The organism is Sulfuricurvum sp. (assembly GCF_028712165.1).
Classification (GTDB): Bacteria; Campylobacterota; Campylobacteria; order Campylobacterales; family Sulfurimonadaceae; genus Sulfuricurvum.
In genome coordinates this window covers 1-41,997 of record NZ_JAQTQR010000018.1, presented here as the reverse complement: position 1 = coordinate 41,997, position 41,997 = coordinate 1, and the positions used below count along the sequence as shown (strand labels likewise).

Annotated in this window: 45 protein-coding genes; 35 read left to right on the top strand and 10 right to left on the bottom strand. The window is 43.1% G+C overall.

What is annotated here, in order from left to right; all coding sequences use genetic code 11:
- The 22 genes from PHP90_RS04970 to PHP90_RS04865 all read left to right on the top strand — a co-directional run.
- On the top strand, positions 1-649 hold a 649-nt coding region (locus PHP90_RS04970; RefSeq protein ID WP_299926190.1), incomplete at its 5' end, for a TonB-dependent receptor.
- Positions 650-711: 62 nt separating this feature from the next.
- The gene (locus PHP90_RS04965) at positions 712-1,704 is read left to right on the top strand and encodes an ABC transporter substrate-binding protein (RefSeq protein ID WP_299926186.1); all 993 of its coding nucleotides are present in this window, start codon (positions 712-714) and stop codon (positions 1,702-1,704) included.
- Positions 1,701-2,696, top strand: coding sequence for an LLM class flavin-dependent oxidoreductase (locus PHP90_RS04960; RefSeq protein WP_299926182.1), 996 nt, complete (start codon positions 1,701-1,703; stop codon positions 2,694-2,696). The genes PHP90_RS04965 and PHP90_RS04960 overlap by 4 nt, the downstream gene beginning before the upstream one ends.
- Positions 2,693-3,307 carry a globin gene (locus PHP90_RS04955; RefSeq protein ID WP_299926179.1) on the top strand — a complete coding sequence of 205 codons (615 nt, stop codon included), beginning with the start codon at positions 2,693-2,695 and terminating at the stop codon, positions 3,305-3,307. Before PHP90_RS04960 ends, PHP90_RS04955 begins: the two co-directional genes overlap by 4 nt.
- Positions 3,304-5,454 carry a TonB-dependent receptor gene (locus PHP90_RS04950; RefSeq protein WP_299926177.1) on the top strand — a complete coding sequence of 717 codons (2,151 nt, stop codon included), beginning with the start codon at positions 3,304-3,306 and terminating at the stop codon, positions 5,452-5,454. Before PHP90_RS04955 ends, PHP90_RS04950 begins: the two co-directional genes overlap by 4 nt.
- On the top strand, positions 5,454-6,485 hold the full coding sequence (locus PHP90_RS04945) for an ABC transporter substrate-binding protein (protein ID WP_299926174.1): 1,032 nt from the start codon (positions 5,454-5,456) through the stop codon (positions 6,483-6,485). The genes PHP90_RS04950 and PHP90_RS04945 overlap by 1 nt, the downstream gene beginning before the upstream one ends.
- Before the next feature lie 108 nt (positions 6,486-6,593).
- Positions 6,594-8,675, top strand: a complete 2,082-nt coding sequence (locus PHP90_RS04940) for a TonB-dependent receptor plug domain-containing protein (RefSeq protein ID WP_299926171.1) — start codon at positions 6,594-6,596, stop codon at positions 8,673-8,675.
- A 2-nt stretch (positions 8,676-8,677) separates the two neighbouring features.
- On the top strand, positions 8,678-9,751 hold the full coding sequence (locus PHP90_RS04935) for an ABC transporter substrate-binding protein (RefSeq protein WP_299926168.1): 1,074 nt from the start codon (positions 8,678-8,680) through the stop codon (positions 9,749-9,751).
- On the top strand, positions 9,748-10,365 hold the full coding sequence (locus PHP90_RS04930) for a class I SAM-dependent methyltransferase (RefSeq protein WP_299926166.1): 618 nt from the start codon (positions 9,748-9,750) through the stop codon (positions 10,363-10,365). The genes PHP90_RS04935 and PHP90_RS04930 overlap by 4 nt, the downstream gene beginning before the upstream one ends.
- A gap of 12 nt (positions 10,366-10,377) precedes the next feature.
- Positions 10,378-11,385: an LLM class flavin-dependent oxidoreductase gene (locus PHP90_RS04925; protein WP_299926162.1), complete on the top strand. Its 1,008-nt coding sequence runs from the start codon at positions 10,378-10,380 to the stop codon at positions 11,383-11,385.
- Positions 11,386-11,399: 14 nt separating this feature from the next.
- Positions 11,400-13,478, top strand: a complete 2,079-nt coding sequence (locus tag PHP90_RS04920; RefSeq protein WP_299926159.1) for a TonB-dependent receptor — start codon at positions 11,400-11,402, stop codon at positions 13,476-13,478.
- Between the two features lie 83 nt (positions 13,479-13,561).
- The gene (locus tag PHP90_RS04915; RefSeq protein ID WP_299926156.1) at positions 13,562-14,356 is read left to right on the top strand and encodes a class I SAM-dependent methyltransferase; all 795 of its coding nucleotides are present in this window, start codon (positions 13,562-13,564) and stop codon (positions 14,354-14,356) included.
- Entirely contained in the window at positions 14,353-15,201 is an 849-nt protein-coding gene (gene modD, locus PHP90_RS04910; RefSeq protein WP_299926153.1) for a ModD protein, read from the top strand. Before PHP90_RS04915 ends, modD begins: the two co-directional genes overlap by 4 nt.
- 51 nt (positions 15,202-15,252) lie before the next feature.
- Positions 15,253-15,555 (top strand): nucleotidyltransferase domain-containing protein, encoded by a 303-nt coding sequence (locus PHP90_RS04905; protein ID WP_299926150.1) that lies wholly within the window; start codon positions 15,253-15,255, stop codon positions 15,553-15,555.
- Positions 15,548-15,970 (top strand): HepT-like ribonuclease domain-containing protein, encoded by a 423-nt coding sequence (locus PHP90_RS04900; protein WP_299926146.1) that lies wholly within the window; start codon positions 15,548-15,550, stop codon positions 15,968-15,970. The genes PHP90_RS04905 and PHP90_RS04900 overlap by 8 nt, the downstream gene beginning before the upstream one ends.
- Positions 15,971-16,091: 121 nt before the next feature.
- The gene (locus tag PHP90_RS04895) at positions 16,092-16,619 is read left to right on the top strand and encodes a hypothetical protein (RefSeq protein ID WP_299926143.1); all 528 of its coding nucleotides are present in this window, start codon (positions 16,092-16,094) and stop codon (positions 16,617-16,619) included.
- A complete protein-coding gene (locus PHP90_RS04890) occupies positions 16,616-17,017 on the top strand; it encodes a hypothetical protein (protein ID WP_299926140.1) in 402 nt (133 codons plus the stop codon). Before PHP90_RS04895 ends, PHP90_RS04890 begins: the two co-directional genes overlap by 4 nt.
- A complete protein-coding gene (gene modB / locus PHP90_RS04885) occupies positions 17,007-17,681 on the top strand; it encodes a molybdate ABC transporter permease subunit (RefSeq protein WP_299926137.1) in 675 nt (224 codons plus the stop codon). Before PHP90_RS04890 ends, modB begins: the two co-directional genes overlap by 11 nt.
- Positions 17,678-18,553 carry an ATP-binding cassette domain-containing protein gene (locus tag PHP90_RS04880; protein WP_299926134.1) on the top strand — a complete coding sequence of 292 codons (876 nt, stop codon included), beginning with the start codon at positions 17,678-17,680 and terminating at the stop codon, positions 18,551-18,553. Before modB ends, PHP90_RS04880 begins: the two co-directional genes overlap by 4 nt.
- An 8-nt stretch (positions 18,554-18,561) precedes the next feature.
- Positions 18,562-19,035 (top strand): peptidylprolyl isomerase, encoded by a 474-nt coding sequence (locus PHP90_RS04875; protein WP_299926131.1) that lies wholly within the window; start codon positions 18,562-18,564, stop codon positions 19,033-19,035.
- Between the two features lie 76 nt (positions 19,036-19,111).
- The gene (locus PHP90_RS04870) at positions 19,112-19,702 is read left to right on the top strand and encodes a LemA family protein (RefSeq protein ID WP_299926128.1); all 591 of its coding nucleotides are present in this window, start codon (positions 19,112-19,114) and stop codon (positions 19,700-19,702) included.
- A 9-nt stretch (positions 19,703-19,711) separates the two neighbouring features.
- Positions 19,712-21,646 carry a M48 family metallopeptidase gene (locus PHP90_RS04865; RefSeq protein WP_299926125.1) on the top strand — a complete coding sequence of 645 codons (1,935 nt, stop codon included), beginning with the start codon at positions 19,712-19,714 and terminating at the stop codon, positions 21,644-21,646.
- Positions 21,647-21,705: 59 nt separating this feature from the next.
- Here the strand turns inward: PHP90_RS04865 and PHP90_RS04860 are convergent, their stop codons facing one another.
- Complete coding sequence (locus PHP90_RS04860) at positions 21,706-22,122, bottom strand: TOBE domain-containing protein (protein WP_299926122.1); 417 nt, start codon at positions 22,120-22,122, stop codon at positions 21,706-21,708.
- Positions 22,123-22,347: 225 nt separating this feature from the next.
- On the opposite strand from PHP90_RS04860, the gene PHP90_RS04855 reads away from it, so the two are divergent.
- On the top strand, positions 22,348-22,860 hold the full coding sequence (locus PHP90_RS04855; protein ID WP_299926119.1) for a hypothetical protein: 513 nt from the start codon (positions 22,348-22,350) through the stop codon (positions 22,858-22,860).
- Positions 22,861-23,064: 204 nt separating this feature from the next.
- Here the strand turns inward: PHP90_RS04855 and PHP90_RS04850 are convergent, their stop codons facing one another.
- Positions 23,065-23,580 (bottom strand): globin, encoded by a 516-nt coding sequence (locus PHP90_RS04850; protein WP_299926116.1) that lies wholly within the window; start codon positions 23,578-23,580, stop codon positions 23,065-23,067.
- Between the two features lie 131 nt (positions 23,581-23,711).
- Between PHP90_RS04850 and PHP90_RS04845 the strand changes: the two genes are divergently transcribed.
- The 3 genes from PHP90_RS04845 to PHP90_RS04835 all read left to right on the top strand — a co-directional run bounded on the left by PHP90_RS04845 (position 23,712) and on the right by PHP90_RS04835 (position 27,130).
- Positions 23,712-24,401: a response regulator transcription factor gene (locus PHP90_RS04845; protein ID WP_299926113.1), complete on the top strand. Its 690-nt coding sequence runs from the start codon at positions 23,712-23,714 to the stop codon at positions 24,399-24,401.
- Positions 24,388-25,557, top strand: a complete 1,170-nt coding sequence (locus PHP90_RS04840; RefSeq protein WP_299926110.1) for a HAMP domain-containing sensor histidine kinase — start codon at positions 24,388-24,390, stop codon at positions 25,555-25,557. Before PHP90_RS04845 ends, PHP90_RS04840 begins: the two co-directional genes overlap by 14 nt.
- Before the next feature lie 70 nt (positions 25,558-25,627).
- Complete coding sequence (locus PHP90_RS04835) at positions 25,628-27,130, top strand: diguanylate cyclase (protein ID WP_299926107.1); 1,503 nt, start codon at positions 25,628-25,630, stop codon at positions 27,128-27,130.
- A 4-nt stretch (positions 27,131-27,134) separates the two neighbouring features.
- On the opposite strand, the gene PHP90_RS04830 is transcribed toward PHP90_RS04835, so the two are convergent.
- The 6 genes from PHP90_RS04830 to PHP90_RS04805 all read right to left on the bottom strand — a co-directional run bounded on the left by PHP90_RS04830 (position 27,135) and on the right by PHP90_RS04805 (position 31,318).
- Complete coding sequence (locus tag PHP90_RS04830) at positions 27,135-27,728, bottom strand: hypothetical protein (RefSeq protein ID WP_299926104.1); 594 nt, start codon at positions 27,726-27,728, stop codon at positions 27,135-27,137.
- A gap of 139 nt (positions 27,729-27,867) precedes the next feature.
- Positions 27,868-28,410 (bottom strand): hypothetical protein, encoded by a 543-nt coding sequence (locus tag PHP90_RS04825; RefSeq protein ID WP_299926101.1) that lies wholly within the window; start codon positions 28,408-28,410, stop codon positions 27,868-27,870.
- Between the two features lie 98 nt (positions 28,411-28,508).
- Positions 28,509-29,153, bottom strand: coding sequence for a DUF3530 family protein (locus PHP90_RS04820; RefSeq protein WP_299926098.1), 645 nt, complete (start codon positions 29,151-29,153; stop codon positions 28,509-28,511).
- Between the two features lie 63 nt (positions 29,154-29,216).
- The gene (locus tag PHP90_RS04815) at positions 29,217-29,840 is read right to left on the bottom strand and encodes a TPM domain-containing protein (RefSeq protein ID WP_299926095.1); all 624 of its coding nucleotides are present in this window, start codon (positions 29,838-29,840) and stop codon (positions 29,217-29,219) included.
- Positions 29,840-30,721 (bottom strand): TPM domain-containing protein, encoded by an 882-nt coding sequence (locus tag PHP90_RS04810; RefSeq protein WP_299926092.1) that lies wholly within the window; start codon positions 30,719-30,721, stop codon positions 29,840-29,842. The genes PHP90_RS04815 and PHP90_RS04810 overlap by 1 nt, the downstream gene beginning before the upstream one ends.
- Before the next feature lie 3 nt (positions 30,722-30,724).
- The gene (locus PHP90_RS04805) at positions 30,725-31,318 is read right to left on the bottom strand and encodes a LemA family protein (RefSeq protein WP_299926089.1); all 594 of its coding nucleotides are present in this window, start codon (positions 31,316-31,318) and stop codon (positions 30,725-30,727) included.
- A gap of 129 nt (positions 31,319-31,447) precedes the next feature.
- On the opposite strand from PHP90_RS04805, the gene recQ reads away from it, so the two are divergent.
- The 5 genes from recQ to PHP90_RS04780 all read left to right on the top strand — a co-directional run bounded on the left by recQ (position 31,448) and on the right by PHP90_RS04780 (position 35,555).
- On the top strand, positions 31,448-33,247 hold the full coding sequence (gene recQ / locus PHP90_RS04800; RefSeq protein WP_299926086.1) for a DNA helicase RecQ: 1,800 nt from the start codon (positions 31,448-31,450) through the stop codon (positions 33,245-33,247).
- A 93-nt stretch (positions 33,248-33,340) separates the two neighbouring features.
- Positions 33,341-33,808, top strand: a complete 468-nt coding sequence (locus PHP90_RS04795) for a peptidylprolyl isomerase (protein ID WP_299926083.1) — start codon at positions 33,341-33,343, stop codon at positions 33,806-33,808.
- Between the two features lie 113 nt (positions 33,809-33,921).
- Positions 33,922-34,215 carry a type II toxin-antitoxin system HigB family toxin gene (locus PHP90_RS04790; RefSeq protein WP_299926080.1) on the top strand — a complete coding sequence of 98 codons (294 nt, stop codon included), beginning with the start codon at positions 33,922-33,924 and terminating at the stop codon, positions 34,213-34,215.
- Between the two features lies 1 nt (position 34,216).
- Complete coding sequence (locus PHP90_RS04785; RefSeq protein ID WP_299926077.1) at positions 34,217-34,585, top strand: DNA-binding protein; 369 nt, start codon at positions 34,217-34,219, stop codon at positions 34,583-34,585.
- Positions 34,586-34,619: 34 nt separating this feature from the next.
- A complete protein-coding gene (locus PHP90_RS04780) occupies positions 34,620-35,555 on the top strand; it encodes a DUF5677 domain-containing protein (protein WP_299926074.1) in 936 nt (311 codons plus the stop codon).
- On the opposite strand, the gene arfB is transcribed toward PHP90_RS04780, so the two are convergent.
- The gene (gene arfB, locus PHP90_RS04775) at positions 35,552-35,974 is read right to left on the bottom strand and encodes an alternative ribosome rescue aminoacyl-tRNA hydrolase ArfB (RefSeq protein WP_299926071.1); all 423 of its coding nucleotides are present in this window, start codon (positions 35,972-35,974) and stop codon (positions 35,552-35,554) included. The genes PHP90_RS04780 and arfB overlap by 4 nt on opposite strands.
- 20 nt (positions 35,975-35,994) lie before the next feature.
- Positions 35,995-37,371, bottom strand: a complete 1,377-nt coding sequence (locus tag PHP90_RS04770) for a DEAD/DEAH box helicase (protein WP_299926068.1) — start codon at positions 37,369-37,371, stop codon at positions 35,995-35,997.
- A 118-nt stretch (positions 37,372-37,489) separates the two neighbouring features.
- Between PHP90_RS04770 and PHP90_RS04765 the strand changes: the two genes are divergently transcribed.
- The 4 genes from PHP90_RS04765 to hrpB all read left to right on the top strand — a co-directional run.
- The gene (locus PHP90_RS04765; RefSeq protein ID WP_299926065.1) at positions 37,490-38,698 is read left to right on the top strand and encodes a putative glycoside hydrolase; all 1,209 of its coding nucleotides are present in this window, start codon (positions 37,490-37,492) and stop codon (positions 38,696-38,698) included.
- Between the two features lie 44 nt (positions 38,699-38,742).
- Positions 38,743-39,120 (top strand): DUF6394 family protein, encoded by a 378-nt coding sequence (locus PHP90_RS04760; RefSeq protein WP_299926063.1) that lies wholly within the window; start codon positions 38,743-38,745, stop codon positions 39,118-39,120.
- A gap of 11 nt (positions 39,121-39,131) precedes the next feature.
- Entirely contained in the window at positions 39,132-40,787 is a 1,656-nt protein-coding gene (locus PHP90_RS04755) for an NAD-binding protein (protein WP_299926060.1), read from the top strand.
- Positions 40,787-41,997, top strand: a 1,211-nt coding sequence (gene hrpB, locus PHP90_RS04750) for an ATP-dependent helicase HrpB (RefSeq protein ID WP_299926057.1), incomplete at its 3' end; no start/stop codon positions are given. The genes PHP90_RS04755 and hrpB, both read left to right, overlap by 1 nt.

The window sequence follows — 41,997 nt, the reverse complement described above, 5'->3', positions numbered from 1 at the left end:
TGTTTTAAAACCGGAAATGGCAGATAACTTTGAGCTTTCCGCGACCTATAACAACAATGGCTTTCATTTCAAACCGGTTTTATTTTACTCTCTCTATACCGATAAGGAACTCAATATTTATGATACCATTGCCGCACAAAACTATAATATAAGTACTGGAAAAGCTCATGCTCTTGGTGCAGAAGCTGAAGTGTCATATACTGCTTTACCAGAGCTTTCACTATTTTGTTCACCCTCTTACACCATATCAAAGTTTGATAGTGATACTGTAGTTTCATCAACACAAACACTTGCCACCAATGGCAAACAGCTCCCTGATATCCCAAAATTATTAGTGAAACTGGGTGCAACCTACCAAAATCATAATTTTTCATTAACACCGGTTGTTCGCTATTCTGATTCACGATACGGTGATGCCATCAATACACAAAAAGTGGATTCATATACAGTTGCAGATTTACATGCAAGTTACACATTCGATAATGCTCTTTCGTTTAAAGAGATATCACTTAATGCAAGTTTGCTCAATATATTTAATGAAAAATATATCGGAATCATTAGCACCAATGACCTCTCATTAAACGGCGCTACTTCTTATATGGCGGGGGCTCCGTTTGCAGCTGTCTTTTCTGTCGGTGCGAGATTTTAATGTATTCTCTATCTCTACTATCGGCGATACTCAAAGTAGCGCTATTACTTAGTGTATTTTATGTGAGTGCTATCGCCGGTAATACAAAAATTATTTATGATACGGACAATAATCCGGTATCCGTCCCGAATAAAACACAAAATATTGTCACAATAGGGGCTGTTCCTGTCTTAAGTAGCTTTATTTTTGCACTTGGGAAGGGGGATGCTATCACAAATGCTCTCCCTAGTAAATTTAAAAACTCCCTTATTACATCTAAACTCTATGATGCACTGGCCCCCAATGCTTCCAAAACGTCTACCTATCTTCTGGATAGTATGGATTCGGGAGTAAATGTTGAGTTGTTATTAAAAGACAATCCGCAAATTATTTTTACAATGGATTCTATGGTAGCAAAAATATTGCGAGGAAAGGGGCTAAATGTGGCCTCATTACAATGGAGAGAAGAAAAAGACATTAAAAAAATTATGCTTTTCTTAGGTGAAGTTATGGGAGTTAAAAGCAAAGCCGTTGAGTACAACCGCTATGTTGATCAAAAACTCTCCTATGTTCACTCAATCATTAATAAAATCCCATCGAAAGAGAAGAAAAAAGTCCTCTACTTCGACTATAAAACAATGACAACACCTCATTTAATCGTAGATTGGTGGGTTATGAAAGCTGGCGGAATCAGCTTAAGTGATTCTACTCGAAAAATAGAAAAATTCACTTTTTCTGCCGAACAGATTATTGTAATGAATCCTGACATCATCGTTCTAAGCAATCCAAATGATGTTGATAGTTTATACAAAAATACTAAATTTTCAACGCTTAATGCAGTTAAAAATCGGCAGGTCTTTGTTTCTCCACACGGTATGCATCTTTGGGCATATCGCACATCCGAACAGCCGCTTATGGTGTTATGGGCAGCCAAAACATTTTATCCGGAATATTTTAACAAGTTAGATATCAGGGAAGAAACCAAGGCCTTTTATGAACATTTTGTAAAGTACAAACTTAGCGATCAAGATCTTACTGACATTCTACAACCGACACCATCAGGAGCTATAAAATGAAATTTGGACTATCCGGTTGCGGCGGTGGAGTTGAACTCGATCGACAATCCAAAATAATAGAGCTGGCCTCATATGCTGAAAAGCTTGGATTTGAATCATTATGGTTGAATGAAGAGCACTTTCAAAATGGAAAAAACAGTGATGGACGACTTTGTCTGTCACCTATCGTTGCCGCATCTGCCATTGCAGCTACGACAACAAAAATTAGGATTGGATTTTCGCTTCTTATTTTACCTCTGTATCACCCGATTCGTTTAGCCGAGGAGTTAGCGACATTAGATTTAATCTCAAACGGGAGAGTTGATTTCGGAATATCCAGAGGTGGAAATCGTCGCTATTCCAATATCTTCGGAACGACTGAACGCTACACTAAAGATGAGTTTACCGAACATCTCAATCTTGTACTTAATGCATTTGGTAATGAGGAGCTTTGTGTGGGAGATGAAAATATTTTTATCCAACCAAAACCGATACAAAAGCCACATCCACCGGTATATGTCGGAAGTTATACAAAAGAGATCCTCGAATGGTCGGCCCAAAACAATCACAATGTCATTATGCACGGTATTACTTCTATGCTCAATGTAATGGAAGCACTCAATACCTACACAAATGCGGGAGGTGATGTGAAAAACGTACCGATAGGTCGTTTTGTATATGTAAGCCAAAGTGATAAAAGTGCAAAAAAAGAACTTTGGCCAACCATTTTAAAATTAACCGAAAGACTCAAAAATGTCGGGTTAACAAAAGGCGGAAGAATAAAAGAGGAAGAGCTTGAACCTGAAAATTTTTACAATAAAATGGTCATTGCAGGAGGCCCCGAAACCTGTAGAGAACGCATAAGTGAACTCAAAGAACTTACAGGAGGGATGAACTATCTCAATGCCCTTTCCGGATTTTTCGGATACTTGCCGGAAGAAAATTTAAGGAATTCTCTTGAGTTATTTTCATCTGAAATCATTTCTAAATTTCAATTAAAGGAAAAAAAATGAATGAAAAAAATATCACTACCAGTTGCCACAATGGCCGTATCACCTCTTTTACCCAAATGGGGCAAATGGAGCAGCAACCGAATAAACCACGTTTTGGCGGTGAAAATATCCGTACTGTTGATGCGATGATCGATTTTATCTATCCTCCGGTCCCTTTTCCATCGAATAAAATCTTTAAAGCGCTCGGTGAAGTGAAAATCCGTGACATGGTTTTGCATCATCATACCCTGTTGCTTAAAACCAAGGTTGGAAATCTTTTTCCTAGAAATGAAGAAGCTCTTAAGATGGCAATCGATAAAAGTGCCGATTTTTTTGTCGAAGCACTAGGTGGAGATCAAATTTTTACCGAACAGCATGGAGAACCACATCTGCGTATGCGCCATTTTAAAATCCCTATCAACGAGAACGATCGGGAAATCTGGCTGGCAATGTACAAAAAAACACTTAAAGACATAGCATTCCCGCAAGAGCATCTCCAAGAGTTTTGGAACTGGATTGAACCGCTTTCTATCCGTATGATCAATCGAAGAACCAATATGGATGCAATTAAACGTCACCCGTGGAGTGATGTCGAAAAAGAACTCCTAAAAGCAGGAGATTCGAAACAATGAATAAAAGAATTGCCCTGTCCGTTGCAGCATCGATTGTCATTTGTAATATCCAACTTTATGCTGAAACTGTGCAAAAAGAGTTGAGCGCGGTTAATGTCGATACACAGGAAATAGAAGATTCTACCATCGGTTCAAAAAATGTCGCCTCCGCCAAAGAGATAAAAATTTTTAGCAGTGCCGAACTGATTAGTCCCTATAAAGCTATCTCACTTGAGCCCGGTGTTGACATACGGACCAATGACCCGTTCGGTATAAACATAACCCATAAAATTCGGGGAAAATCAGACCGTAATATCGGTGAAACATTAGAAGGATTACCACTTAAGGGGATCGGTCCGGGAGGCGGACTCGCTACTATGGTCGATATCGAAAATATTAGCAGTATCAGTGTAGAAAAAGGGGCTATAAAAGCTGATAGCGGCTTTGGATACGGCAGTGATAACGGTATGGTTGATATGAAAATGAAAAAACCTGCTGATACCTTTGAAACTACTCTAAAACAATCGATAGGCAGTGATAATTTTTCAAAATCCTATATTCGAATCGATAGCGGTGAGCTTTACGGTAAGGCTAAAGTCTTCGTCTCCGGCTCTTTAACAGAAGCGGACAAATGGAAAGGAGAAGGTAAATCACCGGATCGAAAAAACTTTGAGATGGGAATAGCAAGTACATCAAGTCAACCTGTAGAGTGGGAGCTCTACGGTATGTATAATGATCAAAAAAGTCATAATTTTAAAGGTTTGACCTATGCACAAAGCAAAGATCTAAACACTTATAGAGATTTAGATTACCAGACAACCAATCCGGCTTCTTCGGATTATTATGATTACAATAAACAAGATTTTCAAACCTACACCTTCTTCGGAAAGCTAAAAATCCCGTTAACATCGGAATCATCCATCGCGTTTAGACCCTATTTTTTAAATGATAAAGGGCATAGCTACTCTACCAACGGAACGAAAGTCCTAGATTGGCTAGTTGAGCATAATACCTATGGCGGTGTCGTCGAGTATGAAACCAAACTGAGTGATGCAACTCTAAAAGCAGGCTATTGGTATCAAGAAGATGAACCTCCCGGACCTCCGACAAGTCAAAAACTAAGAACACCCGGCACTTTGGCATTCAGTAGTTGGAGCAGACTGGTAGGAGTTGAAAAAAACCATATCTTTAACGCCCCTTTTTTAACGTATGAACAGACATTCGGAAATACCGTCGTAGAAGCAGGTGTTAAATATTTATGGCTATCTTCGCCGTCTCTTGTAACTTATAAAACAACCGGTATCGGGGATGTCAGCTATGAGGAGGCTCTCTCTCAAGCCAGTACTGTTTCCTATGCTTTACCAGCACAATATTATGAAGTCTTCTTGCCCAACATAGGGTTCACCCACTTTTTGGATACTTCTTCGAATATAAAAGCCAGCTATGGTCGCAACTGGAATACACTCAGTTACAGTGGGTTCAGCACAAGCCTTAGTGATGATATAGCTAAAAAGATGTGGGCAGCGTTGAAACCGGAAGTATCTGATAATTTTGATCTTGGATATAGCTATGAGGGGGAGAAATTTTCGATTAGCTCTACACTCTTTTACTCCTTGGTTAAAAATGTAGGGGGGAGTTTTTATGATCCGGTTTTAAATCAAACCTACGCCCAGAATACGGCAGAAGCCGAATCCTACGGCCTGGAAATCGGCACAAGCTACAAACTTCTCCCAAACTTGCTTCTGAGTGCTGCGGCCACCTACAATAAATATGCCTTTACAACCGATATCCAATCAGCTTCAAATGCTTATATAGCATGCAAAGGGCATCAACATCCTGATGTGCCGAAATTTTTTGGAAACATCTCGGCCGAATATGATTTTATGGGATACAAAATAGCTCCGATACTTCGATATGTAGGAAAACGATATGTCGATACATTAGGTCAATACAGCGTTGATCCTTATTATGTTGTAGACCTCTCTATAAATAAAGAAATTGCTTTAGATGGCGGTCATTCATTAGATTTATCTTTGTCTGCGACTAACCTTTTGGATAAAAAATACATCTCTACCTTTTCAGCATCGGAAATCAATATCGTTCCTGAAACCACCTATACTGTTGGCTCTCCACGAGCTGTTTTTGCATCGGTACAGTATAAGTTTTAATGATGCGTATTTTACTGACTAAATCATTGCTTATTTTCTCTATCATCAGTACAGGGTTACTTGCGACGGAAAAATCTAACAAATGCGAAAAAAGCATTAAAGACTATAGCGGTAAAGATGTTTGTATACCTAAAAAAATGGACAGAATAGTTATCACCTGTTACGGCGGAGCTTCTCAGGAAATAGCCCTTTTTATGGGTGCGAATACAATCGTTGCAGAGCCTAGTATAGACAGATTCCAGCAATTTATTAACGTCTACCCAAGTCTCAAAGATATAAAAAGTGTCGGGACATTTAATGACGTCAATTTAGAGTCTTTATTAAAACTAAATCCGGATATTGTTTTTGTCGGTGTCACTTCAATTCCTACAAACGATCGGATCAAAGCGATGAATATACCGGTATTTACTCTTGGAATTGGCAAACACAGCATATCATCTCTTTTAGAGGAGTTTTTGCATGTCGGGACCATTCTTCACAAAGAACACAAAGCCAAAGAGTTGATTAAATACTGGCAGACGAATATGAACCTCATCGAAGCCAGAGTCTCAAAAATTAAACCCGCTGATCGTAAAAGAGTATTTTATACTTCCGGTTCCGGCGGACTTAGCAGTGAAAATAAACAATGGTGGGGTGATGAATTCATTCGTGCAAGCGGTGGAATAAATGTCGCTTCAGAGCTACCGATAAAAGGGACCGTTTCAGCTGAAGTATTGTCGATCTGGAACCCAGATATCATTGTCATATCAACCAACAAAAGTTCGAGTTCTCCAACGAATGAACTCATCAATAACCCCTCTTTTAAAAATCTGAAAGCGCATAAAAACAAAGCGATCTATCGCGCTCCGATCGGAACATTTTGGTGGGACAGACCTTCGCCTGAATCTATCCTAGGATTCATATGGTTGAGTAAAATATTGTACCCTGAAGAAATGGATGATATTGATTTAAAAATCGAGACAAAAAAGTTCTATAAAAAGTTTTACGATTATTCACTTTCTGATGAGGAGTATGATCACTTTTTTAATTAATTCAACGTAATACGGTATAGATAAAGAACATTTGTTGCATACATTAACAAAATCGTTATATCAATAATGATACAGTTAATATTTATGCATTTTAACTTAAGGAAAAACATGAAGATGACTAAAAACTCAATTACAAAAACGGTTGCCATCAGCTTTGTAGCTGCATTGGTTCTCTCTCCGCTATCGGCTCTTGCTGCTGCCGATGCGACTAGCAGTTCACTCGATCCGGTCAACGTCACCGCATCGACGATACTCGAGCATGACTATCTTGATCCAAAAAGCCCTACAAATCCCTATCGGGTTGAAAGTACTGCTGAAGCGGGTACAGAAATTTATACAGAAAAAGATATTCAAAATTTAGCTCCTAGAGACGTTCTCGATCTCATTGATAGATCAGTTGGATTTGATGTCACCTACCAAGGACGTAAAAATCCATATTTTGTAAATGACAGAGGTGGTGGAAGCTTTACTTATATCATAGACGGTGCGATTCTGCCAAAAATTACCGATCGTATCTTGTTAAAAATTCCGATCACTGCAATCGAACAAATTCAAATCGTACGTGGCTCTACCTCCTTACCTCTGGGTCCCTCGATTAATATAGCTGGTTCAAATAGTGGAGCGGGTCTAAACACAGGATTCATTATCATTCGAACCAAACAGCCTAAAAAAACAATGTTGACGTTAAATGCAGGTGCCGAAAAAGCGGTAGGCGGTCAGCCAACAGCTACAAAATCCAGTTTTTACACCGGTTTGGTTTTAGGTGACAGCAGTATCAACGGATATATCGGAGGAATGAAATCAGGTATGCGACGTCCAAGTCTGGATACATGGTTCGACGGTCAACAAGCCAATAGTACGATGATCAATGCCGGACTTAACATAGGACGTTTTAGTATTAAATTGATGGGCTATAACGATACAGGTCGTTTTGAAATGCAAAGGGGTGTTAAAACGAACGGAACGCTAGATATATCAGAATGGTATTATGATCCGACAACTACTCATCTATTTTCTGCAGATGCCTCAATGGTGTGGAATGAGCATCATACAACGCTAATAAATTATTTCACTACAAAATATTCACAATCTGAATATGATAGTAAATTTGCGACGGCTACGACAACTGCCGTCCTAGATACAACTGCTAGCAATTATTATGAAGAGACTTCAGGTCATAGTATACGCCATAACATTCAGTATGGAGACACCAAAATAATGCTCGGAATGCAATCGGCTTCCGATATCGTTTTAGGAAGCAACGGACAAAGCAGCAATAGTTCTTCGGATACAAAAGTCACAGGGTATGGAGTTTCAGTCGAACAAGGGTTGTTTGATAATGCATTAACAATTGATGCAGGTTATCGACAGGATACGAAACATCTTTATAAAACGTCATTAACCTATTTACCCGATTATGATATGCCGCCTTCAACAGTATTTGCTATGGGTACCAAATGGGATATTACACCCAAATACAGTTTAAATGCACGTTATTACAAAGGTTCTCAGGGAACACAAGGGGATTTCGATGTTAAAGCCGATCCTTCCATTTACGGTACGGCTTCTTTGGATCCGGAATCTCAAACACGTATCGAAGCTACATTCGAAGCCAAACTGCTAAAAGAGTTTAGGCCTGCTTTGACTTGGTTTAACGTCAAAATCAATAATACTAAATCTCAGACATCCAATACCTATTTACTTGATGGAAATACCTATTATTACTATACCCAGGCCGATTCAAAACGTGATGGATTGGAATTACTTGTAAAAGGTAAATTTGATTTTGGCACCAATTATAAAATAGGCTTGACACATATGCTGCACAACAGTTCCACATCGTATGACGGTACTACAACTGACAGCGTCGGCATCTCGACTCCAGAAGATCTTTATATTGTTTCTATCGGTCAAGAGTGGGAAAACTACCGTGCAAATATTTCAGCAAATCATAAAACAGGATGGAGTTCATCGACTGCGTCACCAGGTACAACAACTGGACTCGATCTTGGCAATTACACCCGCATTGATGCAAACATAATCTATAAAGCACCATTTAACAATCCTAACGCAACGATAAAGCTTTATGGACGAAATTTGACAAATGATCAATATGCTACTCGATATACGACAGGCTATTACTACGATCGCGGACGTACATTCGGTGCTGAACTCACGATGGAATTTTGAACATGAGAGAGATGAAAACATTATTATTGGCAGCTCTTTTGAGCGTTTCCCTCGGATTTGAAGCCTCTGCGCGTGAAGTTACCGATATGTTGGGGCGCAAAGTCGACGTCCCTGAAAACCCTAAAAAAGTTTATGCTCCCTCACCGTACGGTTCGTATGCCCTCTATGCGATGGATCCGACACTGCTGACAGGATGGATTTTCAATATCGATGAAGAGAATCTCCCTTATCTGCATCCCAGCATGAAAACGCTTCCCACCATCGGGAGAGTTTTCGGAGCCGGACAAAGTGCCAATCTCGAAATCCTTCTGGCGGCTAAACCGGATTTGATCTTGATGTGGCAGCATACCAATGAGTTCAACCAAAAAGAGGCTGAAAAGCTGAAAATCCTCAATGCCCCTTTTGTGTATGCCGTCGATGAGAGTATCGAGGACTATACCAATATCTTTAAATTCTTAGGTAAAGCACTCAACAAAGAAGAACGGGGAAACAAACTCGCCGCCTATACCGAAAAAACATTTACTGATGTTCGGAATGTAGTCGCAAAAGTGCCCGTCGAAAAACGTCCGAAAGTCTATTATGCCGAAGGTCTGGACGGTCTTAGCACCGAGTGTGACGACTCAATCCACGTTCAACTTCTCAAACTCGCCGGAGATGTGGATGTTCACCGATGCCATACCTCCAACCACAAAGGATTTGAAAAGATGTCTATGGAGACCGTTTTAGCGTATAACCCTGATGTCATGATCGTCCAAGAGAAAATGTTTTATGACAAGATTAACACCCTCCCGATTTGGGGCAATATCAATGCGATCAAAAATCACCGTGTTTATCTGATTCCCAAAGCTCCCTTCAACTGGTTTGACCGTCCGCCGTCGTTTATGCGGATTATGGGTCTGAAATGGCTGATGAATGCCCTCTATCCGAAAGAGACCAAAATCGATATCAAAAAAGAGACCAAAGAGTTCTATCGTCTGTTTATGAATGTCAATCTCACCGATGCACAGCTCCAAGAAGTGCTTCATCCGACGATCGAATACAAGAAAAAAATTGACGGAGCAACACCAAAATCATGAAAAATTCAACCAATCCGCAAAGTTTTGATCAAATCGTCCGCAATGTATTTGCTCCGATCTATCCCGTGATCGCTGAACAAATCGTAGATAAAACTGCTATTACCTCCGGTCGATGTCTCGACGTAGGATGCGGTACGGGTGCTCTTGGGATCGCTCTAGCCAATATCACCGATTTGCATATCAGCTTTTTCGACCAGTCTGAGGAGATGCTCAATCTGGCATCCGGATATGCTGCTGCACATAATCTGCAAGATCGCAGTGCTTTTATTAGGGGAGACATTCACGCTATCCCGTTGATTGACGAAGATGTCCATCTTGTTATCAGTCGAGGATCATCGCCGTTTTGGGAAGATTGGCACAAAGCCTACAGTGAAATCATTCGTGTTCTAAAACCCGGAGGAATGGCATACGTCGGCGGCGGTTTCGGCAATGCCAAGCTGCGTGATAGCATCGTCCAAACGATGAGTGAAAAGAATCCCGACTGGCGAAACTCGTTCAAAGATCGAATCAAACCGGAACGTGATGCACTCCCGGGTATTCTAGCTTCACTCAGACCGGCTCATTTTAATATTATAGACGATGAAAGCGGCTTTTGGGCTGTTATAACCAAATAAGGAGCGGTAGTTATGAAGATAGGTCTTTTTTGTCTTACCGAACATTTTCAAGGAAGCGTCCAAGAAAGTATCATGGAACAGCTTCGTCTGGTCGAACTGGCGGATCAACTCGGCTTTGACGAAGCCTGGTTTGGAGAACACCATTTTAACGGCTTTAGCGTCATCCCCGATCCCGCAGCTATGATCGGGTATGCGGCTGCACGTACCGGATGCATTCGCCTCGGTACGGCAGGATTCCTCGCCCCATTTTATCATCCGGTGCGTCTGGCAGAGAGTATCGCCGTTCTCGATAACCTCTCAGGCGGACGGATCAATGCCGGATTTGCCAAAGGAGGATTCGCTCCGGACACGAAACATTTCACCCGTGATCCCGATAATCTCCGCAATGCGATGTTTGAGACAACTGAAGCAGTCGATGAGCTTTTGCACACCAATAATTCCACGTACAGCGGTGCATTTGCCTCTTTTGAGAATGTCAACCTCCAACCTAAACCCTTCCAAAAGCGTATCCCCTTTTTCGTCGCTACCTTTGCCAATCCCGATACGATCCGTTTTGCCGCCCGACACGGTTATGGATTGCTTATGTCACAGGGGGCAAGTATCGCAGAGTGTGTCGAAGCGCAAAATCTCTATCGTTCCATCGCGAAAATTGACCCTGAGATTGTCCTCATGCGGGTCTTTTGCGTCGCTGAATCTTATGATGAAGCATACTCAATAGCCAGACCGGCAGTCGATCATTTCGTCAAATCGATGCGCGCGGTCTCTGCCCAAATCCCGCAGCCTATATACGATCAAGAAAAATACGATGCGATTTTATTAGAGCGTGAAGCCTTTTTCGACGGACAAAAGTTTTTTGACAGCGCTATCCTCGGAACGCCAGATGAGTGTATCGCAACCATTAAAACCATCCAAAGCAAGCTTAATAACATCCATCTCGTCCTAAAACCTTCATCTTCCGATGCAAATCAAAATCGCCTTATGCTGAGTGTTTTCAACGCTGACATCAGACCCCATATTTAACTCAAGGAAAAAAAATGAAGAAACAACTACTCATACTATCACTTGCAGCCGTATCGGCCCTCTATAGCGCTGAGAGCGTTTTTGAACTGGGGAAAGTTGATGTAACCGATACATCGGATTCATCCGATGCGACCATTACGGTGATCGATGCACAACAAATCCAAGATTATGAACGAAAAACGATTGTCGAAGCCATCAACCTTTTGCCGGGTGCTACGATCCAAAACTTCGGTGCCCGTAATGAGCAGATGATTATGATCCGCGGATTCGACGTTAAACATGCACCGCTCTTTATCGACGGTATTCCTATCGCTGTGCCGTATGACGGTTACGTCGATTTTTCCCGCTTCACAACGTTTGACCTCTCTGAAATCGAAGTATCCAAAGGTCTCACATCTCCGCTTCTCGGAGCCAACACTTTTGCCGGTGCGATCAATCTCGTTACCAAAAAACCGAGCAAATCCTTCGAAGGAGATATGGGAGCAGGATTTTTCAGCGGAAACGGACGAACCGAATACATCAATTTAGGAAGCAATCAAGGGAGCTATTACGTTCAGGCATCAGCTTCTAAAACGCAGCGTGATACTTATCCCCTTTCCGATGATTTTACCGTTAAAAGAGCCATTAACGAAGATGGCGGTGATCGCAATAACGCCTATGCCTCGGATGCAAAACTCAATCTAAAAGCGGGCTATACTCCAAACTCCACCGATGAATACGCCATCAACTATATCCGCCAAAATTCCGACAAAGGTGTCCCGCCGGATGAAGCGATAAATTTATCAGGCCGCGGTTTTTGGCAATGGCGCTATTGGGACAAACAAAGCCTCTACTTTCTTTCCAAAACGGATTTTGGAAACTGGTATCTTAAAAGCCGCGTCTTTTACGACAAATTCCAAAACTCTCTTGCCATCTACACCAATAACGGCCTCTATGACACCTACGCATACGGCGGTGTCGGCAACCCGAGCTGGTATGACGAATACACCAAAGGAGCCTCCGTCGAAACCGGTGTGAAACTCTCCTCCGCCAATACCCTTAAAATGGCACTCCACTATAAAATAGACGACCATCAAGAAGGGGGACAAAATCAAACAGCCGTCTATGAGATGAAAGATGCCATCAGCTCATTAGGGATAGAAGATACCCACATCTTTTCGGATGCTCTCAAACTCACGTTCGGAGCGAGCTACGATAAAGAAAAAATCGATACCGCCCAAAATACCCAATACGGAAAACCCAACACCAACTATTATAACGATGCTGCAGGTACCAGCCAGAATACGACAACCGGATACACAACGGATAAAGAGTTTGCCCACGGCGATACATCCTCATTTAACCCTATGATCAAACTCAGCGGCACCATAGACAGCACCCTCTCATACTATGGCGGGATATCCGGAAAAAGCCGTATTCCATCGATCAAAGACCGCTATTCGTTTAAATTTAATACGTATGTCCCGAACCCTGAGTTAAATGCCGAAAAAACACTCAATTACGAAATCGGCGGAACAAAATCATTCGGTACGGCATCGATCACGGGAGCCGTATTTTATGCCGATATATCCGATTACATCCAAAGCGCATACATCCCTTTATGGTACAAAAGCGGTTCGACCTACACACAGCAGCAGCAACTCCAAAACGTAGGAAAAGTGACCCAAAAAGGGTTCGAAATCTCCGGTGTCTATGCACCCTTGGAATCGCTCTCATTTGAGGGAAGCTATACCTATCTGAATATGACGAATGAAGTCGATGAGAGTCAGAAAATTGTCGATGTTCCAAAAAACAAATTCATTGTGACAGCAGCCTATACCCCTATTGAGAATTTAACATGGTTCAATACCTACGAATATGACTCAGAACGTTACGCTGCTATCGGTACGACCGGAACAGCACCGAATACAAAAAATACCTATGGCACGACCGGCTGCGTCTCAGTATGGAATACAAAAGCATCATTGCGTGCAAACAAAAATTTCACCTTTGATTTAGGCATCAACAATGTACTGGATCGCAATTACTATTACAGCTATGGGTATCCTGAAGCCGGACGCGTCGTTTTCGGCAATATCCGATACACATTTTAAACATCAAAAGAGCATTTTTTCAACACTGCGGGAGATGCATCTCCCGCAGATTTCAGTATAATGGTAATATCTTAGGAGATACAATGTTTCTACAACCGATCGATTTTGCGGCAATGTACCGTGAGCACAAAGCCACCACCGACTTCAAAGGCAAAACCAGCAGTGACTGGGACGAAAAATCTGCCGATATGGCGGCTTCCGTCATCAATAGCCCGTATGTCAACGACTTTATTTCCCGCATGAACATTAGCGGAGACGAAGTCGTTCTCGATATCGGTTGCGGACCTGGAACCCTCGCCATCCCTTTGGCCAAAAAAGTCAAAGAAGTCATTGCGATCGACTTCTCCGCCCAAATGCTCGAAGAGCTGAAAGCCTACGCCGCGCGCGAAGGGGTGACTAATATTAAAACATATCATATCGGTTGGGAGGATGACTGGAGCCACTTGCCGCAGATTGATATCGTCGTTGCTTCCCGATCGATGGAGGTCTCGGACGTCGATGTTGCATTAGCAAAAATGTCTGCTCATGCACGTAAAGCTTGTTACCTTACCTACAAAGTCGGCGGAAGTTTCGTCGATATGAACATCCTCGACACCATCGGCAAAAAGGTCAAAACAAAACCTGACTACTGGTATATCCCTATCCTCCTCTATTCACAAGGCTACCTCCCCCGCGTCGACTACATCGAAACAGGACGGGGAAGTGTCCGAAGCAGCACTGAAGATGAGTTTGTCGAGTCACTGATCTGGAGCGTACACGAGCTAACCGAAGAACAACAGAGCAAAGCACGCCAATATTACCGTGAAGTGATTGTCGGACAAAACCGCCCGCCGCGGGCCGTCAACTGGGCATTTATCGGATGGGAGACAAACGCATGATTATCCTCAATGACCATGAGCTCGAAGCTTTTTTAAGCGAAGACGTCCCGTATGGCGATCTTACGACCGCATCGCTTGGCATTTCGGACCAGCGTGCCCGTATCACCTTCGCCACCCGCGAACGCCCTCTCGTCGTCTCCTGCATGGAAGAGGCGGTACGTCTGTGCGGACTGTACGGTTTGGAGATCGACGGATTTGTGAAATCCGGTACCCTCATCCCCCCTAAAAGCGTCTTTCTCGAAGCCCGTGGCGAAGCGGGAAATATCCACCGTATCTGGAAATCTGTCCAGAACCTCATCGACTATGCCAGCGGTATCGCCACCTACACCCGCGAAGCGGTCTTATTGGCTCGTTCGATCAATCCCGATATCGTCGTCGCGACAACCCGTAAAACGACCCCGTTTACGAAAAAAATCGCCATCAAAGCGGTCGAGTCCGGCGGAGGTGTCGCTCACCGGCTGGGACTCTCCGAAAGTATCCTCATCTTCGATTACCACCGCGTCTTTTTTCCGGCGGATGAAGCCTTTACCGAAGCACTGAATAAAACCAAAAAAGCGAATCCTGAGAAAAAAATCGTCATGGAAGCCGAAGACATCGCCCAAGCGCTTAAATTCGCCCGCCTCGGAGCCGATATTCTCCAACTGGAAAAATTCCCACTCACCAAACTCTCCGATGCCGTACAGATATTGCGAACCGATTATCCGAACATTACCCTGATCGCTACGGGGGGAATCAGTGCCAAAAATATCGCCGAATATGCCGCAACCGGTGTCGATATGATCGTCACCTCATCTCCTTATAACGCTCAGCCAGCTGATATCAAAGTGAGAATTGAGCCTCTATAAAATGAGATATAATGATAAATATTTTAAAAACGTCTCTTTAAAAGGAATTCTATGAAACGAGAAGCCGTATTAAACTATCTCCGCTCTAAAAAAGATGAATTTCGTATCCGGTATGGGATTACAACTTTAGGGATTTACGGAAGCGTCGCTCGCGATGAAGCAACCGAAAAGAGCGATATTGATATTTTTTATGAGCGAGACAGCAGCATAGAACTCGAAAGCGGATTGGAATTTATGCGGATTTCTGATGTGATAGCGCAAAATTTGCATGTACCGAAAGTTGACTTCGTCAGTCTCAAATACATGAATCCGATCATCAAACATTACGCACAAAAAGATTTTATCTATGTATAAAGAAGAAAATCTAATCTACATTATGACCATGCTCGAATGTATCGAGAAAGTGTGGATATACTCCGGTAAATACAAAACACCCGATGAATTCATTTGGGCGGATGAACAGCAACCGCTCAACGGTGTCATTAGTTTGTTTATTGCGATTGGGGAAGAATCGAAAAAAATCGATCCGAATCTCAAAAAAGATATATCAACCCAGATCGATTGGGTCAGCGTTGCAGGGATACGAGATAAAATTTCTCACGATTATCGAGGAACAGACGGAGATGTTTTATGGAGTGTGATACATAAAGATTTAATACGCCTCAAAAATGCTTTAGTAGAGATGCTAAATTTGATACACCCCTCAAAAGAGCTTTTGGATACCTTTTTAGGCTCTCCGTATTATCGTCATTTGGAATATTTGCGGTGAACAATAAATTTGTTTCCCGTCATTCCCGACTTGATCGGGAATCCAGCTTTGCTTTATGGGGGTGGATCCCCGGGTCAAGCCCGAGGATGACGAAGAAAAATGTATGAAAATAAAGGATTGAATGATGACCGTAACTCAATGGATTAAAAATCGATATACTTATACAGAGTTCGATGGAAGAAAAATTAAAAATATTCTCCATTTTTCACTCATATGGAATATCTTTGAACGCGCATGTTGTCAATGCAATGCTCAAATCAACCAATCACATAGTATTGCTGAGAACTTACAACATGAGTCTATACCATCATTAGATAAAACATGGATATATTTTAAAAATCGCTATGTCGAGAACGCTTCTTTAACAACGACTTTTAATTCATTTATATTTAAACAAAACAATGGGAAAGAAACGGTCGAGAGAATTTTACTTTCCGCATCACCGTCAAAAAAAGAAAAAATTGAAGCTTTGTTACGGATCATTTTTAGATTACGGAACAATCTGATGCATGGAGAAAAAGAACCACAAATTTTTTACGAACAAGATAAAAATTTCAAACATGCCAACACTTTTTTAATGGACATTTGTAATGTGCGCCGTGATGAAACTTGTCCAGACACTTCTACGAATAGAAGAAATACACAATGAACATCCTAAAAGCCGTCATTACCTCTGTCACTACATCTGAGCATCTCTCCTGTTTGGGGGTTAGTGTGGGAGCAGATACCTTTTATCTCCTGCTCGCCGAAGCTTCGGATGAAAAAAAATTGCTCAATACCCCTGTCACATTAGCTTTCAAAGAGACCGAAGTCATCCTCTCCGAAGTGTTTTCCGCCGCCACTGCAAATATGCAGCGTGCACGTGTTCAGACTATCGAGCGCGGAATTATCCTCTCACAAATCACCCTCACCTATCATGAGACGACGATCATGGCACTCGTGCCGACATTGACGTTTAACACCCTCTCGATACGTGAAGGCGACGAAGTGTGCTGGATGGTTCAGCCGAGCGAAATATCCTTATTGAGAGAGACCCATGGAATCTGAATTCATCAGCACGATGGTGCTGACCTTTAAACTCGCATCGATTACAACCCTAATACTGCTTGTCATTGCGATTCCCCTTGCCTCATTTTTGGTTTTTAGCCGTATGCGGTTTAAAAGCATCGTAGAAACGATCGTTTCTATGCCGCTGGTCTTGCCTCCGTCCGTTTTAGGGTTTTATCTTCTTCTTGCCTTTACCCCCTCATCATTTATCGGAAAGTTTTTGACCGAACACGGTATACGCCTCGCATTTAGTTTTGAGGGGCTTGTCGTAGGTTCAGTCCTCTTCAGTTTGCCGTTTATGGTGCATCCGATCCAATCGGCACTGGCACAAGTTCCCGTATCCATATTTGAAGCCGCTTATACCCTCGGGAAATCAAAACTGGAAACGATGATACGGGTTATCCTCCCCTCTATCCGTCACGGCCTTATTTCAGGGATCGTACTGGCATTTGCCCACACGGTCGGAGAGTTTGGGGTGATCCTCATGATCGGCGGAAATATCCCGGGTGAGACCCGAGTCGCTTCTATCGCTATCTATGACGAAGTCGAATCGCTCAACTACGCACTGGCACATCAATACGCCCTTACCCTCTTTGCGGTTACTTTTGCAATTTTGCTTCTCGTCTACACATTGAATAAAAAATCATTGGGCGGTATTCGATGATAGTAATTAATATTACAAAGCGTCTCGATACCGCCGAAGGCTCAATCAATGCCCATTTCGAGCTGAATATCAACTACGGTGAATTTCTCACCCTCTTCGGCCCTTCAGGTGCCGGGAAAACGACTTTGATGCGCCTCATTGCCGGACTCGAAAAGCCCAACAGCGGAGTGATCGAGGTAGAGGGCGAAGTGTGGTTTGACAGTACCCAAAAAATCAACCTCCCTCCCCAAAAACGGAGCATCGGATTTGTATTCCAAGACTATGCCCTTTTCCCTACGATGAGCGTACGGGAGAATCTCCTCTTTGCCGCGGACAACAGTGAACAAAAGGGGAACATTGATGAACTGATCGAACTCGTCGAACTCACCGCTCTCTCGGATCGTCTCCCCTCTACACTCTCCGGCGGACAGAAACAGCGGGTTGCCCTCGCTCGCGCTTTGGTGCGTCGTCCTAAAATTCTCCTCCTCGATGAGCCCCTCTCAGCGCTTGATCCGCTTATGCGCCAAAAGCTCCAAGATGAACTCACCCTGATCCATCAGCGTCTCGGCGTCACGACCCTTCTGGTCAGTCACGACATCGCCGAAACCGTCAAACTCTCCGACCGTCTCGCATCCGTCGAATCGGGTCAGATAAAATCGATCTGTCCCCCTATGGAGTTTTTCAGTCCGCAAGCGCTCAGCGGCAAACTTCAGCTTATCGGTGAGGTTCTCAAAATCGAAGAAGATTCTCCTGCCGTAATCGTGACATTGCTCGTTGGATCTTCCGTCGTTCGTACCGTTCTTAGCTCTGCCGAGGCTTCAGAACTCCGTGTGGGCGGACACGCTATAATCTCGACCAAAGCATTTAACCCTATCCTCATACCTCTACCCTAAGGAATTTCATGACCATCACCAAAAACTGCATCGTAACCCTCGATTACCATATCAATGACACAGAGGGAAACCTTCTCCACGAAGAAGAAGAGTCACTCGTTTATCTCCACGGTGATTACGGTCACATTTTTCCAACTGTCGAAAAAGCGTTAGAGGGCAAAAGCATCGGTGAGCCGTTCTCAGTGACCCTTACAGCCGATAAAGCATTCGGAGAATACGATCCTTCACTCGTAATCACCGAAGCCCTCAGCGAACTGCCGGTAGAGGTGAGTGTCGGAATGGAGCTGGATGGATATTTTGACGAAGATTCCGACGATGTCACCATCTATACCGTTACCGAAATCAATGGAAAAGAGGCTACTCTCGACGGTAATCACCCTCTCGCAGGAATGGATCTCGTTTTTGAAGGTACGGTTTTGGATATTCATGAAGCGACTCCCGAAGAGATCAAAGAGGTGTTGGAGTTTCATCACCATCACTGATATCATCATTTAAACTATCAAAATAAAATATTTTTTTGTATACTATAATTAACAAAAAAACAGGGAGATAGTTTATATGGGGAAGTACATTGCCGGTATCGTTATTTTCGGAACGATTTTTTATATTATTTCGATTTTTAACCGTCTCGTTGTTACGAAAAACCGATACATCAATGCCTTTTCCCAAATCGATGTACAGCTCAAACGCCGCTACGATTTGATCCCCTCTTTGGTCGAAGTGGCAAAACGGTACATGGAACACGAACAAACTACTCTAGAGCGGGTAATCGCTGCACGCAACGGCGCATCAAAACAGTTGCGCGAAGCGCATAACAATCCCTCCGACCCTGCCATCATTCGCCAAATGTCTGAAGCCGAGAATACGCTTCGAGGCGCCATTTCACACTTTAGTATGGTGATGGAAAATTATCCGCAGATCAAAGCCGATACAACGATGCAAAACCTCCAGGAAGAACTCTCTACCACTGAAAACAAAATCGCCTTTGCACGGCAGTTTTACAATGATTCGGTCATGGAATACAATATCTATCGTCAATCCTTTCCGCAAACCCTGTTTGCAACCCTGTTCGGGCATACCCGTGATGCGGCCATGATCGAGTTTGAGGATGCGAAAGAGATTCAAAACCCTCCGAAAATGGCATTTTAACGGTTCGGCATGAATTTTTTTGATGCACAACAGCAAGCAAAAGCATCCACTCTCCGTCTGATTATTGTATTTGTACTTGGTGTCGGCGGTTTTGCAGCCTCTATCTCGATGTTGATACTTAGTATTGATCACTATCTATTAACCGGAAAATTTATTCCAAAACACTTTGAAGAAGCTCTATTTATACGATCATTTATTTCAGTCATTTTTATCGTTGCTATGGCTTCATTTTTTCAATACTTTTTACTCAAAGATGGCGGAAAAGTCGTTGCCCTCTCGCTCGGAGGTAAACTCATCACCCGTTTATCCCAGGATAAATCGCAGCAAGTCCTTCTCAACGTCGTCGAAGAGATGGCTATAGCATCAGGAATCTCCCCACCGAGTGTTTATCTGCTGTCCGATGGAGGGATCAACGCTTTTGCCGCCGGCTTTACCTACAACGATGCGGTGATCGGTGTTACACAGGGGACACTGGATCAACTCAATCGTGAAGAGCTCCAAGGGGTAATAGCCCATGAGTTCAGCCATATTTTTAACGGCGATATGCGCCTCAATCTCCATCTTAGCGGACTGGTATACGGAATCGTTTTTATCGGTGCCATCGGCCGGTTTATCATCGAAGCGCTCCATGACTCCCATATGGACAGGTACGTATCACGCAGTTCCGATAATAAAAAAGGGGAAAATCCTATCGTTGCCCTCTATCTCTTAGCGTTAGGGTTGATGATATTGGGATGGATCGGTACTTTTTTCGGCGAATGGATCAAATCAATGATTTCGCGCCAAAGAGAGTATCTCGCTGACGCTTCAGCCGTTCAATACACCCGATATCCTCAAGGGATTGCCAACGCCCTCATAAAAATAGGAGCTGCTTCAGAAGGTTCTTCCATCCGATCCTCGGCCGGAGGAACGTACGCCCATCTCTTTTTTGCCGACGGCATTACCAATTTTTGGGATCATTTTTTCTCTACACATCCCAGACTTGAAGATCGGATACGTCGAATAGACCCTTCTTGGAACGGAAAATTTATTCCGAGAGAGGAAAAGTCGCCAAAACCCCCAAAATCTTCCGACAACACCGTGCAATCACAGTTCAGCCCATCAACCGACCTCGCTTCGGTGTTGAGCAGTCCTATGGTTATCGAAACTCTCTCGCGTATCGCTCAGCAACCCGGCAATCAAAATCTCAAATACGCACGAACCCGTCTGGAGGCCCTGCCGGATTCTTTACATATTATGAGTGCCAATGCACTAAGTGCCCAATGGATTATATTGACATTGCTTCTGAGTGCAGAAAACATTACCCTCCTAAAACAAGAAAAATATCTTAAAAACAGTTCACCGATGCTGTATAAAAATATCGAAACTACCTACACAAAGATGCACGACCTGCCCCGCAGTGCCCATCTTGACCTCATTAATCTCTCAATCCCGTCACTTAAAATGATGTCCGAACAACAGTACACCGCTTTTCGCCAAATCGTTATCGACTTGATCGAAATGGATCAGGTCGTTTCGATATGGGAATGGTCACTGCACGCAATCGTGTTAACGCCATTGGATCGTGAGTTTGGATTTTCCAAACCTCCTAGAGAGCGTTACAAAAAGATCGAGCAGATTCAAGAGCCGCTTAGCGTCGTTTTTTCACTGCTGATTCAAACTCAGTTTGGCAATGAAAAACGTATAAATGAATCGATAGAAGCTCTAAAAACGGCTCTGGTTCTTCCAACTCTGACTTATCACAGGGATGTTTCAATTGATTCATTAAACAAGGCATTCAATGAGATTCAATGCTCTTCATACGCGATTCGGACGTTGGTTCTTGAACAAGCGATTCACTTACTGGGCAGTGACGGCACCCATTTTGATGACGATATCGAAATGATTCATGCACTGGGTTCATTGTTGCTTATTCCGATCTCTTCAATCGAGATACCTGAATAAAGACAAATGGTATTGGAAAAGATAAGTAAATACCGGGCGATGCCCGGAAAAAGAGAGATTTATTTTGCGAGGATAATGAAGTTGGCTTTGATAAGAGCGTAAACGGTATCGCCTACTTTGAAATCCAAATCTTCAACAGAATCTTCGGTGATTACAGCGGTCAGGGTTTGATCGCCCATAGCGAGTTTTAATTCACCGTTAACAATCCCTTTTTTAACTTCGGTCACTTTAGTTTCGATGATGTTACGAGTGCTGATTTTGCCCGGTTTTTCTTTTGCCACCATTACAAACGGTGCTTTGATAATGGCACAAATACTTTCGCCGACTACCAATTCCATCTCATCAACTGAATCATTGGTAATAACCGATTTTAAAACAACATCTCCGCCCACCGATAGGACAACTTCACTGTTGATTTGACCTTTTTTGATCTCGGTAATAGTCCCTTTGATCTCATTACGTGCACTGGTTTTCATGACATATCCTTTAAAAATATTGGATGAATGTCTGCGGTTATGGAAGTATCACATGTATAAACTTAAAACATAACTTATTTGTATTTTGATATAACGCTATATTATTATTTTTTAAGAATATAATAAAATCTCCTATTATTAATCGTGAACGCATTATGCATAACTCTAAAAACAATCATTATATCTTTTTTGATATAATGAAGTCTGTTTCAGAAAGGGTTAAAAATGAAAAGTAGAATTGTATTAAAAGCGGTGACGATTTCGTTGATGATTTCCAGTGTACTTACGATTGTTGCCACTGTTGTACTGAACAAAGCCGGAATCTATCCGTTTGATGTGATGCGTTTCCATATGGGTGCAGGTGTTCTCTTTTTGTGTGTCATTCCGATCCATGTCTATATGATGCGGCAAAAACTCAAAAAACTCTCTGAACAGATTGTGTCACTTGCATCCATGAGAGAAGTGACATCCTCATGCGCTTCGCAGTTATTGCCACATGCTCTCCATTCTAAAAGTTTGGGAGAGTTTTGCCGCTTTTTGGGTTTGGACGCTATGGAGGTACGTGAGAAATTACAGCGTGAACAAATCATGATAATCGATATGGAAGAGGCGATTGAAACCATCGCTTCAAAAAACCGCACCGATGCAATGAAAATCTTTTCGATCATGCTTCAGAAAGATTCGATAAAAGCTCCATCACAAAAAATTTATAGCGGAAAACTGGTTTTTGCGGCATAACGAATTTTGGGGAACCTCCCCGTTTTATGTATCAATAGAATCTACGTTTTTATGAAGTGGTAATTCGCAATTAACGCAAGAGCAGAACAGGAGCACTAAAAATTCTAATGATAAAAAAACGGCGTTATCGATTTCATCGAGGCGTAGTCGCCTCAGCCAATACCGCCTAAACGAAATTGTCTGAGAAGACCAGCCTCCCCTTCTCTACGCACTGCACGAACCGAACAGTTTCATATCAACAAAGTCAATCCAGATATCTTTATAAGGATAGCGGGGTACTTGCGCCATGGTACGACGGTTGATCATCCAAAGCGACAGCGGTTCAATCCAGTTCCAAAAATCCTCGATGCATTCTGAGGGCATTCTCATGTCTTTTATCGCTTTTTTATACATCTCCAGCCACACATCACGTGCATGTTCATCAACAGTTATTTGAAAATAACGCATTTTTTGTGCTGGAAAGCCATATTGTGTTTTTGAAAATCTGCCATTCGATAGTACATCCACAAAAAAATCAGCCGTTTTGAGCGTGGCATGTTCAAACTTTTCCTCATCATTGGGTAAAAAATTATCCAAATCACTAAGACGGAGTAAATTGTGATGATAACGGACCATTTTGCGGATTTTATCCTCACCCCATATCATGTACAGACGAAGTGATGGCGGCGTAGGAATTTCAGGGGTTATACTTTTAAAACCCCTATTCATAATTTTTGTCATAGCAACCCCTTTCATTCAAACGTTATATCCTAAATGATATAACGTTATTATAGGATAAATTTCTTAAAGATTTGTAAGATATTTTGGATAAGGATGATTCACAATTTTTTTAACGATGCTATAATCCGACTATGCAAACCAATCCATTATCGCGCCAAAAAATTTTACTGCTTGAAGACGATGAAACCCTCTCCGAAATCATTCAAGAATTTCTTGAAGAACTCGGATATGAAGTCGTCTGTGTCTATGACGGATTTGAAGCAGTGGATACCGCCTACGATGAAGCATTTGACCTCTACTTGCTGGATATCAAAGTTCCGTTGCAAAACGGTTTTGATGTATTAAAGCAATTACGTCATGAGGGCAAAGAAAATCCGGCGATTTTTATCAGTTCCCTATCAAGTATCGATGATCTTTCCAAAGCGTTTGATTCCGGATGCGATGATTTTCTACGCAAGCCTTTTGAGCTCAAAGAACTGGAGATCCGGATTAAATCGCTTATGAAACGGCAGTTTTTCCATAAATCAAACGATAAAATCACCATTACAAAAAATATCTATTTTAACCCTCAGCTCAATCGTCTTTACGAAGATGACAAAGAGATCCCACTAGCCCGAAAAGAGTCGAAAATTCTTAAAATGCTCCTCATCCATCCAGGTGAGATTATCAGCAATGAGCAATTTTTTTCTGCTGCCTGGGACTATGATGATGAGACAAAAGAAGAGAGCCTTCGAACTCACATCAAAAACCTCCGCAAAATTTTAGGAAAAGAGACCATCGTCAATATACGGGGTCAGGGATACTATCTTGCTCAACATTGAACGCAAACCCCTCATCCAGTTCGTATCGGTCTTTGTCGCCCTGAATACCCTATTTTTATTAACCCTCTCGGTCCTCTATTATTACTATCAACAAAATATCTATATCGATATACGCCAAAATTCAATACGCTATTATGCAGACAAAGTAAATGAAAATATCTACTCTGCGACCTCTATACAGGATATCAAAGACTGGATGATCGGCGATCCCCGTTTTGAAGTAGCCATAATGGATGATAAAAAAAAGGTCGTTTATACCTCCGACAAGCCTTTTTCAATTCCTTTTAAATTGGGCATGTTCGAATATAACGACCACTTCTATTCTATTGAACCGATCGATATGGAAAAGCTACACCGCTATCGATATTTGGTCATTCGTGCCGATTCTATCGACAAGGAACTTGCCAAAACCCGTAAAAGCATTTTTATCGTTTTGACCTTCTCGATCATATTTATGACGCTCGTCATCTATACGCTCTCTAAACTTTTTCTTCGCCCGTTACGCGTGTATATCAGCAAACTCGACCGCTTCATCCGTGATACAACCCATGAGCTCAACACCCCTCTCTCGATTATTACGATGAGCGTTGAACGTCTTTATGAAGAAGGACCCGATCCAAAGATTGACAAACATCTTGGGCGTATGACCGTTGCACTTCGGACGATTTCCCATCTCTACAACGACCTGACCTTTCTGACACTCTATCAAAAAACTGCCTTTGCCGAACAATCGCTCGATCTAGCCCCTATACTCGAAGAACGCATCCATTATTTTCGTCCTCTTGCCGATGCCAAAAAAATCACTTTTGATTTGAATATTCAACCCACATTCGTAAAAGCTCATTCGGAAAAACTGATTCGGGTTATCGATAATCTCCTCTCCAATGCAATCAAATATAATAAACGTTCCGGAAACATCACTGTCGTTTTAAATAACGGCTTTTTATCTGTTAAAGATACAGGTATCGGTATACCCAAAGATAAACTAAACGATATTTTTTTACGCTATACCCGTTTTGATGATGCAAACGGTGGTTTCGGAGTTGGGCTCAATATTGTCCATATGATTTGTCAGGAATACCACTTTCCTATCACAGTTGAATCGCAACTTCATGAAGGGACAACATTTAGAATCCAATTTACTGCAACTCCTTAAATTATTTAAAATATACTCGTGCTACATTTATAAGTTATAATAGTTTTCTACCATACAAGGAGGAAGCCGTATGGATACTGATAAACGTCTCACTATCATTAAATACTATCCCGTCTTTCTCCTAATTTTGATGGTTTCCTATATGGCAGCAGGTAAAATCAGCCTCGCATTTACCACCATGAATGAGGAGATGTCGATCATATGGTTCCCAAACGGTATATTATTGGCCGTTTTTCTTCTTCGCCCGATGCGTGAATGGATATGGATTGTTTTAGCCATCATCACCGCAGAAATAGTAGCCGATATATCCAGTTTTACTCCCGTTCAAGCATTTCAATTTGCACTGATAAACCTCGGTGAAACCATGCTTTCTGCCTTTTTGATGCAGCGTCTGTGTTCAACACACAAAAGCTTCAATAATATCCGCTTCGTCCTCTTATTCATCGTTATCGCCTTGGCAATCAATCCCTCTTTCAGTGCCTTCTTTACAGAGCTTCTTTATAATCAAATCGAGACGCAAAGCGACTTTATCGCTTTGTGGCGCATTCACTTTTTCGGCGATTCACTCGGAATTTTATTTCTGACTCCGTTAATCCTCTCATGGTTCGAATACCCTAAAAAGTTTCTCTTTACCCAACACCTTTTTGAATCCATATTTACTGATGCCGCAACGATTGTTTTGGCAGTTTCTCTCTTTTCGATCGGATTTACCCCGAGTGTCCTTCCTACAACTCCGATGATTTTTGTTTTGATCACCCTATGGATTGTCTATCGTAACGGCCTTCGTTCCGGGATGACGATGGGTATGATCGTCAGCATGATCGCTATTTATTACACCATAAACCACCAAGGTCCGTTTTCGGTTTTTACCCCCGTACAAAATACGCTCTACATACAGGAATTTATCGCAGCACTTATGACATCAACCCTCTTTTTCGGTGTTTTGCTCCGTCAGGTCAATGAAACGAACAGCTTGCTTCTCCAGTCAAATAATGCATTGGAATCGTTGGCTCAAAATCTTGAAAACGAAGTAGGGAAAAAAACAGCAGAACTTCAAAAAGCGAATGAGATGCTGATGCAGTTAGCCATCACCGATCCGCTCACCCATATTTACAACCGACGCTATCTTGAAGAAAATGCAACAAGAGAAATTGCCCATGCTACAAGGTATGCGACTCCATTATCACTGATATTGTTCGATATCGACTTTTTCAAAGTCATCAATGATACTTATGGTCATCAAAGCGGCGATAATGTTCTGATTTGTATTACCCAAAGCGTCAAAACACGTATTCGTAAAGACGATATATTCGCCCGTATCGGAGGAGAAGAATTTGTTATTCTCTTACCGAATAGCTCTGTTGAACAAGCTGTAGTTTTGGCAGAAGAGGTCAAAGAGAGCGTTGCATCGTTAGTCATTCCGTCTAAAAGCGGATCGGTATCCTGCACCATCAGTATAGGCGTCTCAGAGTTTCGACCACAGTTTAACAGTTTCTCCGAATTTTTAAATGATGCAGACCAAAAACTATATCGTGCCAAAGAGAGCGGGCGTAATACAATAATCTGGGATTAAAGCTCTATTTGGAGACCGTCATCATCGTATTAATGACTCTGAACGGGATTTTATTTTTCAACAACACTTGAATTTCGTGGTAAGTGTACATTTTGTAGGGCAGTTTGGCGGTTTTAATATGGTTGATAATCTCTTTTTGATGTAATCGCTTATTTCGTAATCCCTCTATAATGTCTATCACTCTCCAGCCGCTCGGACCGACATAATAAAGTTTTTTATCCGATTCTTCGATCATTGCAAATGCTTTTGGATTGGTATTTAAGATTTCACGAACTTCCCGTGTTTTATACTCTTTTACCTTTTGATTGAGCTCATCAATGTTTATTTCTACTTCAGATTCAGTGGTAAGGGAAGTTTTATCAGTTTTTTTAGAGAGATCTTTTTTTGAAGTCGTTTTATTGGATGGATTTTTTTTATTCTCTGAAACTTTTTCCACTGCTATAGGCTTAGAAGCTGCAGACGAAACATTGATATCCGCTTTAGGCTCTTCCTGAATCTTATTTATGAGATTGTCATTCTCGACGCTGTGCTGTGCGCATCCTGCAAACATTGCCAATGCCATTAAGATAACAAAACTGTGCACACTAAAGCGTTCCATCCCAAAAACCTCATCATTCTTTCAAATATATTATAATATTAAACCTTATGGGCTGTTGATTAATCTGCCATAGAACGTTATCATGTTGCTATCGTATCCAGATCATTCTTTTTCTACGATTTCGCTCTCCAAAAAATTTTCAAACCACATTCTTATTAACATTATAAATATCTATTGTCGCTTCAAATCCGTCTCGTTTGAGCAAAATATAGGAGTTGTTAACATACTCATTTTTCAGCATCAAGGAGTCCTCTTTGTCAATTGAGCGAGTGGTGTAACCGAGCGGTGCGTATTGCTCTATAATCTGATTTTTAATCTTTTCAAATTCATCAATCGTCTTCATTACAATGGTTTTTGTCGAAATATTTTTGCTGCTTTTTTCCATTGCAACATCATTTTTAAATAAATAGCCGCATTCTTTGCAACTGAGCCTATCTTCCAAAATCAATGCATCACATTGAGGGCATCGGGAAAGTTTCTCTTTTTTAGGAAAAAGTCCCATTACTATTAAAGTTATTATGAAAATACCATCTGCCAAATGAATAAAATCGGGTTGATCATATCCGGATTCTAACAACCCAAATGTTACGCCGACAAATGCCACTAGAGCAAATAGCGCTTCAATCCCACGTCCTCGATAAAATGCGAATACAAAAAATCCCACTTCCAGCACTAAAAACATTATTATTCCTATACTTATCTACAGAGATTATGATTCAAGGAGCATAATAACTTTTTTTTGTTTAAAATAACTAAATGGAATGTAAAATATGTTGAATTTTACTTTTCAAGCCACCCTTCAACCTCTTCCACGACAAAATCCATCGATCCGTCTAAAACGTGATTGGCACCTTCAACACCGTATTGCCGATAATGCTCTCCGACAAGCGGTGCACGCATTACGGCAAAGCTTTCATCCTCATTGTTATCTCTGCCCCAGATATCGAGTGTTTTAATCTTTATTTTCGGCATATTGTCGGTACACGAAATGAGCTTGCTTTGATTCCCTCGACACCCGATAGCTATATACCCTGCGATCGGGGCATCGGGATGAGATACCAGATAGCTGCTGGTCATCCCGGCCCCTAACGAATGCCCTATCAGATAGATCGTCTTGACACCCTTGCTGTGTAAAAAATCGATCGCCTGATCGATCATCGCATCGACTTTCGGCTGTTCCTTCTCATAATCTTCATACGCCTCAAATTGATTGGGCATTTGCAGCGATAATGTGTGAAAGCCGATATCTTTATTGAGTGCCAAACGCAAAGGCTTCACCACTTTAAAATCAGGGTTCATCCCTTTGCCGTGTGCCAAAATGATCCCTTTATCGCTTTGTCCTTGCAGATAGAGGGCGTTTTCGGGGATTGATGATGCAAACATATAGAACGGGAACAAAATCGATAGCAGGGAAAGACGACGCATAGAGTATCCTTCTATTTTTGCATAAGCATACTCATCATGTATAAATTTTGTGTAAAAACGATCTCAATTATGATCGATAATCAGTTCATTCGGTAATTCATCCGTATCATCAGCTTCGGCAGGAAATTCTCGCTTCAAAATTGCACCGCATGCTTCGATCGCTTCGAGATACCCCTGTGCTACATTTTTCGTCGCTAAATTTTGACGAAACTCTTGAATAACCGCTTGCCATGTTTCTTGAGGTACTTTTTCATCGATTCCGATATCGGTGATAATCTCGGCATATTTTTCATCGATAGAGACAAAAAACAAGATCGCCCGCCGTTTCGACGTCCGATACAATCCAAATTTTCGAAAACTCTGTTGTGCGACCAATGCCGCCTGACGCTGTTTTACTGCCGATGGAACCAATCCATTTGTAACCACTGATAATTGGGTAAGGATCATCAATAGAATAAAGGAAGTGATCTGTAACTGAAAGATTTTTTCAATACTAAACCAATCACTCAGCCAATAAATCAAATGAGGGATTAACAATGCGCTCAGTGCCGCAAAGAAAAAAGCATATATTTGGTAATTAGCGCTTTTTTGGGTAATCACTGCGACAAACTCGCATGAGCTTTGACGTTCGGCACTCTCTATCGCCTCTTTGATCTGAGCTTTTAGCGTCTCATTTAACTGTTTCATTAACTCCCCAATCCATCTAATAAATCACCGATATCGATGCTTGAACCGCCACCGCCGAAACTGCCGCCGCCTCCGCTGAAAATATCAAACGAATCACTGCTCATTGAACCAGACGAATTACCAATTGTATCGATAATAGAGCCAAAATCAGATTTTTTGTTAGTAAAGTAGGTAATAATAAATACAATCAAACCTCCAATTACGCTAACTATTACTAGATGGCTTGCTATCCAAACCAACATACCGACTATGCCTCCAATAAAGAGTGATACCGTTAATTTAAGGATAAATATCACTTGTTTTGAAAAATAATATGTTCCTGCCCAAAAGATTAAAACTAACAATGGTATCAGAGCGATTGAAAGAATATAGAAAAGATGCGGTTTTTCCTTGACAGGTTCTGTCTGATACTCTTTTGCGATAATTGTTTTGATTTCTTCCATCGTGTTTTTAATTCCACCGTAAACATCTTTTTGTTTAAACCGTGGAACCATTTTAGTGAGGATCAGATCATTTGCCTGAGCATCGGTAATCTCCCCTTCCAGACCGTATCCGACCTCTATTCGGACTTTGTGATCATGGGGAGCAATAATGATAAGAAGTCCGTTATCTTTGCCTTTCTGCCCTATTTTCCAGTGGCGTCCGAGCTGATAGCCGTAATCGGCGATATCGTATCCTTCCAGCGATTTGAGGGTGACGACGACGACCTGAGCCGTAGTATTATCTTCGATTGATTTTGATAGATTTGAAAGGGATAGTTCTTGATCGGGTGTGAGTAATCCTGCCTGATCGACGACACGACCGCTTAGCTCAGGAAAAGTGGGAGCCGCCCAAGCGGCAACTCCAAGAAAAAAGAAGAGAGATACTAAAAAGCGTATCATCGTTTAAAACGATACGGTAGGCGCTTTTTGGCTCTGCGGTTCGGCACTAAACGTCTCTTTGACCGTCGCATCGGGATAGAGAATAGCTGCTACCCAGCGACCCGGAACGGTACGCAGCTCGAGATTGTATTGTTTGACGGTATCGATGTAATCGCGGCGTGCAACGCTGATACGGTTTTCGGTCCCTTCCAGCTGCGATTGCAATGCCATAAAGTTTTTATCGGCTTTGAGCTCGGGATAGCGTTCGCTGACCATCATCAGACGAGAGAGTGCACTGCTCAGTTCGCCTTGCGCTTTTTCAAAAGCGGCAAACGCTTTCGGATCATTCAAAACGGCAGGAGTGATCGTCATTTGCCCTACTTTGGCACGCGCTTCGGCCACTTGGGTAAAGACCTCTTTTTCATGCGATGCGTACCCTTTGACGGTAGCGACGAGGTTCGGGATCAAATCGGCACGTCGTTGGTACTGATTTTGGACTTGTGACCATGAGGCTTTGACCGATTCATCCAGTTTTGGAACATTATTCATATGCCCTACAAACATCATCACGATTGCCCCGATAATGACTGCCGCTAAAACTCCGACGATTGCTTTCATTGTTACCCTTTTATCCGTAATATGAAATCAATTATAACGCATAAAAATAAAATCTAAAAGTGACAAGAATCTATCCTTCTTTCCCCTGCGTGCTATAATGGTGCAATTTATCCCTGCAAAAGGCACCTCTTGTCCGAATCCCTCACCGATAAATACAAAGTCCTCAAACACACCTTCGGATTCCCCGGTTTCAGAGAGATGCAAGAAGAGGCAGTAGACGCGATTTTGAGCCGTCGTGATCTGGCGATGCTGCTTCCTACCGGAGGGGGAAAATCGCTCTGTTATCAGCTCCCTACCCTGCTGATGGACGGAATCACCATCGTCGTATCTCCGCTCATCGCCCTCATGCACGATCAGGTACTCGCCCTCCATGAGCTCGGGATCGAGGCGGCAATGATCTCATCAGCCCAATCGCCGCAGGAGCAGCAACAAACTTTTACAAAAGCAAAAAACGGCATCTTAAAATTCCTCTATATCGCTCCGGAGCGGCTAGCGAACGGCGGATTCCTCTCGTGGCTAGCGATGCTGGATATCAATTATTTCGTCATCGACGAAGCCCACTGTATCAGTGAATGGGGTCATGAGTTCCGCGACGACTACCGCAGACTCGGAGAGTTGCGTTGTGCATTTCCTCATACCCCTATCGCCGCCTTTACCGCCACCGCTACCCCGAAAGTACGTGAGGATATCCTCTCTCAGTTGGGGCTGCGTGATCCTCTGATACTGCGTGCGCCGGTACTGCGCAAAAATATCACCATTTCCGTCCGGGAGCGTGACAGCGGATGGCGCACCGAGCTCATGGGCATTCTGAACAAACACGAGGGGGAGAGCGGGATCATCTACGCCTTTTCCCGCAAAGAGACCGAGGAGATCGCCGAATTTCTCTCGAAAAAAGCTCTGAAATGTTCCGCCTACCATGCGGGGATGAGTCCTGAGCAGCGCCAAAGCGTCCATCAGGCGTTCTTAAACGACGAAACGCAGATCATCGTGGCTACCGTCGCATTCGGGATGGGAATCGACAAAGGGGACATCCGCTTCGTCATCCACACCTCCCTGCCTAAAACGATAGAGAACTATTATCAGGAGATCGGACGTGCGGGTCGCGACGGGATCGACTCCGAGGCCGTCCTCTTTTATTCGGGGAGCGATTTTTATAACAAAAAAAGACTCATCGACGAGGGAAGCGACCCTCAATATCGCGAGATGATCCTCGCCAAACTCCGCTCCGCAATGGATTACGCCACCGCCGAAGAGTGCCGTCACCGCCTGATTGCCTCCTATTTCAGCGACAGCGTAGAGCACTGCGGTGATCGGTGTGACAACTGCAAAGACTCACTCAGTCCCAAAACCGACATCACCGTCCCCGCCCAGAAATTCCTCTCGTGTCTTTATAAAACCGGAGAACGTTTCGGTGCAACCTATATTTCCGAAGTGCTTTGCGGAGAGGAAAAAGAGAAAATCCTCTCCAACGCCCATGAGAAACTCAGTGTTTTCGGGATAGGGAAAGACCTGAGTAAGAGCATATGGAGCACGGTTGCCAAAAGACTCATCGAACTCGGAGCCATCGAACCTGACGAATACAAAGCGTTGAAACTCACCGCAAGCGGTGCGGAGATTCTAAAAGGGAAACAGAGCGTCCACATCCGACAAGAGCGCCTATCCCCTAAAAAAGCCTCTGTCAAAACAAAAACACGCGATCTCCATGCCCCGATCCATTTCGAGGATTTCAAAGCCCTCCGAGCCGCCATCGCCAAAGAGCACCGTATCCCCGCCTACATCGTCTTCGGAGACAAAACCCTCTATGAACTCGCTGAACAGCTTCCAAATACAAAAGAGGAGATGTTGGGTATCAGCGGTATCGGGGAAGTGAAGTTCGAACGCTACGGAGAAGCGTTTTTAAAGCTATCACGGGAGTTAAGCGGTAAATAGCTCTGAATATTACCGTTTCGATACAAGCATCGTATCTATTTCTATCTATAATGCAAAGTGAATTATCCAAAATCTCAACCCAATGGAGTCCCCATGCCTGTCACTAAAAATTCTATTGTCACTGTCGATTATCAGATTTTCGACACAAAGGGAAACCTCCTTTACGAGGAAGATGAGCCGATTGTTTATCTTCATGGTGATTACGGTCAGATTTTTAAGGCCATCGAAGAGGCATTGGACGGGAAAGCGGTTGATGATACCTTTACCGTCAACCTCGCATCCGATGAAGCGTTTGGTGAATATGATCCTGAGTTGGTTGTAACGGAAGCCCTCAGTGAACTCCCGGCTGAAGTAAGTATCGGGATGGAAGTGGATGGATATCTCGACGAGGATGGTGAAGATGTCGTTATCTATACCGTCACAGCGATAGAAGGCGATCATGCCACACTCGACGGAAATCACCCGCTCGCAGGCAAAGATCTCGTTTTCAAAGGTAAAATCTTGGACATAGAAGCAGCAACCGAAGAAGAAATCGAAGAGATTCTAAATAGCAATGACTAAAAACTAGTTCTCTATTCCCGACATGTTTGTTGGGAGTTTTGGCTAAAGAGAAAAAAAAATATACAACCTTATAGCTAAGTTCCTTTTAAAGGAACAAATCTTATACTTCCCCTATGAATGTTATCAGTAAAAAGACATTGGTACTGTTTTATGAAAATCATCCTCAGGCTAAAACGCCTCTGGAAGTGTGGCATTCTGATGTGCGTAAAGCACAGTGGGAAAGTCCCGATCAGATAAAACGTGAGTATTCCAGTGCCTCTTTTTTACGTGACAACCGCGTCGTTTTCAATATCAAGGGTAATGATTACCGTCTGATCGTCCATATCGATTACAAACGGAAAATCGTCCGAGTCAAATTTATCGGAACCCACAGCGAATACGACAAAATCAATGCAGAGGAGATTTAACATGCAACTATCCCCTATCCGAACCGAAGCCGATTACGAAAAAGCGCTTGAGCGTATCGACGTATTGATGGATTTAGAGCCTGAGATCGGAACCGCTGAAGGCGACGAACTCGAAGTCCTCGCGATGTTGGTCGAAAAATACGAAGAGCAACATTGGCAAATCGCAACTCCAGATCCTATCGAAGCGATCAAATACCGTATGGAGGAGATGGGACTCAAACAAAAAGATTTGGTGCCCATCATCGGGAGCAAAAGCAAGGTTTCCGAAGTGCTCAACCGTAAAATCGGACTATCACTCAGCATGATTTCCAACCTCTCGGCACAGCTTCATATTCCGCTCGAAGTATTGGTGCCGAAAGTTTCGGCGTGATATATTTAACAGTGTCACTTGAAAAGCTCATATTATGAAAAAACTTACTAATAAAAAATTAAGAGCTTTAGTTAAACAAAACGTCAATAATATTAATAATATCTCTAAAAAAGCTTTTCAGAAAACAATAAAAATTTCTGATATTGATGCAATCATATCTTTTATAAATGAACAACAAAAAGATGGAGAGAAAATCAATACTAATTTTTTCAACAATGAGTTAACATTAGCGAATTTATCTACACTTTGTATTGCTATGATAAGTTTATCATTACATTCTTCAGAGTCAGATGAAGAAATTTTTCCAAAAAACTGGCTATCTGAAGATGGAATTCCTAATCCAAATTTTATATTATCAAATCTATTTTTACAAATAACAAATTACTCTATCGCTATAATCGACTTACTTGAAAAAGGATTAGATAATCCGGCACGTACCTTAGTACGAAGCATTTCAGAATTATGTAATCAAACAATCATCCTAATATACTCTCAAGAAGACTTTAAAGAATATATTAAAGGCAAAGATGAAAATGCTTCAAATGAAATATGGTACAAGTTATTTTCTAAAAATAAAATGTTTGAAAAAATTTCTGCTATTGAAAAAAACATTGGTTTTGATAATGAATTTATAGACTTTTGGTACACTTATAGAAAAGAGCGACATCAGTTTTTTTCAGAATCAGTTCATCATTCATATCTATCTGTCAATATTGGAGCGTATTCGTCTAAATGTCATAGTGATAATGAAAATGTGAAAGGTTTATTCGGTGGTGAAAATGCTTCAATAGATCCACCTCTTTATTATTTAAATACCACCTTGTTTATGTTTATAAGGTTTTACTATAAAATAGCTAATAAACCTAAAAATCCCGACAAAGCATTTTGGCTGGAATCTGTTGTACTACATCAAGCTATTAATCCTGCATATTTTGATATTTACTATTCAACAGAAGGTTATAAACCTTAATCTTTGTCACCATTCACTTTCCCCCGCATCTTTTTAATATTCCCGTGCTTCGTTTTACTGTCCATCCGCCGTTTCTGTGAATTACGGGTCGGTTTGGTCGGTTTGCGCTTTTTTTGGACAATCGTGACGCTTTTGATCAGTTCTTTGAGCCGTTCCAGTGCCGATTCTTTGTTCTCTTCCTGAGAGCGTGATTCTTGGGATTTGATGTTGATGATGCCGTCTTTGGTGATACGGTGATCGGTAATCTCTAGGAGACGTTCTTTATAGAAATCGGGGAGGCTTGAGGCGTTGATGTCGAAACGCAGATGGATCGCTGTGGAGACTTTGTTGACATTCTGTCCGCCGGAGCCTTGAGAGCGGATAGCGGTGATCTCGATCTCGGAGTCAGGGATTGTGACTGTGTGGGAAATGTTTAGCATATCAACAAAAAAGAGAGAGATTATCTCCCCCGTCCGCCTGACTTTTTCGGTGAGGGTTTTTTAGAGTTACCGAAGGCACTGTCTCTGCCTGAGTTGCTCTTGCCGGAAGGTTCGTCACGTGCTAAACGCGGCCCCCGTTTACCGACAAATTTGGGCTGAACCGGCTCTTTTTTGCGCTTGTTTCCGAATGCCCCTTCCGTTTTTCCCTTTTTCTCAGCCTCTTTGGAGAGACTTTTACCGCGTGTTTTTACGAGGGCGTTATCGGCTGGGGGTTCGAATCCGGGAACCAAGATCGTCTCGACGTTTTTCCCGAGCATCGTGATGATTTTCGACCATGAGATATGCTCTGAGGAGGAGAGAAGCGTAATCGCCAAGCCGTCATTGCCCGCACGTCCCGTACGTCCGATACGGTGGAGATAGTCGGTGCTGACATGGGGAATATCATAGTTGATGACGACATCCAGACCTTCGATATCCAACCCGCGCGCGGCGATATCGGTTGCTACGAGGATACGGGCATTACCTTCTCGAAACTCATTGAGTGCGCGATCTCTGGCACCGTGTTTTTTATCGCCGTGGATCACTACGTTTTTGAGTCCGCTGGCAGTGAGGTCGGCACTCACTTCATCGGCTTCGGCTTTGGTGCGGGTAAAGACGAGAACCTGCGGGTAGTTGTTGGAGCCGATCAGATACGATAACAGCTCTTTTTTGCGCTCTTTTTCGACCGGATGGACGACTTGACGCAGTGTCATATCGGCGGCTTTGAGGTTATCGATCTCCACCAACAGCGGTTTGTTGAGGATCTTTTCGCTCAGCTGTTTGACCGCAGGGGTCATCGTTGCCGAAAAGAGCATGTTTTGGCGTTTGAGCGGGAGCAGATCGATGATCTGACCTACTTCACGGATGAACCCCATATCGAAAATTGTATCGGCTTCGTCAAACACCAGATACTCGATGCGTGAGAGGGGAACATGTCCTTGTTTGTTGAGCTCGATAAGCCGTCCCGGAGTGGCGACAATGATATCAACTCCCTCTTCCAGTTCTTTTGCCTGACGCGCCATGTTCGCTCCCCCATAGAGAGCGATAACGGTGAGTTCAAGCCCCTCGGCGTACGAGCGGATCGCTTCTGCTACTTGGGATGCGAGCTCTCGTGTCGGAACGATGACCAAAGCTCTGGCGCTTGCTTGTTTGGCATCGGCGGCACTGATGAGTTTATGGATGATCGGCAAGGCAAACGCTGCGGTTTTTCCGGTTCCCGTTTGAGCGGCTCCGAGGATATCCCGCCCTCGCAATACGAGTGGAATGACCTGCGTTTGGATCGGAGTCGGCTCACTGTACCCTTTTGCAGTCAGGGTATCGAGGAGGTGCGGGCTGAGCCCTAAAGTCGTAAATGACATATGGTTATTACCTTTTTGGTATCTTATTAATATATATTAACATTTTATCGCTTCAAACCTCCCATTTATGGCATTTTTTTTGCTAGGATACGGCAATTGAAATTTTGGGAGAATATGAGTGAAAGCACTGGCGCTTTTAGTAGGTTTTATTACATTATCATGGGGGGCACTGATCAGCGGAACGGTTTACGACAAATCAACATCCAAACCGATTGCGGATGCTATCGTCATTTCGGGTAACAAAGAGTACCGTACCGACAGCAACGGTACTTTTATCGTCCCCTCATCAGGGATCATAGGGGTGCGTGCTATCGGATACGACCGCAAGTTTTACAAAAGCGGCGGTAAAATGTATTTGGATCCTTTTACCCCGAAAGCCCTTTATCTCTCCAGCTTCGGCGCAACCAGCACCAAAATCATGGGCAATGCCAAAAATCTTCTCCAAACGACGGAGATCAATGCTTTTGTTATTGATATCAAAATGGATCGCGGACAGATCGCCTTTAAAACCGACAATCCGATCGCAAACAAAATCGGAGCACAGGATCTGATCTTGTTCAGAGACATGAAAAAGTTTGTTTCCGACTTGCACAAAGAAAAGATATACGTCATCGCCCGTATCGTTTCGTTTAAAGATACCCCTTACGTTACCGCCAACCCGCAATACGGGGTACACACAACCGACGGATCGCTTTTCAAAGACAAAGAAGGGCTCTACTGGATCGATGCATCACGCAAAGAGCCTCGTAAATACATCCTCTCCATTGCCGAAGAAGCAGCAGCAGCCGGGTTTGACGAGATCCAATTCGACTACGTCCGTTTTCCGGATCGCAAAGGGATAAAATTCGCCGTTGAAAATACTCAGGCCGAACGGGTCAAAGCGATTTCAGGCTTTTTGGAAGAAGCACGCAGAACACTCCTCCCGTACAATGTCTTTGTATCCGCCGATATTTTCGGGTATGTGAGCTGGAACGATGCCGATATCGACATCGGTCAGCGTGTCGATGCCCTCGCACCGTATGTTGATTATCTCTCACCGATGCTCTATCCGAGCGGTTTTCATATGGGAATCCCGGGGTATCCGAATCCGGTAGAAGCAAACTATCAAATCGTCAAACAGTCCTTGGATCAAGCCCTCAAAAAATCATGCACTTCATCAAAAGCGTATCGTCCGTGGCTCCAAGCGTTTAGGGATTACGCATTTGATCGACGTATTTACGGTGAAAAAGAGATCCGTGAACAAATCGCTGCGAGTGAGGCTTTTGGGAGCTGCGGATGGATTTTATGGAATCCCCGTAATGTGTACACTCAGCAAGGCTTAAAGTAAAAATGAAGTACAATAAAACAGTACAATAAAAAGAAAGAGGTATTATGAATTCCGAAAAAGTGATTTCCGGTTTTTTTATCATCCTTGCCCTGACTCTGAATTTCGGGTTTGTGTATGGTGATTTTGACGTTATCGCGTATCACAGCGTATATGAGCTCGTTGCTGCTATTACGGTTAATATTATTGCAACCATTATGAAATTGGGGGATAAGACCCAAACGGGTTCCGTTCTCCTCGCGACAAGCTTTGTTGCAGACTTACAGCTTATTGCAGCCGCATCGTTTTGGGGGATTGTTAACATGACGAGTGTTATGACTCCTGAACTCTTTACCATTGTGGTTTCTTTAGCTGTTGGAGCTTTGGTTGCCAATGTCATCTCCGTCACCCTCTTCGTCGGTGAAACCCTGCTACTCAAACGCTGATACGGTAATTAATGAGCAACGAATCGACCATTTGGCTTTTTTTACGGAAAATGAGGGTTCCCCTCATCGTCTTGAATCTTGCCCATGCTATACCCGTCATTCTCCTCACCCTCGTTCCGGGAACGGGAGATAACGGACAACCCGTTCATCTCAGTTTTTTTGATGCCATGTACGTGGTTGCCTATACGGCGACGACGATCGGATTCGGAGAGATCCCCTACGCATTCAGCTATGCTCAGCGTATCGTTGTTTTTATCACCATTTACTCTACCGTTCCAGCCTGGATTTACGCATTGGGTTCTATCATCGCATTGCTGCAGGAAAAAACCTTTACCAGTGCGATAAAAATGAATACCTTTCGACGCAAGGTTCGTCATCTCAGACAAGATTTTATTATTATTTGCGGTTATACCGATGCGGGTAAATTACTGATTGATAAAATCAACAAAGACAATTTATACCGAATCATTGTTATCGATAAAAACATTGAAAAAATCGAAGCGCTGCAAAGTGAAATGTATCTCCCTTCTATCCCCGCAATCGTGGCCGATGCGTCCATGACGGATGTGCTCAAATCCTCAGGAATCGAGTCACCCCATTGTAAATTTCTCGTTACCCTCTTCGATGACGATCAGCTCAATCTCAAAATCTCGGTTCGTGCCCGTATTTTGAACAAAGACCTGAGTATCATCGCCCGTTCAGGATTAAAACAAGGGGGAGAAAACTTAGCGAATATCGGCGTTAATCATGTTATCGATGCCTTTTCGATCATCTCAAAAAGGATCGATTTCGCGCTCCGATCCCCTTATCTTTTTAATCTATTGAGCTGGGTTCAGGGGGGAAATCTCCACGTCAGCAAAAGCGATATTCTCCCTAAGGGAAAATACATCGTATGCGCTAAAGGACGTTTCGGAAAAACGCTCAAAAATACCCTCGACAACAACCAAATCGAATACGCCTATCTCGATATCAACAAAGAGACCCATGAAAAAGTCTCCTCGGATCAGGACTTTTTCATTCAGGCGGGCATTATGGATGCCGCATGTATCATCGCCGGAACCAACGATGATGCGATCAATCTCTCTATCATTGCAACCGCCCGCACCCTCAATCCCAAAATATTTGCTATTGTCCGTGAAAATGAACTCGAAGAACGCAGTCTCTTTAGCAATCTCAAAGTTGACAAGATTTTTATTCTCGATCAGATTGCCGCACTTGACGGGTACAACTACATAGACCGACCGATGACGTTTAAATTTATCGATGCGATTGCAATACAAGATCAAGAGGTATTTGTCGATACCCTGATGCTCATCACCGGAAGGGTCAATAAACGCCCGGCATTGATTGAAATGGAAATCGATGAACTCCATATGTACGCATTAAGCCGATATTTACGTGAAGCACCCGTAAGAATAGGTCAATTACTCAATAACCCTTATCATGATGACAAAGACCTGGAAATTGTCATTTTGGGGCTTGAGCGCTCGAACGGTGAGTTTATCCTTTTACCGAGAGCTGAAACCCTTCTGCAACCGAACGATCGATTGTTGTTTGCAACAACCCGCCCGAGTCTGGAGCAGTTCCAACTTATTGTCAACCATTACTATGAGCTCTACTACGTCATACACGGTGTCGAAGCGCGACGGTTCAAACTCCCTTTTTAATGGCCACACTCCCGATACACGACGTCATTGAGGAACTCCAAACCCTCCTCAAATCCAATAACCGCCTTATCCTGCAAGCTCCTCCGGGTGCGGGAAAAACAACCGTGGTTCCTCTCTCGCTTTTGGATGAGCCGTGGCTCGGCGGAAAACAGATCATTATGCTCGAACCGCGCCGTATCGCCGCCCGAAGTGCCGCCGCACGGATGGCACAACTACTGGGAGAAAAGGCAGGGGAACGGGTCGGCTATCAAATTCGCGCCGAAAAAAAGCTCAGCGAACAGACCAAAATTCTCGTCGTCACCGAGGGGATTTTAACCCGCATGCTCCAACGCGATCCTTCCCTCGAAAACGTTGCCCTCATACTCTTCGATGAATTTCATGAGCGTCATCTACACAGCGATCTCTCGCTCGCTTTTGCCCTCCAGTCTCAGGAGTTTCTCCGTGAGGATCTCAAGATTTTGGTGATGTCGGCAACACTCGATACCGATGCGTTACAAACGCTCTTGAACCATCCCCCTCTTATCACCAGCGAGGGGAGAAGCTTTCCGATCACGATAGAGCATTTACCACCAAATTCTCCCTCTATTGAGGCTAAAAAGATCGTCCCCGCACTGATGGGTATCCTAAAAGATATCCTCGTGAGGGATGAGGGGAGTATCCTCGTCTTTTTACCCGGAACCCGTGAGATCAAAACACTCGAAGCCTCTTTGAGAGAGCATTGTTCCCCTATGGAGATCGATATTGCTCCTCTGTACGGCGAACTTTCTAAAGCGGATCAGGAAAAGGCGATTTTCCCCTCGTCCAAACGCAAAATCGTCCTCGCCACCAACATCGCCGAAACGAGTCTCACCATCGAGGGTATCCGTATCGTCGTCGATTCGGGACTGGAGAAAGTGCTCACATTCGATCCCCGCAGCGGGATGGAACGGCTCGTTACCCGTCGTATTTCCCGTGCCTCCGCCGATCAGCGTGCAGGACGTGCAGGACGTCTCAGCAGCGGCAAATGCTACCGTCTTTGGAGCGAAAGCGCTCATCATGCCCTCACCCCGCACAAAGAGGCCGAGATCCGTGTCTGTGACCTCACTCCGCTGGCCCTCGAACTCAGTGCATGGGGAGATTCTCAGCTCAGCTGGATCGATCCGCCCCCTGCGAAGGCACTCTCACACGGAATGGAACTCTTACATACGCTCGAAGCGACCGATGCCAAAGG

What these genes read in the sequence shown, in the direction of transcription:
- PHP90_RS04830 (WP_299926104.1), bottom strand. Translation starts at nt 27,728, where the DNA reads ATGGAACGCTTTAGTGTGCACAGTTTTGTTATCTTAATGGCATTGGCA.
- PHP90_RS04935 (WP_299926168.1), top strand. Translation starts at nt 8,678, where the DNA reads ATGAGAGAGATGAAAACATTATTATTGGCAGCTCTTTTGAGCGTTTCC.
- modB (WP_299926137.1), top strand. Translation starts at nt 17,007, where the DNA reads ATGGAATCTGAATTCATCAGCACGATGGTGCTGACCTTTAAACTCGCA.
- PHP90_RS04900 (WP_299926146.1), top strand. Translation starts at nt 15,548, where the DNA reads ATGTATAAAGAAGAAAATCTAATCTACATTATGACCATGCTCGAATGT.
- PHP90_RS04770 (WP_299926068.1), bottom strand. Translation starts at nt 37,371, where the DNA reads ATGTCATTTACGACTTTAGGGCTCAGCCCGCACCTCCTCGATACCCTG.
- PHP90_RS04920 (WP_299926159.1), top strand. Translation starts at nt 11,400, where the DNA reads ATGAAGAAACAACTACTCATACTATCACTTGCAGCCGTATCGGCCCTC.
- PHP90_RS04820 (WP_299926098.1), bottom strand. Translation starts at nt 29,153, where the DNA reads ATGCGTCGTCTTTCCCTGCTATCGATTTTGTTCCCGTTCTATATGTTT.
- PHP90_RS04780 (WP_299926074.1), top strand. Translation starts at nt 34,620, where the DNA reads ATGAAAAAACTTACTAATAAAAAATTAAGAGCTTTAGTTAAACAAAAC.
- PHP90_RS04895 (WP_299926143.1), top strand. Translation starts at nt 16,092, where the DNA reads ATGATGACCGTAACTCAATGGATTAAAAATCGATATACTTATACAGAG.
- PHP90_RS04950 (WP_299926177.1), top strand. Translation starts at nt 3,304, where the DNA reads ATGAATAAAAGAATTGCCCTGTCCGTTGCAGCATCGATTGTCATTTGT.
- PHP90_RS04880 (WP_299926134.1), top strand. Translation starts at nt 17,678, where the DNA reads ATGATAGTAATTAATATTACAAAGCGTCTCGATACCGCCGAAGGCTCA.
- PHP90_RS04785 (WP_299926077.1), top strand. Translation starts at nt 34,217, where the DNA reads ATGCAACTATCCCCTATCCGAACCGAAGCCGATTACGAAAAAGCGCTT.
- PHP90_RS04930 (WP_299926166.1), top strand. Translation starts at nt 9,748, where the DNA reads ATGAAAAATTCAACCAATCCGCAAAGTTTTGATCAAATCGTCCGCAAT.
- PHP90_RS04855 (WP_299926119.1), top strand. Translation starts at nt 22,348, where the DNA reads ATGAAAAGTAGAATTGTATTAAAAGCGGTGACGATTTCGTTGATGATT.
- PHP90_RS04815 (WP_299926095.1), bottom strand. Translation starts at nt 29,840, where the DNA reads ATGAAACAGTTAAATGAGACGCTAAAAGCTCAGATCAAAGAGGCGATA.
- PHP90_RS04875 (WP_299926131.1), top strand. Translation starts at nt 18,562, where the DNA reads ATGACCATCACCAAAAACTGCATCGTAACCCTCGATTACCATATCAAT.
- PHP90_RS04835 (WP_299926107.1), top strand. Translation starts at nt 25,628, where the DNA reads ATGGATACTGATAAACGTCTCACTATCATTAAATACTATCCCGTCTTT.
- PHP90_RS04905 (WP_299926150.1), top strand. Translation starts at nt 15,253, where the DNA reads ATGAAACGAGAAGCCGTATTAAACTATCTCCGCTCTAAAAAAGATGAA.
- PHP90_RS04795 (WP_299926083.1), top strand. Translation starts at nt 33,341, where the DNA reads ATGCCTGTCACTAAAAATTCTATTGTCACTGTCGATTATCAGATTTTC.
- PHP90_RS04755 (WP_299926060.1), top strand. Translation starts at nt 39,132, where the DNA reads ATGAGCAACGAATCGACCATTTGGCTTTTTTTACGGAAAATGAGGGTT.
- PHP90_RS04790 (WP_299926080.1), top strand. Translation starts at nt 33,922, where the DNA reads ATGAATGTTATCAGTAAAAAGACATTGGTACTGTTTTATGAAAATCAT.
- arfB (WP_299926071.1), bottom strand. Translation starts at nt 35,974, where the DNA reads ATGCTAAACATTTCCCACACAGTCACAATCCCTGACTCCGAGATCGAG.
- PHP90_RS04845 (WP_299926113.1), top strand. Translation starts at nt 23,712, where the DNA reads ATGCAAACCAATCCATTATCGCGCCAAAAAATTTTACTGCTTGAAGAC.
- PHP90_RS04945 (WP_299926174.1), top strand. Translation starts at nt 5,454, where the DNA reads ATGATGCGTATTTTACTGACTAAATCATTGCTTATTTTCTCTATCATC.
- PHP90_RS04925 (WP_299926162.1), top strand. Translation starts at nt 10,378, where the DNA reads ATGAAGATAGGTCTTTTTTGTCTTACCGAACATTTTCAAGGAAGCGTC.
- PHP90_RS04940 (WP_299926171.1), top strand. Translation starts at nt 6,594, where the DNA reads ATGAAGATGACTAAAAACTCAATTACAAAAACGGTTGCCATCAGCTTT.
- PHP90_RS04870 (WP_299926128.1), top strand. Translation starts at nt 19,112, where the DNA reads ATGGGGAAGTACATTGCCGGTATCGTTATTTTCGGAACGATTTTTTAT.
- PHP90_RS04960 (WP_299926182.1), top strand. Translation starts at nt 1,701, where the DNA reads ATGAAATTTGGACTATCCGGTTGCGGCGGTGGAGTTGAACTCGATCGA.
- PHP90_RS04865 (WP_299926125.1), top strand. Translation starts at nt 19,712, where the DNA reads ATGAATTTTTTTGATGCACAACAGCAAGCAAAAGCATCCACTCTCCGT.
- PHP90_RS04805 (WP_299926089.1), bottom strand. Translation starts at nt 31,318, where the DNA reads ATGAAAGCAATCGTCGGAGTTTTAGCGGCAGTCATTATCGGGGCAATC.
- modD (WP_299926153.1), top strand. Translation starts at nt 14,353, where the DNA reads ATGATTATCCTCAATGACCATGAGCTCGAAGCTTTTTTAAGCGAAGAC.
- PHP90_RS04890 (WP_299926140.1), top strand. Translation starts at nt 16,616, where the DNA reads ATGAACATCCTAAAAGCCGTCATTACCTCTGTCACTACATCTGAGCAT.
- PHP90_RS04810 (WP_299926092.1), bottom strand. Translation starts at nt 30,721, where the DNA reads ATGATACGCTTTTTAGTATCTCTCTTCTTTTTTCTTGGAGTTGCCGCT.
- PHP90_RS04955 (WP_299926179.1), top strand. Translation starts at nt 2,693, where the DNA reads ATGAATGAAAAAAATATCACTACCAGTTGCCACAATGGCCGTATCACC.
- PHP90_RS04850 (WP_299926116.1), bottom strand. Translation starts at nt 23,580, where the DNA reads ATGACAAAAATTATGAATAGGGGTTTTAAAAGTATAACCCCTGAAATT.
- PHP90_RS04860 (WP_299926122.1), bottom strand. Translation starts at nt 22,122, where the DNA reads ATGAAAACCAGTGCACGTAATGAGATCAAAGGGACTATTACCGAGATC.
- PHP90_RS04760 (WP_299926063.1), top strand. Translation starts at nt 38,743, where the DNA reads ATGAATTCCGAAAAAGTGATTTCCGGTTTTTTTATCATCCTTGCCCTG.
- PHP90_RS04825 (WP_299926101.1), bottom strand. Translation starts at nt 28,410, where the DNA reads ATGTTTTTAGTGCTGGAAGTGGGATTTTTTGTATTCGCATTTTATCGA.
- PHP90_RS04915 (WP_299926156.1), top strand. Translation starts at nt 13,562, where the DNA reads ATGTTTCTACAACCGATCGATTTTGCGGCAATGTACCGTGAGCACAAA.